Annotated in this window: 50 protein-coding genes, 1 tRNA gene, 1 pseudogene and 1 CRISPR repeat array (2 of these 53 running past the window's edge); of the genes and pseudogenes, 20 read left to right on the top strand and 32 right to left on the bottom strand. The window is 40.3% G+C overall.

Annotated elements, in window-relative coordinates:
• The 4 genes from PL9631_RS15460 to PL9631_RS15445 form a co-directional block, all read left to right on the top strand.
• A protein-coding gene (locus PL9631_RS15460) for an NYN domain-containing protein (RefSeq protein ID WP_083621655.1) crosses the window boundary here: on the top strand, nucleotides 1-1,196 show its 3' portion. It extends 199 nt beyond the left edge of the window; the window shows 1,196 of its 1,395 coding nt (coding positions 200-1,395); its start codon lies beyond the left edge, outside the window; the stop codon is at nucleotides 1,194-1,196.
• A 180-nt stretch (nucleotides 1,197-1,376) separates the two neighbouring features.
• A complete protein-coding gene (locus PL9631_RS15455; protein WP_083621653.1) occupies nucleotides 1,377-2,084 on the top strand; it encodes an SDR family oxidoreductase in 708 nt (235 codons plus the stop codon).
• 35 nt (nucleotides 2,085-2,119) lie between these two features.
• The gene (gene hppD / locus PL9631_RS15450; protein WP_083621651.1) at nucleotides 2,120-3,208 is read left to right on the top strand and encodes a 4-hydroxyphenylpyruvate dioxygenase; all 1,089 of its coding nucleotides are present in this window, start codon (nucleotides 2,120-2,122) and stop codon (nucleotides 3,206-3,208) included.
• A gap of 247 nt (nucleotides 3,209-3,455) precedes the next feature.
• Nucleotides 3,456-4,052 carry a CHAP domain-containing protein gene (locus PL9631_RS15445; protein WP_083621648.1) on the top strand — a complete coding sequence of 199 codons (597 nt, stop codon included), beginning with the start codon at nucleotides 3,456-3,458 and terminating at the stop codon, nucleotides 4,050-4,052.
• A 107-nt stretch (nucleotides 4,053-4,159) separates the two neighbouring features.
• Here PL9631_RS15445 and queA read toward each other — a convergent pair whose 3' ends face one another.
• Nucleotides 4,160-5,350: a tRNA preQ1(34) S-adenosylmethionine ribosyltransferase-isomerase QueA gene (queA, locus tag PL9631_RS15440; RefSeq protein ID WP_083621646.1), complete on the bottom strand. Its 1,191-nt coding sequence runs from the start codon at nucleotides 5,348-5,350 to the stop codon at nucleotides 4,160-4,162.
• Nucleotides 5,351-5,752: 402 nt separating this feature from the next.
• Here queA and PL9631_RS15435 point away from each other — a divergent pair, with 402 nt between their 5' ends.
• Complete coding sequence (locus PL9631_RS15435; protein WP_083621644.1) at nucleotides 5,753-6,142, top strand: hypothetical protein; 390 nt, start codon at nucleotides 5,753-5,755, stop codon at nucleotides 6,140-6,142.
• Nucleotides 6,143-6,151: 9 nt separating this feature from the next.
• Here PL9631_RS15435 and PL9631_RS15430 read toward each other — a convergent pair whose 3' ends face one another.
• Entirely contained in the window at nucleotides 6,152-6,619 is a 468-nt protein-coding gene (locus PL9631_RS15430; RefSeq protein ID WP_083621642.1) for a YraN family protein, read from the bottom strand.
• A gap of 76 nt (nucleotides 6,620-6,695) precedes the next feature.
• Here PL9631_RS15430 and PL9631_RS15425 point away from each other — a divergent pair, with 76 nt between their 5' ends.
• Nucleotides 6,696-7,208, top strand: coding sequence for a pentapeptide repeat-containing protein (locus PL9631_RS15425; protein ID WP_083621640.1), 513 nt, complete (start codon nucleotides 6,696-6,698; stop codon nucleotides 7,206-7,208).
• Between the two features lie 442 nt (nucleotides 7,209-7,650).
• Complete coding sequence (locus PL9631_RS15420) at nucleotides 7,651-8,703, top strand: Fe(3+) ABC transporter substrate-binding protein (RefSeq protein ID WP_083621639.1); 1,053 nt, start codon at nucleotides 7,651-7,653, stop codon at nucleotides 8,701-8,703.
• Between the two features lie 110 nt (nucleotides 8,704-8,813).
• Here the strand turns inward: PL9631_RS15420 and uppS are convergent, their stop codons facing one another.
• From uppS to PL9631_RS15395, 5 genes are all read right to left on the bottom strand, one after another.
• Nucleotides 8,814-9,563 carry a polyprenyl diphosphate synthase gene (gene uppS / locus PL9631_RS15415; protein WP_083621637.1) on the bottom strand — a complete coding sequence of 250 codons (750 nt, stop codon included), beginning with the start codon at nucleotides 9,561-9,563 and terminating at the stop codon, nucleotides 8,814-8,816.
• Complete coding sequence (gene cdaA / locus PL9631_RS15410; protein WP_231516748.1) at nucleotides 9,560-10,459, bottom strand: diadenylate cyclase CdaA; 900 nt, start codon at nucleotides 10,457-10,459, stop codon at nucleotides 9,560-9,562. The genes uppS and cdaA overlap by 4 nt, the downstream gene beginning before the upstream one ends.
• Before the next feature lie 131 nt (nucleotides 10,460-10,590).
• Nucleotides 10,591-11,979, bottom strand: a complete 1,389-nt coding sequence (gene lysA, locus PL9631_RS15405) for a diaminopimelate decarboxylase (protein WP_083621634.1) — start codon at nucleotides 11,977-11,979, stop codon at nucleotides 10,591-10,593.
• Between the two features lie 163 nt (nucleotides 11,980-12,142).
• On the bottom strand, nucleotides 12,143-12,568 hold the full coding sequence (locus PL9631_RS15400) for a DUF29 family protein (protein ID WP_083621633.1): 426 nt from the start codon (nucleotides 12,566-12,568) through the stop codon (nucleotides 12,143-12,145).
• A 194-nt stretch (nucleotides 12,569-12,762) separates the two neighbouring features.
• A complete protein-coding gene (locus tag PL9631_RS15395) occupies nucleotides 12,763-14,181 on the bottom strand; it encodes an aldehyde dehydrogenase (RefSeq protein WP_269321703.1) in 1,419 nt (472 codons plus the stop codon).
• 50 nt (nucleotides 14,182-14,231) lie between these two features.
• Here PL9631_RS15395 and PL9631_RS15390 point away from each other — a divergent pair, with 50 nt between their 5' ends.
• Entirely contained in the window at nucleotides 14,232-16,262 is a 2,031-nt protein-coding gene (locus tag PL9631_RS15390) for an NAD(P)/FAD-dependent oxidoreductase (RefSeq protein ID WP_083622120.1), read from the top strand.
• Nucleotides 16,263-16,580: 318 nt separating this feature from the next.
• On the top strand, nucleotides 16,581-17,468 hold the full coding sequence (locus tag PL9631_RS15385) for a C2 domain-containing protein (protein ID WP_083621630.1): 888 nt from the start codon (nucleotides 16,581-16,583) through the stop codon (nucleotides 17,466-17,468).
• A 322-nt stretch (nucleotides 17,469-17,790) separates the two neighbouring features.
• On the opposite strand, the gene ftsH is transcribed toward PL9631_RS15385, so the two are convergent.
• The 5 genes from ftsH to PL9631_RS15360 form a co-directional block, all read right to left on the bottom strand.
• The gene (gene ftsH, locus PL9631_RS15380) at nucleotides 17,791-19,680 is read right to left on the bottom strand and encodes an ATP-dependent zinc metalloprotease FtsH (protein ID WP_083622118.1); all 1,890 of its coding nucleotides are present in this window, start codon (nucleotides 19,678-19,680) and stop codon (nucleotides 17,791-17,793) included.
• Nucleotides 19,681-19,820: 140 nt separating this feature from the next.
• Complete coding sequence (locus tag PL9631_RS15375; RefSeq protein ID WP_197046382.1) at nucleotides 19,821-20,987, bottom strand: GGDEF domain-containing protein; 1,167 nt, start codon at nucleotides 20,985-20,987, stop codon at nucleotides 19,821-19,823.
• Nucleotides 20,988-21,036: 49 nt separating this feature from the next.
• Entirely contained in the window at nucleotides 21,037-21,738 is a 702-nt protein-coding gene (locus PL9631_RS15370) for a cyclase family protein (protein ID WP_083621628.1), read from the bottom strand.
• A 62-nt stretch (nucleotides 21,739-21,800) separates the two neighbouring features.
• Nucleotides 21,801-23,018: a glycosyltransferase gene (locus tag PL9631_RS15365; protein ID WP_083621627.1), complete on the bottom strand. Its 1,218-nt coding sequence runs from the start codon at nucleotides 23,016-23,018 to the stop codon at nucleotides 21,801-21,803.
• Between the two features lie 57 nt (nucleotides 23,019-23,075).
• Nucleotides 23,076-23,975 (bottom strand): alpha/beta fold hydrolase, encoded by a 900-nt coding sequence (locus PL9631_RS15360; protein WP_083621625.1) that lies wholly within the window; start codon nucleotides 23,973-23,975, stop codon nucleotides 23,076-23,078.
• A gap of 37 nt (nucleotides 23,976-24,012) precedes the next feature.
• Between PL9631_RS15360 and PL9631_RS15355 the strand changes: the two genes are divergently transcribed.
• The 3 genes from PL9631_RS15355 to PL9631_RS15345 all read left to right on the top strand — a co-directional run bounded on the left by PL9631_RS15355 (nucleotide 24,013) and on the right by PL9631_RS15345 (nucleotide 29,774).
• Nucleotides 24,013-24,477 carry an MEKHLA domain-containing protein gene (locus PL9631_RS15355; protein ID WP_083621624.1) on the top strand — a complete coding sequence of 155 codons (465 nt, stop codon included), beginning with the start codon at nucleotides 24,013-24,015 and terminating at the stop codon, nucleotides 24,475-24,477.
• Between the two features lie 756 nt (nucleotides 24,478-25,233).
• A complete protein-coding gene (locus PL9631_RS15350) occupies nucleotides 25,234-29,508 on the top strand; it encodes an EAL domain-containing protein (protein ID WP_083621622.1) in 4,275 nt (1,424 codons plus the stop codon).
• Nucleotides 29,508-29,774: a glutaredoxin family protein gene (locus PL9631_RS15345; protein WP_197046400.1), complete on the top strand. Its 267-nt coding sequence runs from the start codon at nucleotides 29,508-29,510 to the stop codon at nucleotides 29,772-29,774. Before PL9631_RS15350 ends, PL9631_RS15345 begins: the two co-directional genes overlap by 1 nt.
• Nucleotides 29,775-29,851: 77 nt before the next feature.
• Here PL9631_RS15345 and hisB read toward each other — a convergent pair whose 3' ends face one another.
• The gene (gene hisB / locus PL9631_RS15340; protein ID WP_083622115.1) at nucleotides 29,852-30,493 is read right to left on the bottom strand and encodes an imidazoleglycerol-phosphate dehydratase HisB; all 642 of its coding nucleotides are present in this window, start codon (nucleotides 30,491-30,493) and stop codon (nucleotides 29,852-29,854) included.
• 97 nt (nucleotides 30,494-30,590) lie between these two features.
• The gene (fabI, locus tag PL9631_RS15335; protein WP_083621618.1) at nucleotides 30,591-31,367 is read right to left on the bottom strand and encodes an enoyl-ACP reductase FabI; all 777 of its coding nucleotides are present in this window, start codon (nucleotides 31,365-31,367) and stop codon (nucleotides 30,591-30,593) included.
• 187 nt (nucleotides 31,368-31,554) lie between these two features.
• Between fabI and ntcA the strand changes: the two genes are divergently transcribed.
• The 3 genes and pseudogenes from ntcA to PL9631_RS26765 all read left to right on the top strand — a co-directional run.
• Nucleotides 31,555-32,220 (top strand): global nitrogen regulator NtcA, encoded by a 666-nt coding sequence (gene ntcA, locus PL9631_RS15330; RefSeq protein ID WP_083621616.1) that lies wholly within the window; start codon nucleotides 31,555-31,557, stop codon nucleotides 32,218-32,220.
• 181 nt (nucleotides 32,221-32,401) lie between these two features.
• Nucleotides 32,402-34,009 carry a DUF3084 domain-containing protein gene (locus PL9631_RS15325; RefSeq protein ID WP_083621614.1) on the top strand — a complete coding sequence of 536 codons (1,608 nt, stop codon included), beginning with the start codon at nucleotides 32,402-32,404 and terminating at the stop codon, nucleotides 34,007-34,009.
• A gap of 84 nt (nucleotides 34,010-34,093) precedes the next feature.
• A pseudogene (locus PL9631_RS26765) lies at nucleotides 34,094-34,480 on the top strand (pre-16S rRNA-processing nuclease YqgF); the annotation flags it as partial.
• A gap of 18 nt (nucleotides 34,481-34,498) precedes the next feature.
• Nucleotides 34,499-35,589: direct repeats of the CRISPR family, unit length 37 nt; unit sequence GTTTCAGTCCCGCAAGCGGGATTATTTTAATTGAAAC.
• 359 nt (nucleotides 35,590-35,948) lie between these two features.
• Here the strand turns inward: PL9631_RS26765 and glyS are convergent.
• The 4 genes from glyS to PL9631_RS15300 all read right to left on the bottom strand — a co-directional run bounded on the left by glyS (nucleotide 35,949) and on the right by PL9631_RS15300 (nucleotide 41,212).
• On the bottom strand, nucleotides 35,949-38,102 hold the full coding sequence (glyS, locus tag PL9631_RS15315; protein ID WP_083621612.1) for a glycine--tRNA ligase subunit beta: 2,154 nt from the start codon (nucleotides 38,100-38,102) through the stop codon (nucleotides 35,949-35,951).
• A 152-nt stretch (nucleotides 38,103-38,254) separates the two neighbouring features.
• The gene (locus PL9631_RS15310) at nucleotides 38,255-38,914 is read right to left on the bottom strand and encodes a Uma2 family endonuclease (protein WP_083621610.1); all 660 of its coding nucleotides are present in this window, start codon (nucleotides 38,912-38,914) and stop codon (nucleotides 38,255-38,257) included.
• Between the two features lie 132 nt (nucleotides 38,915-39,046).
• Entirely contained in the window at nucleotides 39,047-39,748 is a 702-nt protein-coding gene (locus tag PL9631_RS15305) for a Uma2 family endonuclease (RefSeq protein WP_083621609.1), read from the bottom strand.
• Between the two features lie 114 nt (nucleotides 39,749-39,862).
• Nucleotides 39,863-41,212, bottom strand: a complete 1,350-nt coding sequence (locus PL9631_RS15300; protein ID WP_083621607.1) for a glycerol acyltransferase — start codon at nucleotides 41,210-41,212, stop codon at nucleotides 39,863-39,865.
• Between the two features lie 352 nt (nucleotides 41,213-41,564).
• On the opposite strand from PL9631_RS15300, the gene PL9631_RS15295 reads away from it, so the two are divergent.
• On the top strand, nucleotides 41,565-42,197 hold the full coding sequence (locus PL9631_RS15295) for a DUF4241 domain-containing protein (RefSeq protein WP_083621606.1): 633 nt from the start codon (nucleotides 41,565-41,567) through the stop codon (nucleotides 42,195-42,197).
• On the opposite strand, the gene PL9631_RS15290 is transcribed toward PL9631_RS15295, so the two are convergent.
• The 7 genes from PL9631_RS15290 to pilM form a co-directional block, all read right to left on the bottom strand.
• Complete coding sequence (locus PL9631_RS15290; protein WP_083621605.1) at nucleotides 42,178-42,735, bottom strand: peroxiredoxin family protein; 558 nt, start codon at nucleotides 42,733-42,735, stop codon at nucleotides 42,178-42,180. The genes PL9631_RS15295 and PL9631_RS15290 overlap by 20 nt on opposite strands.
• Nucleotides 42,736-42,847: 112 nt before the next feature.
• A complete protein-coding gene (locus tag PL9631_RS15285; protein ID WP_083621603.1) occupies nucleotides 42,848-43,441 on the bottom strand; it encodes a peroxiredoxin in 594 nt (197 codons plus the stop codon).
• 391 nt (nucleotides 43,442-43,832) lie between these two features.
• Nucleotides 43,833-43,905 (bottom strand) — tRNA-Met (locus PL9631_RS15280).
• A 160-nt stretch (nucleotides 43,906-44,065) separates the two neighbouring features.
• Nucleotides 44,066-46,390: an AMIN domain-containing protein gene (locus PL9631_RS15275; protein WP_083621602.1), complete on the bottom strand. Its 2,325-nt coding sequence runs from the start codon at nucleotides 46,388-46,390 to the stop codon at nucleotides 44,066-44,068.
• 114 nt (nucleotides 46,391-46,504) lie between these two features.
• Nucleotides 46,505-47,293, bottom strand: a complete 789-nt coding sequence (locus PL9631_RS15270) for a pilus assembly protein PilO (protein WP_083621600.1) — start codon at nucleotides 47,291-47,293, stop codon at nucleotides 46,505-46,507.
• Complete coding sequence (locus PL9631_RS15265; protein WP_231516747.1) at nucleotides 47,290-48,102, bottom strand: PilN domain-containing protein; 813 nt, start codon at nucleotides 48,100-48,102, stop codon at nucleotides 47,290-47,292. Before PL9631_RS15265 ends, PL9631_RS15270 begins: the two co-directional genes overlap by 4 nt.
• 68 nt (nucleotides 48,103-48,170) lie before the next feature.
• Entirely contained in the window at nucleotides 48,171-49,262 is a 1,092-nt protein-coding gene (pilM, locus tag PL9631_RS15260) for a type IV pilus biogenesis protein PilM (RefSeq protein ID WP_083621597.1), read from the bottom strand.
• 185 nt (nucleotides 49,263-49,447) lie between these two features.
• On the opposite strand from pilM, the gene PL9631_RS15255 reads away from it, so the two are divergent.
• Together PL9631_RS15255 and PL9631_RS15250 are read left to right on the top strand one after the other, a co-directional pair.
• Entirely contained in the window at nucleotides 49,448-50,755 is a 1,308-nt protein-coding gene (locus PL9631_RS15255) for an ABC transporter substrate-binding protein (RefSeq protein ID WP_083622114.1), read from the top strand.
• Between the two features lie 133 nt (nucleotides 50,756-50,888).
• Entirely contained in the window at nucleotides 50,889-51,773 is an 885-nt protein-coding gene (locus PL9631_RS15250; protein WP_083621596.1) for a PhzF family phenazine biosynthesis protein, read from the top strand.
• A gap of 179 nt (nucleotides 51,774-51,952) precedes the next feature.
• On the opposite strand, the gene PL9631_RS15245 is transcribed toward PL9631_RS15250, so the two are convergent.
• The 3 genes from PL9631_RS15245 to PL9631_RS15235 are packed head-to-tail and all read right to left on the bottom strand — an operon-like array spanning nucleotide 51,953 to nucleotide 53,121.
• A complete protein-coding gene (locus PL9631_RS15245) occupies nucleotides 51,953-52,201 on the bottom strand; it encodes a hypothetical protein (RefSeq protein WP_156090584.1) in 249 nt (82 codons plus the stop codon).
• A 49-nt stretch (nucleotides 52,202-52,250) separates the two neighbouring features.
• Nucleotides 52,251-52,886 (bottom strand): hypothetical protein, encoded by a 636-nt coding sequence (locus PL9631_RS15240; protein WP_083621592.1) that lies wholly within the window; start codon nucleotides 52,884-52,886, stop codon nucleotides 52,251-52,253.
• The gene (locus PL9631_RS15235; RefSeq protein WP_083621591.1) at nucleotides 52,873-53,121 is read right to left on the bottom strand and encodes a TIGR02450 family Trp-rich protein; all 249 of its coding nucleotides are present in this window, start codon (nucleotides 53,119-53,121) and stop codon (nucleotides 52,873-52,875) included. The genes PL9631_RS15240 and PL9631_RS15235 overlap by 14 nt, the downstream gene beginning before the upstream one ends.
• Nucleotides 53,122-53,288: 167 nt before the next feature.
• Between PL9631_RS15235 and petE the strand changes: the two genes are divergently transcribed.
• On the top strand, nucleotides 53,289-53,693 hold the full coding sequence (gene petE, locus PL9631_RS15230) for a plastocyanin (RefSeq protein ID WP_255377615.1): 405 nt from the start codon (nucleotides 53,289-53,291) through the stop codon (nucleotides 53,691-53,693).
• A 362-nt stretch (nucleotides 53,694-54,055) separates the two neighbouring features.
• Here the strand turns inward: petE and psbV are convergent, their stop codons facing one another.
• Both psbV and PL9631_RS15220 read right to left on the bottom strand, forming a co-directional pair.
• Nucleotides 54,056-54,547 carry a photosystem II cytochrome c-550 gene (gene psbV / locus PL9631_RS15225; RefSeq protein WP_079678691.1) on the bottom strand — a complete coding sequence of 164 codons (492 nt, stop codon included), beginning with the start codon at nucleotides 54,545-54,547 and terminating at the stop codon, nucleotides 54,056-54,058.
• A 208-nt stretch (nucleotides 54,548-54,755) separates the two neighbouring features.
• Nucleotides 54,756-54,944, bottom strand: coding sequence for a translation initiation factor IF-2 (locus PL9631_RS15220; RefSeq protein WP_083621589.1), 189 nt, complete (start codon nucleotides 54,942-54,944; stop codon nucleotides 54,756-54,758).
• 129 nt (nucleotides 54,945-55,073) lie between these two features.
• Here PL9631_RS15220 and PL9631_RS15215 point away from each other — a divergent pair, with 129 nt between their 5' ends.
• A complete protein-coding gene (locus PL9631_RS15215) occupies nucleotides 55,074-56,333 on the top strand; it encodes an RNA-guided endonuclease InsQ/TnpB family protein (RefSeq protein WP_083621588.1) in 1,260 nt (419 codons plus the stop codon).
• 117 nt (nucleotides 56,334-56,450) lie between these two features.
• On the opposite strand, the gene accD is transcribed toward PL9631_RS15215, so the two are convergent.
• Together accD and PL9631_RS15205 are read right to left on the bottom strand one after the other, a co-directional pair.
• Nucleotides 56,451-57,413, bottom strand: coding sequence for an acetyl-CoA carboxylase, carboxyltransferase subunit beta (accD, locus tag PL9631_RS15210; protein ID WP_083621586.1), 963 nt, complete (start codon nucleotides 57,411-57,413; stop codon nucleotides 56,451-56,453).
• Between the two features lie 135 nt (nucleotides 57,414-57,548).
• Nucleotides 57,549-57,671, bottom strand: the 3' portion of a protein-coding gene (locus PL9631_RS15205) for a hypothetical protein (protein ID WP_083621584.1). 99 nt of this gene lie beyond the right edge of the window; only the last 123 of its 222 coding nucleotides appear in the window; its start codon lies beyond the right edge, outside the window; it ends in the stop codon at nucleotides 57,549-57,551.

The following is a 57,671-nucleotide window of genomic DNA, read 5'->3' as shown; positions in this document are numbered from 1 at the left end:
ATCGAGAGGAACTATTAATAAAACTTAAAGCCTATCTAAGTCGATTGTTTAGTGTTGAATTCTTACATTCTGCTGAATATAAAGTCTTAATTGCTAAACTCGAACAACTGACAGACCCCAATGTTGCCGCCCTATTTGCTCAGTATCCTTTAGTTGATCATTCTTCTTCTCAGTTGTTATTAAATGGCAGAAATCCTAGGGAAAGCGGAATTAGTATTTTATTATTAGATGTTGAAAATCTGACTTTAGATATAGAAATAGAAAAATTTTTAGAGACTATTTGCTTATATCCCGTACAAATTAAAGTCGCCTTTGCTAACTGGCGGAGCATGGGAAAGAAGGATTTAGAATATCATCAAAGAAGTTATCAATTAATTCATGTTCCCCCGGGGAAAGATAGTGCAGATTTAAAAATGTCAACGGTGGGTTCATCAATTTTTGTGCATTATCCCACCGCCAAAGAGGTTTTAGTTTGTTCTTCTGACCGGGGATTAACCCATTTGTGTAACGCCCTACAAACCCATGGATTAACCGTTTATCAAGTCACTAAAAATAAAACCAGTATTACAGTGCTGAATACCCGCACCAGTCAAGTGGATACCTATTCCTTAAAAACCGCCCCTCAAATTCCCACCTTAGATCAATTTATTCTACAATTACAAGAGATTATTAAACTAGAACAGAAACGCTCTCACAGTCAATGGATTAAACTGAATCGAGTTGACCTTTTATATAAAGATGCCTACGATTTAACCATTAGTCAAGTGGTTTCTGCCCATTTTTCAGATTATCAAGCCAGAGATATATTTGTTAAAAATCCCCATATTTTTGTCGTCCATAAATCTTCAGAAAAATCTCCTAGCTATGTGACTCTATTTGAGATTCAATCTTCTGTGCCCGAACCTGTGGCTTTATTAAATACGGAATTATCTCAAAAAATTCTGATTGAATCTTTAGAAGATTTAGAAACGGCTTTAATTAAAATCATCCAAGAATTGACTTTAAATTCATCAGAAGATAATGTTTCATTGTCTATTTTAGGAACGCAATTTTATCAAAAATATGGGATTTCTATTACTAAAATTATCAAAAAATTAAGATTGGGAGGCAATTTTCAAAAGCTATTAAATTTAAGCACGGCTTTTAATTTAGAAAAAACGGATAAAGATTGGAGAGTTAAGTTAAATTCTCCGTAGAGACGTGCCCGGGCGCAGCCATACCGAAGGCTATGGGCGCGTCTATGCTAAGACTCAAACTGCGGTAAATTTTTTACAAAGGCTTAACCCAGAGAGAGAGACGCGCCGTGGCACGTCTCTACAGGGGGAACGATAATTTGTTATACTAAGAAAAATGATTGTTAAGAAATATAAAGGAAAATGAACAATAAAGTCGCTATCGTTGTGGGGGCCACCGGAGGAATTGGATCGGCTGTAGCCAGAAAATTGGCCCAAATCGGAACAAAACTGGTCTTAGTCGCGAGGAATAGCAGTCAATTGGAAGCCTTAGCAACGGAGTTAGCGCCAACGGAATTGTTAATTGTCCCAACGGATATTACTGACCCCCAACAGGTCGAGAGTTTAATTCAAAAAACAGTTGATTATTTCGGTCAAATTGATATTTTAGTAAATGCGGCGGGGGCGGGAATTTTAAAACAGTGGAATAAAATTGAACCGACTGATTTAGATGCCATGTTGGATCTAAATTTAAAAGGATCGGTCTATACCTGTCAAGCTGCTGCTAATATTATGAAGCAACAAAAATCAGGACATATTTGTAATGTTGTCGGGATTTTAGGGAAACATTCTATGGCAATGTCTAGCGCCTATTGTGCCTCTAAATTTGGTTTAGTGGGTTTTAGTAAATGTTTTGCCGATGAAGTTAGACGCTACGGAATTAAAGTCACCCTATTTTATTTTGGGGGTGTCGATACCTCTTTTTGGGATAATGTCAGTTTAAAAGTTGACCGCTCAAAAATGTTGAGTGCGGAAACTGCTGCTAATTCTATTATGTTTGCCTTAGCCGCCGAACCCCAAGCGGTTCCAATGGAAATTAATATTCAACCGGAAAGCCATTTATTCTTTTAAACTTAATTATATTGTTGCTTATTGAACGGAGAATTATGGAGTTTGATCATATCCATTTCTATGTTCAAGATGCTAAACGAACACGGGAATGGTTTATCGAAAATTTAGGATTTCAAGGAATTAGCAGTCGGAGCTTTGGTCATACCCAAACGGAAATTGTTTATCAGGGTTCAGTCTATTTCCTCTTATCTTCGCCTTTAACTATTGAGAGCCATGTTACTGAATTTTTGCAATTGCATCCGTCGGGAGTTGCAGATATTGCCTTTCAAGTTAAAGATTTAGAATTAAGACTTGAACACCTTATTAAACAAGGAGTTCGGGTAATTTCGCCCTTAAAATCTCAGGAATATTCGGGAGGAAAATTAAAATGGTTAACCCTAGAAGGATGGCAAGGTTTACGTCATACTTTAGTTGAACAAATAGGAACAATACCCAGCAAGCCAATTCCTGGTTTTACCGATATTATTCCTATATCTTCCGCCGATATACTGACAATTGATCATGTTGTCTTAAATGTAGAATCTGGAGACTTAAAAACGGCAATTTCTTGGTATCAAAATAATTTAGGATTTCAACCTAAACAAAGTTTTGATATTCAAACGGAACGCTCTGGATTACAAAGTCAAGTTATGGTTCATTCTCAAGGTAAAGTTCAGTTTCCGATCAATGAACCCGCATCAACTAATTCTCAGATCCAAGAATTTTTAGACATGAATCGAGGTTCAGGGATTCAACATATTGCCCTAAAAACCTCTAATTTAGTCCAAAAAATTAATTGTTTAAAACAAAGAGGATTAGCTTTTTTAAAGGTTCCTGATGAATATTATCTACAATTACAAAAACGTTGGATTGATCAACCCTTGTTAGTGAATTGGGAAGAATTAAAAGCTCATCAAATCCTAGCAGACTGGGAATATTTAAACCCAGAAGCGATGCTATTACAAATTTTTACTCAACCTATTTTTGAGCAACCGACATTTTTCTTTGAATTTATTGAACGAAAATTTTGTACAATTGAAGGTGAAATTCGACAGGCTAAAGGCTTTGGAGAAGGTAATTTTAGAGCTTTATTTGAAGCCATAGAACGGGAACAAATTAAACGCACTAATCAAAAATATTCCTGATTTTAGAATTAATTCGGATTACCGATAAATCTCCTTGAAAATAAAAATAGCCTGGGAATTGGGGCGTTATCTTTCTGGAAATAACCTTAAGGATGATTTAAGGGATAAAAACCTTAATTCCTATGTTAGAAAGAAAAAGAGTAAAATAGTTTTAGTACAGGAGGAAAATCTCATCCCAAAATTAACAGATAACGCACTGATCAGCCTACTCTATCCCAAATCAGTTTAAAATTTTGGAGAATTCTATATGACAACTGTAGGTAATTTAATTAATATTGCTGCGGGTGAAGTTGGATATGCGGAACATCCCCCGGGTAGTAATGGTAACAAGTATGGCCAATGGTACGGCATGAATTATGTTCCTTGGTGTGCAATTTTTATCTCCTATTGTTTTGATAAAATTGGCTTACCTCTGCCCATTAGAAGCGCGAAAGGGTTCGCCTATTGTCCCGATGGGGTATCCTGGTTTAGACAACGGGGCCAATGGTTTCAGGAGCCCAAAGTCGGGGATGTGGTGTTTTTCTGTTGGCGGGGGGATGGAATTGCCGATCATGTCGGGATCGTAGAATCGGTTAAATCCGATGGCAGTATTATGAGTATTGAGGGGAATACCGGAGTGGGTAATGATGCCAATGGCGGTCAAGTCATGCGTCGAACCCGAACTCGCGGGATCATTTTAGGCTATGGACGCCCCCCCTATACTAATTCTGTCCCGACTCAGGCCCAGGCCTCCCGTCCCGCAACCCCCGCCCCCGCACCGCCCCAACGTGAAGTGGTTAAAGTCCCACCCAATTATCATAAAAATTTAGTTGATCAATTAATTGGGAAAAAAAATAAGTCCTGATTTTATCCCAGGGAACAAACCAATAGGGTGAAATATTTTCCTCCCCATTACCCATTACCCATTACCCATTACCCATTACCCATTACTCATTACCCATTACCCATTACCTATTCCCTGTTCCCTGTTCCCTGTTCCCTGTTCCCTGTTCCCTGTTCCCTACTTGAAAACACACTTTCAGGTGCAATAAACATCGCATCCCCAAAGGAATAAAAGCGATATTGTTGTCCAAACTGATTAGCAGGTTCTTCTAAGACTTGTTGATATAAACTTAATAACCTTTCCCGTCCAATTAATGCTGAAACCAACATTAACAAACTGGATTTAGGTAAGTGAAAATTAGTAATTAATCCATCAATCATCCGCCATTGATACCCAGGATAGATAAAAATATCAGTCTTCCCGCAATAGCCTGTAACCGTTGATTCTTGGGGGGTTTCTGTGGGGTTGGAAAGGGCGATCGCAGCCCCTTCTAATGCCCGTGCAGAAGTTGTTCCAACTGCAATCACTCTCCCCCCAGATGCCTTAGTTGTTTCGATTTTTTCCAAGGTTGCCGCCGGAACTTCAATCCATTCTCCGTGCATTTGATGGTCGATAATATTATCTACTTCCACAGGTCGAAACGTTCCCACTCCCACGTGCAAAGTCAAAAAAACTTGATCAATTCCTTTTAATTGTAAACGCTGAAATAATTCTTCAGTGAAATGTAACCCCGCAGTCGGTGCGGCGACCGCCCCGGAACGTTCTGCATAAATCGTTTGATATTGTTCGGGTAAGGCTTCGGTTTCCGTGACATAGGGAGGAAAGGGAATATTCCCAAAGGCTTCTAAAAACGGAATCAGAGACTTCTCGGGTGGGATTTCAAATTTTAATAATCTTCCCCCTGTTTCTTCATCGGTTTCTAAGACCGTCGCCCGCAATTTTTCACAATTAAAATTATTTTTTGATAAAGGATTCAGTTCAAACTCAATCACAGAACCCGGTTTAAATTTTTTACCCGGTTTGACCAAAGCCAACCAGCAATTATGCTGTTTTTCTTCGAGTAGTAATACTTCCACCGCCGCCCCACTACTTTTTTGTCCATACAGACGAGCCGGAAGCACACGAGTATTATTAAGTACCAGTAAATCCCCAGGTCTAAGAAATTCGGGTAAATCTTTAAACAGACAATGACGATGGGAGTCGGGAGAATCTACAATCAGCAAACGGGAGTGATCCCTTGGTACAACTGGATTTTGAGCAATCCGTTCTTCTGGCAGTTCATAGTTATAGCTTTCCAACCAATAATCTAACTGATCCATTTTTCTGATTTATCCCTTACCCAAATTTTTTTTTATACATTATCTCACGGGAGACCCCATAAAAACTAATATTGGCCGATCCCCTAGGTGATCTTCTGGGGTTTTACTTTGATCCCCAACAATTTCTGGGTTTTAAGCTGGGTAGAATCCCCCATAGGAAATCGGGTGCTTTTCCCCTATCTTATTATCCCTAATCTTGTCAATATAATATGTATAGGGTTGTGTTACCTATCAGATCTGCTGTTTATTAGGGTCTCATCATTTTTGGCTCCGTTTCAACTTCAGACCTGAATCAAGGGTTACAGGATAAGCAAAAATACCGCTCCTATTGCTCTTTGTTGCAGAGTTCCAGATTGGAGTTGAGCAACAAACAAAGCGGAACAATCATGCAGGAGATCACCGATGGAATACCTTTACTACCTCGCCAACACCAGTCTTACCCTGAGAGTCATAGACTTCTTATGCTCAAATGATTCTCTCCCGGTTCAATTTATTACGGTGATTCACCAAATTGATGGCTGGATTATTAAAGTCAAAATGTGTCACTATCTCACCCCCCAGGAACATGGTGACTTTAGGGCTTTTATGCAGGAATTGGGTATTCCCTACGAACCCGATATGCGAATTTTAATGGCCCTTTGGGGTTTGGAAACCGGACAATCTCCCCTGAGTGTGATGCGTCGCTACCAAGTGGCTGTTGTTTCCCATGGTATTCCTAACCGTGAAGATGTGGAATCTTTCCGAACCCAATTTGTTAGAGGATTAGGGTACTGTCCCGAAGCCTTAGCTTAATTTCCTTGATTATTCGCTAAATGCCGATTCAATATAATCTTGTAGAGTCAGTTGGTAGCCGTTTATCCATACAGACTGACCGATATTTATGCGTGAGGAAAAGCTGGAAACTTCCTTTGAGATCGAGGTTCGAGTTGGGTCGTGAACACAACTGACTAAAGCAACATCAAACCGACAAGGGCATTCTAGGAATTGGGGGCGATCGCTTAAAAATAATTCAGCCGATTGAATGATTTTGGCTTGCTTCTTTGGAGTAATCGCTAACAGTCCCCCCTGATCCCAATTCCGTTGACCACGAGTTTTCACTTCAACAAAACTTAAAGTCAAAATTCCCGATTCTCCCCTTTCAACGGCAATTAAATCAATTTCTCCATATCGACAATGCCATTGATGATGCAAAATCTGCCAGCCTTGTGATTCTAACCAATGGCCAACCAGTTTTTCCCCTAAAGAACCAATTACTCTTGATTCAGACATCGGATCTAGGATTACAAATAGAATAATTAATAAGTACGAATTTTATCTTCAAATATTGATTGATCCTGGAAAAAATATGAATCTGAGCAATTTGAGAATAGTTTCACCCCTGAAAACCCTAGGATTTTTACTGATCATCGGTTTTTGGATTCTTGTAACCCTATTAAAAACCCCATCAGTCCTAGCTGAAAATTATGAAAAACAGACTTTGTTAAATGCCGATTTTTCGGGCCAAGTCCTAACAGACTCAGAATTTGGCTTTGCCAATTTACGCGGAAGCAACTTTAGCCATACGGATTTGCGGGGAGTGAGTTTATTTGGGGCTAAACTCCAAGACGTGAATCTTGAAGGTGCAGATCTGAGAAATTCCACCTTGGACATGGCTCGTTTTAGGCGCACCAACCTAACAAACGCGATTCTCGAAGGAGCCTATGCCTATAATGCCACATTTGAAGGGGCAATAATTGACGGGGCTGATTTTACAGATGTGATGTTACGCAAAGATTCCATTAACACTCTCTGTAAAGTGGCAACGGGAACCAACCCAGTCACCGGACGCCACACCCGTGACACCCTAGATTGCGATTAAATTAGGCCCAAGCACCGGACTTAAACCCTCGATATTCACAGGTTAGACAGAACTTACGCACAAGACCAAAGAAACCGGGTTTCTGAACGAGAAATCCAGATTTCATCCGCAAAATCAGGGCCAGAAACCCGGTTTGGTGCGTAAGTCCTATTAGATCAACTTGTGAATATTTTTTATTTCTATATTTGATTATTCTTTTCAATAATTTTTGATTCTTGAGAAAGAAATATTAAGAACTTAAATCATTTGTTTCCTAACTTAGATTCGGCTTAACCCAGACATTTAAGGCTTAAAGCCCCTGCAAAGAAGGTTAAATCCCCCAAAAGTGATGCCCTGTAAAAAAGTGCATATATTACCATAAGTGTTCTGAAAAAACAATTATTGATAATTAATTGCATTAAGTGTATCCTATCTTCTTGATAAACTATTGCATTAAACTCTGATGAACAAAATCACTAGACGTGCATTTCTGACCCTGGGAACAGCCTTAGCTGTAGTTGCTGCGGGTGGACTTACCCCGATGAAGCGATCGCAAGCTAACCCCCAAGTCCTGAATATCTACTCAGCCCGCCATTACGATAGCGATAACCAGATCTATCAGAGCTTCACCCAAAAAACGGGGATTAAGGTTAATTTGGTGGAAGGAAAGGCCGAAGAAATGGTAGAACGGATTAAGAGCGAAGGCGCCAATAGTCCGGCGGATATTCTAATTACAGTTGATGCCGGAAATCTTTGGAGAGCGCAACAACAGGGAATTTTTCAACCGATTTCTTCAGGAATTTTAAATCAAGCAATTCCGGCCAATTTAAAAGAACCAAATGGTCATTGGTTTGGGTTTTCTAAACGGGCGAGGGTGATTGTTTATAATAAAGCTAAGGTTAATCCGGCTCAACTTTCTACCTATGAAGATTTAGCTAATCCGAAATGGAAAGGAAAAATTGTGATTCGTTCTTCCAATAATATCTATAATCAATCTTTAGTCGCTTCAATGATTGGAGATAGTGGAACAACTCCTACGGAAAACTGGGTAAAAGGATTTGTAGCTAATTTTGCTAGACCCCCAGAAGGAAATGACGTTTCTCAAATTAAAGCTGTGGCGGCGGGTGTGGGGCATTTAACCCTAGCAAATACTTATTATTTAGGGCGTTTAGTTGCCTCTAAAAAACCTGAAGATCAAGCGATCGCCAGTAAAGTGGGTTTATTTTTCCCGAACCAAAGAGCAAAGGGAACCCACACAAATATTAGTGGGGCTGGGGTGATTAAAACTTCCCCTAATAAGGCGGGAGCGATTAAATTTTTAGAACATTTAGCAAGTCCTGAAGCTCAAAAGATTTTTGCTCAAAGTGCTTTTGAATATCCAGCCGTGGCGGGTGTTCCCGTCTCTCCAGTTCTCTCGGGTTTTGGCACATTTAAAAGTAATCCCATTAATGTTGCAGCCTATGGAAAATTCAATCCCCAGGCGATTCAAATTATGGATCGCGCCGGTTGGAAATAAACCCAACTATCCTTAAATTGATGTTTGTTGTTGCGCTTTAGTGTTCTTTTTTGGGGCTAAAGCCACAACAAAAGCCAAATATTTTAACAGAGAACAGGCAACTTCTAAATTCAAACCTTACCAAACCTGCGTTCACGTTTTTGATAGGAAGACAAAGCCAGATGCAATTCCTGATAATTAAAATCAGGCCAAAGGGTATCAGTTACATAAATTTCTGCATAGGCTAGTTGCCATAATAAAAAATTACTAATTCGCATTTCTCCACTGGTACGAATCAATAAATCAGGGTGACATATTCCCGTTGTATATAGATGTTGTTCAAATAGAGTTTCATCAATATCTTCCGGTTGAATTAACCCTTGTTTAACTTGAGTAGCAATCTCTCGACAGGCTTTTAAAATTTCTTGTCGTCCGCCATAATTAGTGGCAATTGTAAAGAGAATCCCCTTATTTTGCTTTGTTTCCTCCATGGAATAGTCTATTTTTTCCTGTAGCGACTTGGGAAGCGCTGCCAAATTTCCCACAAACTGAATTCGGACTTCCTCCTCCATCATTTCTCGGAGTTCTCGCATTAAAACCCGCTCAAACAAGGCCATGAGAAAATCGACTTCCTCCAAAGGACGCCCCCAATTTTCTGTAGAAAAAGCATAGGCTGTTAGTGCTTGTACACCCCAATCTCGACAACAGCGTAAAGCTTCCTTGAGAGCATCAACTCCCCGACGATGGCCCATGGTTCGAGGTAAACCCCGACGCTTCGCCCAGCGACCATTGCCATCCATAATCACAGCAATGTGTTTAGGTAGGCGGTTTTGGTCTAAATCTGCGGGTAATTCATATATATCCCTTGTCTTAGCACTCATTTTTTCTCCCGAGAAGCTTTGGATCGAGGACGGAATAGGCGAGATACTAAAGCCCATCCTTGGGAACCCAGGCGGTTTCCCCAATGGGTAATCGAAATTGAAGGAACAGTTCTGTCATCATCGGATGTCCAAGAACGAGCTTCCAATAACTCTTTCAGTTTACTGCTAGTTAAGGGTCGGTTGAGGATTCCTTTTTCCGCTAGAGAAATCGAACCCGTTTCTTCCGATACCACAATACACATACATTTTGCCACTCGTTCGGTAATTCCCATCGCCGCCCGATGACGAGTTCCTAATTGTCGGGACGCCATCCGTTCCGATAGGGGTAAAATTACCCCCGCCGCCGCAATTCGAGACGCCCGAATTAATACCGCCCCATCATGGAGGAGGGTTTTAGGTTGAAAAATAGTTTGTAACAGTTCTCTGGAAACTTCGGCATTGAGTTTAACTCCTGGAACAGAAAAATCCCGTTCATCAATGGGACTTCCGGTTTCAACAATAATTAATGCCCCGGTACGATTTTGCGAGAGTTCTTTAACCGCTTCTACCAGTTGATCAATCACCCCATCGGGTTCAGGAATAACACGGCGACCCTGACCAAACAATTGTAAAACCTCTCCGCGACCCAACTGTTCCAAAAATTCGCGGAATTCCGATTGTAATATGACTGCCATCGCTACGGCAGAACCTGTAACTAAACTATTGAGGGCAATAGACAATAATTTCAAATTTGCCCAGTTACTAATGGCCGTTGCCAACATTAGAATAATAAACCCGCGCACCATCCAAAGGGTACGGCGTTCTCCAATGATGACCAAAACCACATAAGTGACGGCAAAAACTAATCCAATATCAAGACTTTGAATTAACCAGGGAGGAATTCCTTGCTTAGTCATGACTAGGCGCCGCATTTATCGAATTTTGATCAAATTTCATGGGGGAGTTTTTTCAGATCTTTGTTCATTAACCCAAATCTTGATCAACCCGCCCCACAACTGTTAGCTGTTAACTTATTAACCTTTAAGCATCAACTATTAACTGTTAAGCGTTCTGGAAGTCGATCTTTACGGATTAAATCTTGGTAAGATTCTCGTTCGATAATGACGTTAGCATCGCCATTATTCACTAAAACTGCCGCCGGTTTGGACAGTCGATTATAGTTGGATGCCATACTATAATTGTAGGCTCCCGTTGCCATAACCACGAGAATATCCCCAGATTCAACTTTAGGAAGTTGAGCATCCTTGATTAAAATATCCCCAGATTCACAATGTTTGCCTGCAATCGTTACCTGTTCGGTGATCGGTGCAGACATTTTATTAGCTAAAACCACTCGGTACAAGGACTGATAAGTAATTGGACGGGGATTATCGGACATCCCACCATCTACAGCAATATAAGTCCGAATTCCCGGAACTTGTTTTTGAGATCCAACGGTATAGGCGGTAACGCAACTAGAGCCAATTAGAGAGCGTCCCGGTTCACATAATAATCGGGGCAGGGGATATTGTTTCTGTTCACAGGCTTTGATCACGGATTCAGTCACAATTTTTACCCAATCTTCGATACTTGGGGGATCGTCTGACTCCGTATAGCAAATACCCAAACCCCCGCCAATATTGACTTCTGAAATATTTAAACCCTGTTGATTGGCTTTAATTAAAGTATCAATAATGACAGAACCCAAATCGTTATGGGGTTGCAATTCAAAAATTTGCGAGCCAATATGGGCATGAATGCCAACACAGGATAAACCCGGTTGCTGACCGATAAATTGAAAGACTTCATCCAGTTGACCGGGATCAAACCCAAATTTACTATCTAAGTGTCCAGTACGGATGTATTCGTGGGTATGACATTCAATTCCTGGGGTAAACCGGATCATCATCCGAATGGGATGATCAACGATAGACTGTTGACTGAATTGGGCGAGGGTGTGTAAATCCAACCAATTATCCGCAACCACCGTACACCCGCTTTCAATGGCTAATTGAATTTCTTCGGAAGATTTATTATTACCATGAAGGTAGGTTTTTTCCGGTGGAACTCCCGCTTGCAGAGCCGTATAGAGTTCTCCCCCGGATACCACGTCAATCCCTAATCCTTCAGATGCAATAATCGCACAAACCGCTAAACAATTCCAGGCTTTGGAAGCATACAGGACGAGGGACTCACCGGGATAATGGCGTTTGAAGGCGTCCCGGTATTGTTGACAAGCCGTTCGCAGAGTGGTTTCATCAACAATATAGAGGGGTGTGCCAAATTGTTGAACTAAGGCGGTAACGTCGCAACCGCCAATTTCTAAGTGATCTTGCGGATTGACTTTTGCGGTCAAAGGAAATAATTGTTGATTAGGCGATCGCGTTTCTAAGGCATCGGTTGATGCAGATAGGTATTGCAGTCCAGAATTTTGCACAGGAAATACTATATTAACACTTCTATAGATCAGATTTTACCGTAAAGTTGTCTCTCCTCGCCATGGGGAATAGCAAGGAATAGCAGTTTTCTGTTTGCCCGGGGATGTTAGGATGACCAATCATCCCAGGAAGCCGGGAAAGGAACAACAATATCATTATGATTTATTCATCTTTAATTAACTCCATTGCTTGCTTTAGTATTTCTTCTTTGTCGGCTAATTTTTCTAATTCTTTAGCTTGATAAATTCCTTCCGAAACCTCTAAGGATGCTTTATTAATCGCTTGTTTATAAGCAACTTCTAAAACTTCCTCAAGTTCTTCTGGAGATAGATAATAACTTTGGGAGCGAGGACGTTTATTTTCATCCCTGATTTCAAAAATAGCATTCTGAATTGAAACATCCCAAGACCGGGTGGTTCGTTTTTCAACTTGACGTTTAATTAAGTGAATTAATAAAACGATAGAATAGCTACGAATGGTTTTAACAATATCTTTGCGACCCATTTCTTCCAATTCTTCAACGATAGCAAGGGAACCCGGAATATCCCCTTTTAACAATAATTCCTTTAGGGTTAGGATTTCTTCCATAATATCTGGAATTGATTAGGGTTAATTCTATTATAACACAAATTTTATTTTATAAAAATAGATTGAAGTGGAAAAGGAACCACAAAGACACGAAGACACAAAGGAAGGGAGAAGGATGATTAACCAACCCAGAAACTTGCGATCGCTCTTAAAGAAAAGATTCAAACTACCCTTAACCCCATCTGGGGAAAAGATTATTGCATTAGAATTTTTTTAATTAACCATTCTTTGCCTTTATAGGGTGCATAACGTAGGGGTAAATCTAATAAAAATGTTTGTTTTAAGACACTGCGATAATGGGAAAATCGATCAAACGTGGTTTTTCCATGATAACTTCCTATTCCGCTTTCTCCTATGCCGCCAAAGGGTAAAGATTTTCCCCCAATTTGTAATACTGTGTCATTAAAACAGAGGGTTCCTGATGAGGTTTCTTGTAATATTCGGTTTTGTTTATCCTTATCCCTGGAAAATAGATATAATGCTAAAGGTTTGGGACGACTCTTGATTTTGGCGATCGCTTCTCCTAAATCCTGATATTCTAAAATAGGTAAAATCGGCCCAAAAATTTCTTCCTGCATAATTAAATCATCCCAGGAAATATTATTAATTAAAGTGGGTGCAATATATCGGGTTTCGGGATTGGTTTTGCCTCCAGTGATAATATTACCCGCTTTTACAAATTGCTGTAATCTGTTAAAATGAAATTGATTAATAATCCGCGAATAGTCGGGACTGGTTTCGGGGTTATCGCCCAAAAAAGTTGTAATCCATTTTTGCAACGCGATAATTAATTCTGATTTTATTAGACAATTCACTAACAAATAATCGGGGGCAATACAAGTTTGACCAGCGTTAATTAATTTACCCCAAATAATTCGTTTTGCGGTATAATCTAATTGGATATCATCATCTACAATACAAGGGCTTTTTCCCCCTAACTCTAAAGTGATTGGGGTTAAATGTTTGGCGGCGGCTTCCATGACAATTTTACCGACTTTTTGCCCCCCGGTAAAGAAAATATGATCAAACTTTTCGGCTAATAATTCTTGACTGGTTTCTATTCCTCCTTCAACTACTGCAATATATTCAGAATTAAAAGTTTTACTGATAATATCACTAATAATTTTAGAGGTATTTACAGCAATTTCTGAAGGTTTTAAAATCGCACAATTTCCGGCAGCGATCGCCCCAATTAAAGGGGAAATTAACAGTTGAAACGGATAATTCCAAGGGCCAATAATTAGGATAATTCCTAAAGGTTGAGGATAAATAAAGGTGGAAGCGGGAAGTTGACCTAAAGAGGCGGGAATTTTTTGGGGTTTAACCCAAGATTTGAGATGTTTAAGGGCATAATTGAGTTCAGCAACGGGGGAAAACTCAAAACATGATTCCAGGTCAGGACGGCATAAATCGGCTTTTATGGCGTTAATAATGGCTGTTTCATGGAATGCGATCGCCTGTTTCAAGCGCTGAAGTTGGGCGAGGCGAAACTGGATATCCTGGGTTTGTCCCGTGGCAAAAAAGTCTCGCTGTTGCTTGATTAAATCTTGAATTGCTGTTTTTTCACTCATTTTTGCTTTTCCAAAATTCCCTGATACCCTTTTATGGTACAACTTGATCTAGTCAAGTTATCGCAATTGAGGTCAAGCTGAGAATGGCAAATATTAAAGAAATTTTATATCTTGAAGTTCCCACTCCCGGCACTCAACAGGTTTGTACTTGGTTGCAACAAAACTTTCAAGCACCAAATGGCGAAAAATTTATCACTCCCGATGGTTTTCGATTACAATTTTCTCAACCCAATCAAAATCTAACAGAATCTAGTGAACTTTCGATTTTTGTTTGGCCAGTTCAACGCACCACTTATTTAAAAGTTTTTCGCGTTGGTCAACCGCCAAAAAGTCAAGAAAAACTATTTTTAAAGCATTTAGAAACGGAAATTAGAACCGCATTTCCCCATCAATATCCCGAACCTCCAGAGATTGATTTATCTCAACAATCAATTTTTGAAGGATTAGAAAAAGATTATCCCCTAACGGTTAAATACTTCAAAAAAATGCCCAATGGAGAATTTGATCTCAAACGGGTTTATTGGTGGGAAAAACGCTGGCGAGAAGGAGTAAGAAATCCCCAAACTCCGAAACAGGTTATTTTTAAAACCGATAATTCCCAGACCTCTGATTCCCCCAATTATGATTTAATTTATATCGGGGGTGCTTTAGGGGTGATTCATGCGGCGGTGATGGCAAGATTAGGTTATAAAGTATTATTAATTGAACGGTTGCCCTTTGGTCGGATGAACCGAGAATGGAATATTTCTCGGAGTGAACTAAAAAGTTTAATTGATTTAAAATTATTTACCCCGACGGAAATCGAAAGTTTTATCGCCCGAGAATATAAAGATGGATTTCATAAGTTTTTTGATGCTTATAATCCTAAAATTGCTCAAGCTGAAATTCTCCATACTCCCAGGGTTTTAAATGTTGCCTTAGATGCTGAAATTCTATTGAAATTATCCGGGGAAAAACTCAAACAAGCGGGGGGAGATATTTGGGATGAAACGGAGTTTTTACAAGCAAATATTAACCCCAATCAAGTTACTATTAATTCCCTCCATATTCCCAGCCAAACCGAACGAACTGCCACGGGAAGGCTATTAGTAGATGCCATGGGAACAGCGTCCCCCATTGCTTGGCAACTGAACGGCGGACGGGCTTTTGATAGCGTATGTCCGACGGTGGGGGCGGTAATTGAGGGGGGGTTTGAACCGGGGGTTTGGGATGCCACCTATGGAGATGTTTTAAATAGTCATGGGGATATTTCCCGGGGTAGACAGTTAATTTGGGAACTATTTCCCGGGGCGGGCAATGAGTTAACATTCTATCTATTTCACTATCATCAAGTTAATCCTAAAAACCCCGGTTCCTTGTTAGAAATGTATGAGGATTTTTTCACTATTTTACCCGAATATCGTCGCTGCGATATGGATAAATTAGTTTGGAAAAAACCCACTTTTGGCTATATTCCGGGGCATTTTAGTAATGGCAGTCGCGATCGCAAAATTAGTGTTGATCGATTAATTTTAATTGGGGATGCCGCCTCTTTACAATCTCCCTTGGTGTTTACCGGATTTGGGTCTTTAGTGCGGAATCTATCTCGATTAACTGATTTATTAAATACCGCTTTAAAACATAATTTACTGACCGCAGATTGGTTAGATCAAATTCGCGCGTATCAAACCAATATTTCTGTAACCTGGTTATTTTCTAAAGGGATGATGGTGCCCACGGGCAAATATTTACCCCCGCAAAAAATTAACTCAATTTTAAATACTTTTTTTGGGGTTTTAGCAACAGAATCTCAAGAAATTGCCGAAACTTTCATTAAAGATAGAACAACTTGGTGGATTTTTACTCGGTTAGCCCTGAAAGCTGCCCGGATAAATCCTTTATTATTAGTTTGGATTTTAGACTTTGTAAATATGGGAGAAGTTCTTAGGTGGCTAAAGAATTTTATTCAATTTATGGTATTATCTATGATTAGTTTCCTTTGCGGTTGGCTTCCTAATTTAAGTCGCAAAATTCAACCCTGGTTAGAACCCCGTTATCCTAAACTTTGGATGTGGTTATTAACAACCAGTTATGCTTTAACTGATGGTATGGGAAAACCTCAAACTCCACATTTTAACACCTAAAAACTCAATACAGGAGCGACAACAAAAAATCAAAGCGCAAGAGCAGTCATGGAAAATCCAAAGGTTATTTATCTCGGTTTTTTGCGTCTTAACCCTTTTAAGTAGGTAGGCTCTATAAAATCTTCCTATGTAAACGATTGTAAATCGTTGTAACGCTTTCTAATGGATGATCTAAGCCTCCTTTACATATTGTTACATGGAAAAGTTTAATCCCGCCTACCTACTTAGGTTTGGGGTTGATTTTATGGTGGAGACATAGTATTTTGAATACTTAGGGCAAATACCTTGCTAAATATCTAAAACCAAGGAAAGAATAGAATGACTAAGATTGTATTAACCAAACTAAAATGTATACAAACATCTAGTGGTGGTGGCTCAGATGATGTATATGCAAAGTTTTTTGTAGATGGGCAGCAGGTCGGAAGATGGCCAATGCGTGGTGATGTTGATATGAACAGGGGGGATGAACAATACATCAACCAAACATTTAGTTTTCAAAAAGATTTGAAGATCGAGTTGTGGGAATACGATTCGACTTCATCGGATGACTACATGGGCGCTTATATATTTTCTGCCACGGGTTCAGGTTCAGGAAGGATAACGCTATCCGATCCCAAAGAAGGGAATATCTATGAATTGCGTTATGAGTACATACCAGCTAGGGTAAAAGTCGCCAGAATTCACTCTGCCAAGTGTGTAGCGATGTCAGAGAGTGTCAATTCCGATCTCGTTAACCAGGCTGTCGGTTTGTCAGGTGCCGTTGCAGAAGCAGCCGGTCAAGTTCTGGGTAACACTCCCAACCCTAAAGCTCAATTGGTTGGAGAAGCTCTGGAGGCAGGTGCAACAGTTTTGAAACAAATTCCCGGCTTGGTAGATGCAATTGCTAAGGCAGGAAATTACCCAGATCAACTGTACATGACTTTTAGTAATCAACCGGGAATTGACAAGCGGTTTTGGCCACAACCCGGTAAATACTATGAAATTTTAGCGGGTCAAATTGTACGGTTTGATGAATTGCGTTTTCCTCTGACTCAGCCTCTAGATATCACCATTTGGGAATACGATTATGGTTCTGGAGACGATCACCTCGGAAGTTTTGCAATTGAGAAAGATACAGAGCCAGGTACTTATGTAAAAACTGTCACAAGTGCTAGTGAAGCGTCTATCTATTTAGTTGCATACATTGTGGCAGAAGAAGACTGGTAACTACATAGGACTTACGCAAGTGTCACACTAAAAATCTGTTGTAGGGTGGGTCAGACTTGGCATCACCCTGCCAGAAAAGGAAAATTGTACGCTTAGAAAATTCCAAGGGTCTGAAATGACAATTTTTTGTGAAAACCACCAGTATAACCCTAGTTTTTTTACTAATCTGACTGTAGAAAGCATTTCTTGAAAAGCTTACTCCATCACACTTTCAGCCTTAGCGTACAATTTACCCGTTTCGGCACGGTGCTGATATTGAACTAACTGCTCAAGCTACCGATCGCTTTTTTAATCAAAAATCTAGCTTGGGGTGCTTAAAAACTTAACTAACCTTAACAGCAGAAGGATTATGTTCTGCCACTAATTGCCGAAATTGTTCTCCCTCCAAGGTTTCAATTTCTAACAGTAATTCCACCAACTGATCCATTAACATTCGATTTTCCCGAACCATTTTTCGGGCTTGTTCATAACAGTCAAAAGCCAGATCTCGAATTAGATGATCAATTTGGGTAGCTACTTCCTCCGAATATTCCGATTGAGAAGGAAATCCTCGACCTAAAAACACCTCCGCCGAGGGACTTTCTAAAGCCACTAAACCCAATTCCGACATTCCATAACGAGTCACCATTTCCCGGGCTAAATTCGTCACCGTTTGAATATCATTACTCGCCCCAACCGTAATTTCCGAATCCCCAAAAACCTCCATTTCCGCCGCCCGTCCGCCCAAACAAATCGTAATTTGATCAATTAACCAGGATTTTGTATATAATCCACTATCGACCATTTCCTCATTAAACATTTGTTGAGCAAAACCGCCAATCCCTCCCGAACGAGGAATAATGGTCACTTTATTTAAAGGATCGGAATTCTTCAACAATGTCATTAACAAAGCGTGTCCGATTTCATGATAGGCAATCAGACGCTTTTTCTTACTATCTAATAACGGCGTTAATGCTAACCCAATCGTAATCCGATCAATCGCATCATCAATTTCTAAAGGAGTAATCGCTTCCTTGCGACGTCGGGCGGTTAAAATCGCGGCTTCATTTAGTAAATTCGCTAAATCGGCCCCTGATAATCCCGGGGTGCGACGGGCGATCGCCTCTAAAGAAACATCCTCTGATAACTTCTTATTTCGAGCATGAACTTCCAAAATCCCCAAGCGGCCATTAAAACTAGGTAAATCTACCATCACCTGCCGATCAAACCGACCCGGACGCAATAACGCCGCATCCAAAACATCGGGGCGGTTAGTCGCCGCAATCACAATAATGCCCGTATTTCCTTCAAACCCGTCCATTTCCGTTAATAATTGGTTTAGGGTTTGTTCGCGCTCATCATTTCCCCCACCAATACCCGCGCCCCGTTGACGTCCGACCGCATCAATTTCATCAATAAACACCAAACAAGGAGCATTTTCCTTCGCCTTTCTAAATAAATCCCGCACCCGGGAAGCGCCGACGCCGACGAACATCTCCACAAATTCCGACCCAGAAATACTGAAAAACGGCACTCCCGCCTCTCCAGCCACCGCCCGGGCTAATAGGGTTTTTCCCGTCCCTGGGGGCCCAATTAACAAGACTCCTCGCGGAATTTTAGCCCCAATCGCGGTAAAACGTTCGGGTTGCTTCAAGAAAGTGACAACTTCCTGCAATTCTTCCTTGGCTTCCTCAATTCCCGCCACATCCTCAAATAAGATGCCAGTTTTTGCTTCCATTTGGAATCTGGCCTTGGATTTGCCAAAATTCATCGCTTGACCCGATGCTTGGGTAGACCGTCGCAGAATCATTAATAAAACCGCCAATAGGCCAAAAATAATCAGCATATTGACGATCAGCCCCATGGCCACACTATTATCCGCCGAAGGGCTGACTCCATACTCGACATTATTCGCCCGAATTTCTCGCATCAATTCCGGGTTTTGGGCAAACAGCGACACAAAATATACTGACCCAGACTTTTTATCTTTCTCCCCTTTCAAGGTGACTTTCGCCATTTGTCGCGAGGGGTCTTCTTCAATTTTTTGGACTTCCCCGGCTTCAATTTTCTGCAACAGTTGACTGTAGGTTAGGGTTTTTGGGGTGTTATCGGCAAAGGAGGGAGTTCCCAAAAGCACCCCCTGGGCTATGATCCAAGTCCCCAAAAGCCTTCCCAGTCGTTTGCCGATCTTCGTTTTCTGGGGGACTATCTGTTTAGGATTTGACCCTCCCATCCAGGTTTTGATCCAAGACCTATTCATTCTACCTTTTCCTGTTGCTACGCTCATTTTCATATAGTTTAACGCCCCAATGGGGAAATTATGGCTCAAGTTGTCAGAATTCAGGGGTTAGGCGACTAGCTAACAATAAATTATTATGGATTTTTAGCAATAACAACCTGATTTCTGCCATTTTCTTTTGCTTGATAAAGCGCTTGATCAATAGCGACTAACAGCGAATCTAATTTTCCAGTATATTCTTGATTAAATGTTCCTACACCCAAACTAACTGTATAGTAAATTAATCTATTATTGGCGGGATTTTTTTCCACGGTAGTTCGCAGTTTATTCGCCATCAGGAATGATTCCTGAATATCTGTATTGGGTAACAAAATTAGAAATTCTTCCCCACCCCAACGACTGAGAATATCTTGTGACCGAAGGTTTTGTTTTAGTATGGTGGTCAGGTGTTGCAAAACCAAATCACCCCGATCATGGCCATAGGTATCATTAATTAATTTGAAGCGATCAACATCAAGCATAATCAGGGAAAAGAGGGTTTTACTCCGATGAAATTTGGCTATTTCCCGATCTAAACACTGTTGCATTGCCCTACGATTTAATGTGTTTGTCAAAAAATCGAGAGTTGCTAATTGATGAATGTTATGGTACAAACGTTGACAAATCATCATAATAAAACCAGCATTTCGCAGGTAGTCAAACAAAAATATAGACCCAAATGTGGTTAGATTAACCAGATTAGAATCCAGTAAAGTTTTTGTATTAGTTAGGGGAAGCACAATAGCTCTAAAGAGCAAAAAAATTATATTAAAAACAAATGAAATACAAATAAAAATAGATGACGCATAGAGATATCTTTCTCGGAATTTGATTAAATAATAAATAGCCCCAAAATAAGCAGTAAGAGATGTAAAAATTGTATCCATATTTCTGACAATAAAATCATTTTTTATATAGACAAAATAAACTTGAATCACGAGGAAAGCAGAGGCTAAAGCAATAAAAAAAAAGGAGTTAGGTTTTTTATTTAAAAATTTTATAATTCCAATGGTGTAAAGAATTTGAGCGTATGTAATCAATAAATTTCCCAAAAATCGAAGATTCAATGCAATTAATTGATTAGATATAAAGGGACGAATCGGAAAAATCAAAAATCCGATTGCTGATAACAGAGTCCCAATGGCATAAATCCCAACCCCGGGATATTTATTAGCTAGAAAAAAGAAGAAAATCAAGGTAATTGATTGTAGAATTGATGAGGCACTTACCATCACAGACATTGTGGAGATATCAAGAGCCATAAAACGATTCCAAAATTAATAGTTTAAAAAGCTATCTATATAAAAGAGCTTAAATTAAGGCTAACACAGAAACAGGTGAACCCGAACCGCCTGTTAATTTTAAAATACCGATAATTAAGGTAATTCCAGTGGTGGGAAGTTGATCCAGATTTGTCAAATTCTCTAATACAAAACCGTTGTTTTTCAAAATCATTTTATTAGTATTAAAACTATGATCAAAACCTGGGTCAACGCCATGGGTATCAATTCCAACTCCCTTAATATTGCGCTGTTCGATTAAAAATTGAGTAGCTTCACTCCCAAACCCCGGAAAGTGCAGTTTTCCCTCGGGATCAAGATTTAAAAAAGCAACCGGATCATGCCATTTTTCCTGCCAACCTGTATAAAGTAAAATCATACTATTTTCAGGAATAATATTATACTGTTTTTCCCATAATTCAATATCACTTACAGTTAAAATGGAGTCAGGATTTTGACTGGCTTTTTCTCTAAAATCAATCACAACTGCGGGAAGAATACAAGACTCGGGCGAATAATCATCAATTCCCATACCATCTTGATAAAAACTTTTAGGGGAATTCAAATGAGTTCCACTATGTTCTCCCATGCAAAACCGCCTTAAATAATATCCCGATGTCGAAAAATCAGCCAGAGTTTCTAACTCCACAGCCGGATCACCTGGCCATAAAGGAATATTAGGATGAATTTTATGGGTTAAATCAATAATTTTGCGGTAATTAATTGTTTTCATAATTGCAGTTATTCTACCTTATTACTTCGTGTCTTAGTGCCTTTGTGTTTCTCTCTTTAATCTTAAATTTTAATTTTAATCCATTGATTCAGAATTTTATAAATATTAACTAATCCTTGTAAATGCGATCGCGGAGAACGTCCATATAAAAAATCATGGAGACTGATTTGATAATTATATTGCATCGCTAAATCTAACCATACATTATTATAGACTTCGCCTTGAATATAATCAGGAATTGTGTTATTATAAAAAATAAAACTATCTAAACAGGTATTAAAAAAGTTTTTGCGTCCTCGATATTTTAAATAATTAAAACGCGGTTGAAAAACCGTTAAATCTTCCAAGGCAGTATGGATAGTATCGGCTAAGGATTCGGGATCAAATTTAGATAATAACCCTGATCCTGGAGGGAATAATTCAGCTTTACCTCTGACATATTGATTGAATTCCCTAAAACAAATCACCGGAGTATTGCAACTCATCGCTTCTGAGAGACTGCGATTTTTTCCCTCTAAAAGAGAACCCAAAAGACAAATTTTAGACCGAGAATAATACAGGGGCATTTCTTGATAATAGTCAACTTGAGAAACTATTTCAATATCATCTAAATTGTGAACTAAAATATTTTGAATTTTTTGCCATTCTAATTGAGCTTCACTACTGAGCAAATAAGTAGAGTTTACCTCAAAATAATCCTCTAAAATTAACTTCATTTTCAAAAGTTTATTATATTTTTTTTGATAAACTTTCAATGCTTTGGCAATTATCGGTAGATTATAAACAGGAGATAATTTAGCCACACATATAATATCAATATCTTTAATATTTATAGGTTGAGGTGCAATCAAATATTCATTAATAAAATCTGACTCAGAAAAAGGAATTAAAACTTTATTTGCCCGTTGGGGATAGGTTTTTTTAAACCAATCTGCACGGGATGGATGATCATATAAACAAAAATAGGCATCGGCCGTATTAGACCAAGGATAGGCGCACCAAAGGGAATCAGCTATCGAAAAGAAAACCTCAGAAAGTTGAGGTAAAAGTTTATTTAATAAATCTACAGATTCACTAAAATACAATCCTTTAATAAATTTACCTTGATATAATAAAGGCGGGAGTAAAACATGGAAATTTACGTTTTCAAACCGATTAGCTTCCTGTTCAAAAATTTCATTAGTCCAGCTATCTAAATCAGAATAAATTTCTTCTGAGGATTTATAAATTTCAGGACTATTAAAATATTGGCTTTGGCGTTCGTAGTTTCCTATTCCCATAATATTGTAGGCTTTTTTATTAATTAATTAGGTGGGCATAGCCCACCCTACGAGAGTTTATTTTATACTCAATTGGTTTAACCAATTCAAAATAATAGAGTTGACTTGTTCAGGACGTTCATCATGGGGACAATGACCCGTATCGGGAATTGAAATAAATTCTACAGATGGATTGCTATTCGCTAAATCTTGATAAATTTTTGCCCCGGTAATCGGTGTCCAAGGGTCAGTTTCTCCCCAAATAATTAATAATGGTTGTTGAATTTGGGGCAATAATTCTGAGGGTTGAGGGCCGGGAGGGGCGGTTAAAATTGAAGCAAAGACCTGTTGAGCACCCATATCATTAGAAGGATTATATAATAGGTCTACTAACTCATCGGTAATGGCTTGTTTGTTGCCATAAACTTGATGTAAGGTATTGCGAATCCGGTGTTTTTGTCGAATTTGATTGAACATAAACGGCCCGATAATAGGATTACTCACAACTTTTGCAAATAATCCCATAATCAACCGGAGGGGTAAATTCAATTCTTGAGGCCGATGATTTAACCCTCCTGCACAATTAATTAATACCGCCCCAGAGGATATTTCGGGATGGTTAGCAACCATGATTAAACCTAATAATGCTCCGATGGAATTGCCGATAAAAATAGCAGGTTGTTTAATCTTTTCTGCTGAAAAATCTGTTAGTAATTCTTCCCACAATTCTAAACTATAATCGAGATTGGGTTTCGCAGAGGCTCCAAATCCCAAGAGGTCTAAAGCAAAAACCCGGTATCCCCCGGCGGCCAAAATCGGGATATTATGACGCCAATGTCCAATGGACGCACCAAACCCATGAATCAGGACTAAGGGCTGTCCGCTTCCGGTGGCGGTATACTGGATTTGATGACCTTTCCATGTCCAGGTTAGGGGTTCAAAGGAGGTTGTTATTTGGGGAGACGTTGTTGTTGTCATTTTATTAAGATTTGTAAACACTATCTTTCTATCATAAATGATTTCACCCTGGAAACAAGACGGAATTATGATTCATACTCAAAGACTTTTGAGGAGTTATCAACATTGGATGGGGGAAACTCTGTTGAATTTGAATGATACCCCGGAGGAAGTGGCGGAGAGTTTATTTTACGCGCCATTTGTGTTAGTTTCCCATGGTATTGAATCCGATCCAATTTTTAATTATGGGAATCAAAAAGCCTTGAAAATGTGGGAGTTAACTTGGGATGAATTCATCCAAATGCCCTCTCGAAAAACGGCAGAACTCCCTGTACAGGAGGAACGCGATCGCTTGTTAGCTGAAACGGCGTCCAAAGGATTTATTAAAAATTATCAAGGGGTCAGAATTTCCAGTCGGGGAAAACGGTTTTTAATTCAAGATGTTTTAATTTGGAATGTTTTAGATGAACAAGATCAATATTGTGGACAGGCGGCGGTTTATTCTAAATATATGTACATTTAATTATTGATGCAATCAGTCAACCTTTAAGGGTGTTTGACGGGAACTATCATTGGGTCGAAGAAAAGGGCTCTGGGGTTGGAGGGATCTAAACCGAGATTGAGCCCCAAAATTGGCGATCGCCGATTATTATAGACAATTCATTAATAGAATTGATGTCAATAAGGATAACCAGCAAAAATAAAAACACGAATACAATCGTATCATGATTGAGGGTAATTTGTCTAGGGATAAACCCGAAGATTATTAAATAATTAAATTTAGTAGACCAGAGAAGAATAAATAAATTTTTGTTATAAATTATCTAAAAAACAGTGCTGGTTTTCAGGAGACGCTGGGAATGTGCGATCGCCAAAATTAATCTTGTGAACCTGCCTAAAGACCCTAAAACACTTGATCCCCTTTAATACCAAAGCGATCCTGACTGAATTTAAGTTCCCACTGCTGAGTGACAGTCTGGGAAAACTCCATTAGACTATTGATAGTAAGGCTAATATTCCTTGTCAAAAAATAAATATCAGGGTCTGGGGGATATTGATGGAGTCACGGATTTTTGCCCGAAACAGAGATTCAGGGAAAATCCAGAGGGGAGGTTTGTTAACCTTTTTTTAATTTTCATTAAAAAATGTCAAAACTTAATAGAAATAATCGTAAAATGAATTAGGGAGGGGCAAACGAAAAACTCTTGGTATCTTAAACACTCTGCAAGAAGCACGATAACTACGAGTGATCGAATCGATAATGCACAGAACCTAGTTGATGCTCAACAAAAACCGGACACAGATCAATCAAGACCAACTTTATCCGATTGTATCTATTGATCAGGCGTGGGTCATGGACACAAATACAGAAGTTGGACTGTCTGAGAGTCCCATACTGATGCAAGTCATTGCAGACCTGCTGCAAGTCCCCTTGATCATCAGTTATCGGGATGATGACAGAGTTTTTTATTGTAATTCTCGCTTCCAACACACCTTTGGATTGCTACCCTCGGAACGGTCACACTTTTCTGAGTCCGATATTTTTGCGAATCTCACGGATCGAGCGATTTTACTGGAAAGGCTACAAGAACACAAGTCTATACAACACCCTCTACAAGTCAAACGAGCCGACGGAACCCTGTGGTGGACATTAGTATCCATGCGTTTACTGATCTTGAATGGGGAACAGTTGGTTTTGTCTACCTACTCTAATCTCCGTCAGGTGCCCCTGACCCAACCCCTGCCCTGGGATTATCTTCCCAGTTTTGACCATTGGCAACAGGGGGTAATTTTGATCGGTACAGAAAACCAGATTATCGATTGGAATACGGTTGCTGAACAAATGTTGGGATATGACAAGTCCCAAGTTCTGGGTAAAACTTTGGTGGCCTTGAATTTGTCGCCGTTTCATCAATTCGCCATCGATTTATACCCCCTGATGCCTGAGTTGGAATATTCCGGCTGTACCCGTGAAATTGAATTTTCTCGTCGAGATGGGAGTTTGGGTCATTGTCGTGCCACCCTGTTACCCCTGCGGAATCAATGGGGCCAATTATTCGCCACCTTAATCAGTACCCAGGAAATCCCGGAAGTTTCCGATGCCTTGGTGCCAGTAGACCCGCTTTTAGCCAGTTTGCAGTCCCGGGTGAGCCAACAAGCTACGGTTGCTCACCTGGGTCAACAGGCTCTGATTCATTCTGACCTGTTGGCTTTAATGGATGAAGCGGTCTGTGTGGTGGCACAAACCTTGAATGTAGAATACTGCCAACTGTTGGAACTTATGCCCGGAGGTCATGCTTTTGGGTTGACGGCGGGATTCGGTTGGAAAAAAGGACTGGTGGGCAATGCTCGGGTGAGTGCCTATATTAATTCCCAAGCCGGGTATACCTTAATTAAAAATGAACCCATTATTGTGGATGATTTACGGGTGGAAACTCGATTCTCGGGTAGTCCCCTCCTGCATAATCATCGGGTGATTAGTGGTATGAGTGTGGTTATTGCCCGTTGGGATCAGAATTCGGAATTGAGTCCAACCCAGGCAGAGTCACCGATTTCCAAAGCCTGGGGGGTTTTAAGTGTCCATTGCGATCACCACCGCCAGTTTACCTCCGAGGATGTGCATTTTTTAGAAGCGATCGCGAATGTCTTAGGGGCGGCCATTGAACATCATCGCGCCCAAGAACGCTTGCAATTAATGGAACGAGCGATTAATAGTAGTAGTAATGGGATTGTAATTACCGATGCCACCCAACAGGATAATCCGATTATTTTTGTTAATTCTGGATTTGAAAAAATTACCGGATATAGCCGAGAACATATTTTAGGAAAAAACTGCCGCTTTTTACAAGGAAATAATTCCAAAGATCCCGCCGTTAATGAACTTCGTCGCGCTATTTTAGAAGGAACAGAATGTCATGTCGAACTCCAGAATTATCGTAAAGATGGAGAGTTTTTCTGGAATGAACTTTCTATTGCCCCTGTCTATAGTTCCAAAGGATATTTGACTCATTTTATTGGGATTCAAGCGGATATTACTAAACGTAAACAATCTGAACAAGCCTTGATTTTACAATCCCAAGCCTTAGCTAAATTTAGTTCTAATCTCAAACATTTGCATCGGATTACAACCTATAATCATCAAAATTTAGATGAACTTTTTCGAGATTATCTGCAAGTGGGATGTGAAATTTTTAAATTGTCTACTGGTTTGATCAGCCGACTAGAAAATAATCATATTATTATTGATACGGTTCATTCGGATTTAGATCTAATTCAAGCAGGTATGACATTACCTTTTGAACAAAGCTACTGTTGTCAAGTTATTCAAACCCAGACGACTCAAGTTCATACCCACATTGGCGAAGATCCTCTATTAAACCAACTCCAAAGCTATCAAACGTTTCATCTGGAAACCTGTTTAGGAACTCCGATTTGGGTCAATGGGGAAATTTATGGGACATTAGCTTTTGCTACTTTAGAGGCTAAAACCGTAGATTATAAATCCTATGAACTGGAAATTTTAGAATTAATGGCTCAAAGTATTGGTCGATTTATTGCGGCTAATCAAACTGAAAAACAACGGATTAAAGCCGAATTAGCTCTAAGAGAAAGTGAGGAACGCTATCGCCGTTTAGTGGAATTATCCCCCGAAACTATTGCCATTCATGATGGGGAACAATTAGTTTATATTAATATGGCTGGGGCAAAATTATTAGGAGCAAATCGTCCGCAAGATTTAATCGGTCGCTCTATCTTTGATTTTCTTCCCCCAGCTTATTTTAATTCCATTCAGATTCAAATTCAAGATCATAGTAATGAACAGCAACCTCTGGAGTTAATAGAACAAAAATTAACTCGATTAAATGGAGAAGTTATTGACGTAGAAATTGTAGGAATTCCAGCTACCTATCAAGGTCAATCTGCGATTCAAATTATTATTCGGGATATCACCGAACGCAAACGATTTGAAGCCCAACTCATGTATGAAGCCCTACATGATGCCCTGACCCAATTACCGAATCGGAGCTTTTTTAATGAACGGTTAGCCCAATCTTTAAAACGATCTCGACAAGAACCTAATTATCAATTTGCCGTTTTATTTTTAGACTTAGATCGATTTAAAGTGGTTAATGATAGTTTAGGGCATTTGATGGGAGATAAACTTTTAATTGAAATTTCCCATCGTCTTTTATATTGTGTCAATCCCCTAGATACCGTTGCCCGTTTAGGAGGAGATGAATTTACAATTTTGATTCATCGAGTTGAAAGTATACTGGATGCCACCCGCATGGCAGAGAAAATTCACGATGAATTAACCCAGCCTTTTTATATTCAAGGACACGAAATTTTTACGACCGTTAGTATTGGGATTGTTCCCAGTCGAGGTCATTATCCAATGTCGGAAAATAATAGTGAATCCCATCAGTGTTTATTGTATAATAATCCCGACGATTTTTTACGCGATGCGGATATTGCCATGTATCGAGCCAAAGCAAAAGGCAAAGCTCGATATGAAGTTTTTGATTTAAGTATACATAGTCAAACCCTGTCTATATTGCAGCTTGAAACGGATTTACGACAAGCTATTTATGGACGAATACAAGTGGTTAACCCACAGCAATCAGAGTCCGTAACTCCCTTAGAAAATTTCAATTTGAATGGATTAAAAACTACAGAATACCTATTAGAAAGCTCCCGTGATCAACCCATAAATCTCAGGGGTTTTAAAGTCTATTATCAACCAATTGTTTCTTTAGCGAGTGGTAGAATTACTGGCTTTGAAGCCCTAGTGCGTTGGTTGCATCCCACCCGGGGTTTAGTATCGCCCATAGAGTTTATTCCGGTAGCAGAAGAAACGGGGTTAATTATTCCCCTAGGAGCTTGGGTTTTACGAGAAGCTTGTCATCAATTGCAGGTTTGGAAACAACAATTAACCCAAAAATTTAGTTTAATTCAAGCTGCTTCTCCCGAACAGGTTCAGCCTCAAAAACAACGGTCTTATTATGATGTTTTTCCTTTAACTATGAGTGTAAACCTATCGAGTAAACAACTTTGTCAAACTAATCTACTAGAACAAATTGATCAGATCTTAACCGAGACAGATTGTAATCCTAGTGATTTAAAACTAGAAATTACCGAAAGTGTGATTATGGAAAACTTATCCACTTCGTTTATGATTCTAGCTCAACTGAAATCTCGGAAAATTCATCTATCGATTGATGATTTTGGCACGGGGTATTCATCCTTGAGTTATTTACATCAATTCCCCTTAAATAGTTTAAAAATTGATCGTTCATTTATTAGTCCTTTAGATCAGAAAAGTGGTATCTTTAAAGGGAAAAAAAGCCAACCTTTACAAATTGTCAAAGCTATTATTTCCTTAGCTCAGAATTTGGATTTGGATGTTGTGGCTGAAGGGATAGAAACCCGTGAACAAAGGAGAATTTTACAGGAGTTGGGCTGTCCCTTCGGACAGGGTTATTTATTTGCTAAACCCTTAGAACCCGAACAAGCCACCCAACTATTACTATCGGAGGCTAAAGAAATTTCATGATTACACTGATTTTATACAGTAAACCGGGCTGTCATTTATGCGAAGGACTGCAAGAAAAATTGGAAAAAATTCAAACCTCATCCCAAAAATCAGGAGAATTTCAATTAGAAATTAGAGACATTACCACCCGGGAAGATTGGTTTCAAGCCTATCAATATTCTATTCCTGTTCTGTTTAAATCCGGTGAACCAGACCAACCTATTCCCCGTCCTTCACCCCGAATGTCGGTTATGCAGTTGGAACAAATGTTACAGCAGTATTTGTAGATAAAACAATTCATTGTTGCGCTGGTATTACTCTGGGTAGATGCGCTAAAGCGCAACAACGAGGTGATCAGAAAAAATCACAAAACCCCTTTGGAACTGGGGATAGTATTTGCTCGACGGGAATCAATTTCTACCGCCATTCTTAAAGCTCTAGCAAAGGCTTTAAACCCGGCTTCAATAATATGATGGGAATTGATTCCATCTAATTGACGTAAATGCAATGTTAGTTGACTATTATTAACAATAGCCACAAAGAATTCTCGGACTAATTGAGTATCGTATGTTCCCACTCGTTGGGTCGGAATTTCTAAACTATAGGTGAGGTGAGGACGACCGGAAAAATCTAACGCCACCTGCACTAAGGCTTCATCTAAAGGGGCAATAAAATGACCAAACCGGACAATTCCTTTGCGATCGCCTAAAGCCTTAGCTAAAGCCAAACCTAATGTAATTCCCACATCTTCATTAGTATGATGATCATCAATTTCAATATCTCCCGTGGCTTGAATTTCTAAATCAATTAAGCCATGGGACGAAATTTGATGCAACATATGATCTAAAAAGGGAACTCCTGTACAAACCTTACAGACTCCAGTTCCATCTAAATTAACCGTGACATTAACCTCCGTTTCCCCGGTTTTTCGGTATACCGTGGCAATTCTCGGGAGTAGATCATTAGAATTTGCAGTATTAATAGAAGGGCGATCGGTAATTTGCATAATAATTAATTGATTACAAAACATCGTAATTGATTAATTACGAATTAAGAGTTAAGAATTAATCGTAATTCGTAATTCGTAATTCGTAATTTGCAGATTACATTCCCATGATGCAATAACCCGAATCGACATACAGAATTTGACCCGTAATGCCACTGGATAAATCGCTACAGAGAAATGCCGCCGCATTACCCACTTCCGTTTGAGTCACCGTCCGTTTTAGGGGGGCGATTTCCTCAACGTGATGGATCATGTCTAAAATCCCACCCACGGCCGAAGATGCTAGGGTACGAATCGGGCCAGCCGAAATCCCGTTTACCCGAACCCCCAAGGGCCCCAACTCCGCCGCCAGGTAACGAACATTCATTTCTAGGGCTGCCTTAGCAATTCCCATCACATTATAATTAGGAATCACTCGCACACCGCCCAGATAGGTCAGGGTGACAATACTACCGCCCTGGGTCATCAAAGGTTTAGCCGCCGCACTCAGTTGAACTAGAGAATAGGCACTAATATCCAGGGCGCGAGTAAATCCGGCCCGAGATACATTGCTAAAGTCCCCAGAAAGTTCCTCCTTTCCCGCGAAAGCCAGACAATGGATCAGAATATCAATTCGTCCCCATTGGTCACGGATGGCGGTAAATAACTCCTCAATTTGAGCATCATTCTGGACATCACAGGGCAGAAATAAACTAGGGTTGAGGGGTTCAACTAATTCTTGCACCTTTTTTTCAAAACGACCTTTCTCATCAGGAAGGTAGGTGATTCCAAGATTAGCTCCAGCTTGGTGAAGCTGTTGGGCAATGCCCCACGCAATGGAGCGATTATTGGCAATGCCGGTAACAAGTGCGTTTTTTCCGTTCAAATTTAGCATAATAGATTATTCTATAAGCAATTGGTATCCTAATCAAAGCCATGGATTTACTCATTTCTACCGGGGATAAAACATTGATCGGACAATCATCGGTCGATTAAACAGATAAATGATGCAATTAGCGTAATTAGCGTAAACTGAAATACGGAAGATATATTAGGGCATTGTTAGTGCAAGGGATCGGGTCGTGACGTATGATAGACCGTTAGCAGAAGTGTTCCGCAGCATCGGCGGAGGGGCGTTCCCTCCCGTCGTGGAAAGCTTTGAACGGGGTAAGACGATCTTCTTTCCCGGCGATCCGGCGGAGCGCGTCTATGTTCTGATCAAAGGTGCGGTGAAATTATCCAGAGTCTATGAAGCTGGAGAGGAAATTACTGTCGCTTTACTGCGAGAAAATAGTGTATTTGGTGTTTTATCGTTAATTACAGGTCATAGGTCAGATCGGTTTTACCATGCCGTCGCCTTTACCTCTGTAGAATTACTCTCAGTTCCGATTGAACAGGTGGAGAAAGCCCTGAAAAGCGATCCCGAATTGCCGATGGTGATGTTGCGGGGATTGTCGTCTCGGATTTTGCAAACGGAGATGATGATTGAAACCTTAGCTCACCGAGATATGGGATCGAGATTAGTTAGTTTTCTGCTGATTCTTTGTCGAGATTTTGGTGTACCGGGTAAAGATGGAATTCGGATTGATTTGAAACTTTCCCATCAAGCGATCGCCGAAGCAATTGGTTCCACGCGAGTTACAGTTACCCGTTTATTAGGAGATTTACGGCAAAAAAACATGATCTCAATTTATAAGAAAAAGATCACAGTCCATAATCCCGTTACCCTAAGTCAACAATTTACTTAATCTGTAGGTAGGTTTCCTCGATTGACCTCAAGAAGATCTAGCAAACCTACCCATAGATATAATTAGAGAAAATTGAACCAACTGCAAATTACAGGGGATTAAATCCCTATTAACCACAGTCTTAAATTTTTGGATTCTCAGGTCTTAAAATGCTGAGTTTCCAGTCTCCCAACTTTTTCTTATGACCGCAGGAATTATCCTGGTTATATCCATCTTAGTTTTAGGAGGTGTGATTGCGACAGTTAGCGATCGCCTTGGAACTAAAGTGGGAAAAGCCAGGTTGAGTTTATTTAATCTCCGCCCCCGCAACACTGCTATGGTTGTGACTATTTTAACAGGCAGTGTGCTTTCGGCATTGACCTTGGGGATTTTATTTGCTTCGAGTAAACCCCTGCGTCGAGGTGTGTTTCAGATTGATCAAATTCAAACTCGATTGAATGATGCTCGGAAAGATTTAACTCGGGCGGAAGATGAAAAAAAACGGGCAGAAAAGGATTTAGCCCGGGCTAAAATGGAAATTAACACCGCCATGGCGCAGTTAAATACGATTAATCAATCCTTACAAATTGCTCAATCTGAAGCCATTAGAACATCAAAAGAATTAGAAAAAACTCAAAATCAATTAGGAGATCTTCAGAAAAAATTACGCGAGATTCAAGTAGCCCGCACCGCAACGGAAGCTGAACTCAAAAATAGAGAAGATCGACTCCAAGTGGTGTTTCAACAAAAACAAAGTTTACAATCAGAAATTCAAAAACTGAGAACGGAACGTCGAAACCTGATTCAGCAACAGGAACAAGTTAAGGCACAAATTCGCAATCGCGATCGCGAAATTGTGAAACGGGATCAGGAAATTGGCAAACGCGATCAAGAAATGAAACAGCAGGATCAGGAACTTGAACAACAGGAAAACCGGATTACTGAACAGGATCAAATTATTGCTAAACGCGAATCTCGACTGGAAGAATTAGAAATAGAACAGAAAAAGTTAGAACAGCAAAAACAAGTTTTAAGTCAACAGGTTGAACTGATTGGGCGGGATTTTCAATTGTTACGAGAAGGCAGTGTAGTTTTAGAACGAGGGCAGGTTTTATCGAGTGGCTTAGTCAGAATTAGTAACCCTACAACCTCTATTCAAGCGGTTAATACGCTTTTAAAAGAAGCTAATAATTATGCCATTGAGTCTGTACAATTAGGAAATATCAAGGTCGATCAAGCCCGGGTGATTCAAATTACAAAAGCAGAAGTTGAAGATTTAATTAATCAAATTGATGATGGTCGAGATTATGTGGTACAAGTGATTTCGGCGGCTAATTATTTAGTCGGGGAAACTAAAGTCTCGGTTTTTACTAAAGCTGAACCGAATCAATTATTATTTACAACGGGGGAAATTATTGCGGGCACAACCTTGAATCCTTCAACTTTATCTCATGATCAATTAAGAAAACAAATGCAACAACTTTTGGATGCGTCTAGTTTTCGAGCCCGTTTTGTTGGGGTTGTGGGGGGAACAGTACAAATTGGCAATGATAGAATGGATACTTTAATTCGTTTTTTCCAACAAGTTCAAGATCATAGTCAACCCCTAGAAATTCAAGCGATCGCCGCCGAAGATGCCTATACTATTGGGCCGTTAAGATTGGATTTATTAGCACTTCGCAATGGGGAAGTAATATTTAGTACCCGACAACAGGAACAGTTTAATAATTCTAATCCATCAGAAAATCCATCAACTGAAATGCAGAATAATATAAAAAATTCTACTTCCCAATCTGATTATATCCAATAAAATGATAAAAAACCTTCCTGTTCCCTATTCCGGTATTCCCTTACTCTCAATCAGATTCTATTCAATAAAATGACAAAAAATAAAATGATTTTGGGGTTTGATCCCGGTCGAGAAAAATGTGGAATTGCGGTGATGGGTAATGATTCCCAGTTATATTATCATCAGGTGATTTTGGCGGCGGATGTTCCTACAATCATTGAATCTCTTTGTCAACAATTTACAATTGAAATAGTGGTGATGGGAGATCAAACCACTTCCAAAATGTGGAAACAAAAACTCACGGAAATTTTACCGAAATCCTTATCTATTCTTCAAGTGAATGAACGATATTCTACTTTAGAAGCGCGCGATCGCTATTGGCAACTTTATCCCCCCAAGGGTTTAACTCGTTTGATTCCCAAGGGAATGCGAACCCCACCCCGTCCGATTGATGATATTGTTGCGATTGTGTTAATTGAACGATATTTGAATCAGTCATCAGTCATTAGTTAAACAGTCCCGCAAGCGGGATTATTTTAATTGAAACTTATGATCATGTTGTTAATGATTATTCCTTTGATAATCCGTTTCAGTCCCGCAAGCGGGATTATTTTAATTGAAACCTCTATTCGCATTTGCTGATAAAATCTCCCTCCCTATAGTTCCGTTTCAGTCCCGCAAGCGGGATTATTTTAATTGAAACAGAACAGCGTAAAAATACGGATTTATCAATCTAAGCTGAGTTTCAGTCCCGCAAGCGGGATTATTTTAATTGAAACCTCTAAAAAAGTAGGCTGTTCTGATGGATAGATTTGTTTCAGTCCCGCAAGCGGGATTATTTTAATTGAAACGGTGAATGTAATCTAGGATTCCTTTGGGTTTCATAAGTTTCAGTCCCGCAAGCGGGATTATTTTAATTGAAACTATTGTTGATTGAGCAAGCAAAATCAACTTTTAAGTTTCAGTCCCGCAAGCGGGATTATTTTAATTGAAACTTTCGGAATGCTAACAGCAACCCTCTACTTTATGAAAAGTCGTTTCAGTCCCGCAAGCGGGATTATTTTAATTGAAACCTTGGAAGTTCGGACTGGGATAATATACCTTCATATAGTTTCAGTCCCGCAAGCGGGATTATTTTAATTGAAACCTGATGCCAGCCATCGGCACTCAGGGAACGATTGCTCTGTTTCAGTCCCGCAAGCGGGATTATTTTAATTGAAACCCCAAGCTCATTGGTAGAAGTGTCGTAGCTGATGTGTTTCAGTCCCGCAAGCGGGATTATTTTAATTGAAACAAACGAGTCGATTCAATTTTTGATTCCCCGGCTAGGAGTTTCAGTCCCGCAAGCGGGATTATTTTAATTGAAACGATAGTAGGGTTGTTATCCCCAAATTCCCTTGATTGCGGGTTTCAGTCCCGCAAGCGGGATTATTTTAATTGAAACATTTATTACTGATGTTTTTCTAAGTCTCTTACTTTTTGTTTCAGTCCCGCAAGCGGGATTATTTTAATTGAAACCGGTTTACCCCCCCCTTGGCAGGGTGCAACACTAGGAAAAAAATCCGTTTCAGTCCCGCAAGCGGGATTATTTTAATTGAAACTCTGCCGTTTGAAAGCCTTATGGGGCGGTGATTCTGAAGCCCATTTTCGTGAACCTCAAAAATTACCTCATTTGGGCCCTCATTATTGAAATAGATTATCAATAACTAACCAGACCCAAAAGTATAAACTATTGATTTGTCAAGGTTCTAGCGTTTTTCGTGAACCCCCCCAGGATTTCGCCCCCGCTTAGGTTCACGAAAATCATAATAAACCGAAACAATTTTCTTGTCAAGGGGAATCTTAATAGCAGTTGCCGCATCTATTAAGACATTCTTGAAAGCTAAAAGCTGCCCATAACCTATTACCTATTGCCCATTGCCCATTCCCTATTGCCTCTTGTATGATATTGCGATCGCCCTTAACTTTTAACAATTGCCCCAAAATCCGCTAAAACCCGGGCATGATTTCTTAATAATCCCAATAAATTCAAACGATTGCGTTGAATATTGGAATCATCATCCATTACTAAAACACTTTCAGGGCCATCAAAAAAGCTGCTCACCGTGGGAGTAATTTCCCCCAAGGCTTCCACTAATTGACGATAATTTCTTGTGGCTTGAGAGGCTTTTGTTTTCGGAACTAACTGTACTAAAGCCTGATAGAATTCCCGTTCTGAAGACTTTTGAAATAACTCAGGATCAACTGTCATTTCCGGTTGCAATTCCAGGGTATTTAACTCCCCTTGTTTTGCCAAACGGGTTGAACGATTAACCGTTTCATAAATTTGGTTTAAACTGCCATCTTTACGAATAGTTTGGAGGAACAAAGCCCGATCTCGAACATCTAATAAATCCTGTAACGCCCGTTCCTGATATTCCAGATCATTTTCTCCTAAAACTGCATTCACCAAATCATAATCAATCGCTTTTTCATCCTGTAATAAAGTTCTAATTCGTTGCAGGAAAAAATCATATAATTCATGATTTAATCCTAAAATCGCATTAGGAAAACTATTCACAAAATCCACCGCAATTTGTTTCAGAAGTTGATATAAATTTAGGGGTAAATCCGCCGCCCAAATAATATTAACTACCGCATTCGCCGCCCGTCGCAAAGCAAAGGGATCGGAGGAACCCGTGGGTAACATTCCCAAGCCAAAAATACTAACTAAAGTATCAAGTTTATCCGCCAAACCCACCACTTGACCGACTAGGGTTTGGGGTAAATTATCCGTAGCACTGCGGGGTAAATAATGTTCAAAAATCGCCGTTCCTACCGCTTCAGGTTCTCCCCCTTTCCGGGCATATTTTTCCCCCATTACTCCTTGTAATTCGGGAAATTCATAGACCATTTGGGTAACTAAATCAGCTTTACATAATAACGCAGCCCGTTGAATTAAACTGCGGTCAGATTCACTAATATTAAGTTGATCACTAATCCAATTAGCAATTTTAGTAATCCGATTTACCTTATCCCGAACTGAACCTAAATCCTCTTGAAAAGTTACCGCTTCTAAGGAAGGTAAATAGCTTTCTAAGGGATTTTTCAAATCGGATTTATAGAAAAATTGTCCATCGGCTAACCTTGCCCGAATTACTCTTTCATTTCCCGCCGCAATTAAATCGGATTTAGCGGGATCTCCATTAGAAATCGTGATAAAATAGGGCTTTAAAGGCGATGAATTTTGGGTTTCCGTTGTTAATATCGGAAAATACCGTTGATGCGTCACCATGACGGTTTTAATCACCTCTGCGGGTAAATCTAAAAATTCCTGATCAAAGGTTCCGACAACGGCCGTCGGCCATTCCACTAAATTAACCACTTCTGCCAATAAATCTTCAGGAATTTCGGCCTTTCCCCCCACACTATTCGCCGCGATTTTAACTTCTTTTTGAATAGTCCCAATTCGTTCCTGGGGGTCAACTTGAACAAAGGCTTTTTTCAGAGATTCAGCATAGGTTTTAGCATGGGAAATAGAGATGGGTTCAGGATGTAAAACCCGATGTCCGTGGGAAATGCGATCGCTTTTAACTACTTCCGAACCACTAACTAAGGTAACAGGTAAAACCTGATCATCTAATAATGAAATTAACCAGCGAATTGGCCGGGGAAATTTCAACTCCCCATCCCCCCAACGCATAAACCTTTTACCTTCTAATTTAGTAATCCATTCTGATGTTAATTCGGCTAAAATTTCCGCCGTTAATCGACCGGGAATTTTCTTTAAAACAAATACAAAATCTCCTTTAGGAGTGGGACGAATTTCTAAATCTTCTAAGGTCACGCCCTGTTTTTTAATAAATCCTTCCGCCGCCGGAGTGGGTTTTCCATCTTTAAAAGCCGTAGACGCTGGAGGGCCTTTTATTTCTTCTTCGCGGTCAGGTTGGTGGCTAGGAAGTCCCTCAATTAAGACCGCTAACCGTCGTGGTGTTCCCCAAACTTGAACCGACTCAACGCTTAAAAACTGTTCTTTGAGACTAGCAGGAATTTTCTGTTTCCACTGTTGAATGGCGGTTTCAACAAAGGTTGCTGGTAATTCTTCTGTGCCCACTTCAAGTAAAAAACTAACCATAGGAAATTTTATAAAGAATGTTACTAAGACAATTAAGGTGACAAACAATTACCATAGCAGGTTAGGGGGTCATCTCTCAAGGGTTAATGTTTCTCACCCCCCTGTAGAGACGTGCCACGGCGCGTCTGTCTACAAGATTTTTGGAAATATCTTTATTCTATCGGTTCGATGCCTAAAGATCGCAATTGTTCGGCTAAACGTTCAGCCCGATTTTGTGCTTCTAATGCTGCTTCTTCAGGTGTAGAAAGAAGCTCACCTTCTGAAGTAAAATACCGTAGTTTTTCTTGGTAAATTCCTAGGAATAACCCTAATACTTCACTTTCTAATAATCCGGCGGTATTGGGAATAATTTCTTGATATTCCTGTCCGACTAATTTAAAACCCGTTAGTTCTAAATCATCGGGAGAAAACCAGAAATATTCCTGGGTTCTAAATTGATCTTGATATAAATTCTTTTTAGTGGTTTTATCAGTTTCTGCCGTTGAGTTGGAAAGAAGTTCAATAATTAAATCGGGATATTTCCCTTCTTCTTCCCAAACTACCCAGGATTTTCTCGGACGTTTAGAAGTATTTCTCACCAAGAAAAAATCCGGCCCGCGAAAGTCTCGATTTCTTAGTTGTTGACGACTAAAATAGATGGTTAAATTTGCCCCAATAAAATAATCTGTTCTATCTTTCCAGAACCAATCTAAACAAGACACTAATAACGCTAACTGGAGATAATGTAACGTACTTTCCATTTCTATATACTCACTTTCAACTTGAGTACCATCGGGCATTAATGCCTCGAATTGTTCTGCGGTAATTGACATTTTTTTCCTCGTTTACTTTTAATATTAGCCGATGAATAAAAGTTGTAAACTGGGTTAATTCAGCTATGTTCTTAAACCCTAGAGTAGAGACGTGCCACGGCGCGTCTTTCTACAATATGTTTGGAAATATCTTTATTCTATCGGTTCTATTCCCAAAGACCTTAATTGTTCGGCTAAACGTTCAGCCAAATTCTGTGCTTCATTAGCCCGATTTTGCGCTTGACTAGCCTGATTTTGTGCTTCTAATGCTGCTTCTTCAGGTGTAGAAAGAAGCTCACCTTCTGAAGTAAAATACCGTAGTTTTTCTTGGTAAATTCCTAGGAATAACCCTAATACTTCACTTTCTAATAATCCGGCGGTATTGGGAATAATTTCTTGATATTCCTGTCCGACTAATTTAAAACCCGTTAGTTCTAAATCATCGGGAGAAAACCAGAAATATTCCTGGGTTCTAAATTGATCTTGATATAAATTCTTTTTAGTGGTTTTATCAGTTTCTGCCGTTGAGTTGGAAAGAAGTTCAATAATTAAATCGGGATATTTCCCTTCTTCTTCCCAAACTACCCAGGATTTTCTCGGACGTTTAGAAGTATTTTTTACCAAGAAAAAATCCGGCCCGCGAAAGTCTCGATTTCTCAGTTGTTGACGACTAAAATAGATGGTTAAATTTGCCCCAATAAAATAATCTGTTCTATCTTTCCATAACCAATCTAAACAAGACACTAATAACGCTAACTGGAGATAATGTAACGTACTTTCCATTTCTATATACTCACTTTCAACTTGAGTACCATCGGGCATTAATGCCTCGAATTGTTCTGCTGTAATTGACATTTTTGTTCCTCCTCATTTGAGGTTGGGTTAATTTATTATATAGTAAGTATCAAGGAATTGTATAAAAGCAGTAGTAGGGGCGAGGCGCGCCTTGCCCCTAAGATGAATAGGATTTTAATGCTCAATCATCTGTTCTAAAGCAGTCTGTAAATCCTGGGTTAAATTAGCAACTGCTTGACGACGATTTGTTTGATAATCCGACCATTTTTTAGTCACAGAAATCGGTTCACCAATGGTTAATTTAGCGCGTTTTTTTCCTAAATGGGGCCGTTTTTGAGGGTTTTCTCCCTTTAACCGAGTTACCATTGTCCAGACAATTAATGTGGTTTCGGCAAAACGATCAAAAGTCGGATTTTCTTTAATATAACTGCCTGTTACCCCCACAAAACTTTCCACTAATCTCATATTCCACATTCGCAAACTAGCTTCGGTTGCTACCCGATCTGCTAATCCTAATTCTACCGCCGACCAGGTATCATTTGCCTTGAGATCATAGCGATAAATACAATCCCATCCCGCCTGTTCTAAACGACGACAACGACTACTTAAATCCCCCATGGGTTTGAGATTAAAATATTCTTCAGCAACGGTTAAGGCAATATCTAATAATCGTTTAATTCGATCTGGAAAATCAAGGGTTTCATCGGCGGGAATACTCCGATAATAGAATTGGCGATAAAAATTTTCCATAATATCTAATAAATGATTTCCCAACCGAATTAAACGGCTATAGAGAGATGCAAAGGTTAAATCCGGGCTAGATGGAGGTAAGTTACAATCTCTTTCTAATTGGGCAATTAATTTTTCTAAATCTTCCCAATTATCTTTAATATAAAAATACTGTATACCAATCGGAACTAAATAAACTTCTTCGGGTCGTTCGGCTTTTTTTAAATCTTCAACACACCAAAATCCTAATTGAGAAATTCCGGGTTCTAAAGGACTAATATTTTGATTATGTCCATTGGTTGCCCCTTCCGGTGCGGCGGCTAAAGGAAACTGACCATTAATAAATAAATCCCTTGCGGATCGTAATCCTAAACGATCGACTTTCCCCCTTAAAATCGGTGTTCCTCCTAATTTTGGAAATAACCAAGAAACTATATTTCCTGCCCATAAAGGAATCCCTCGATCATACATAAAATGGGCATGAATTGGATTAGATAAGACTATTTCCTGTTGTTTGGCACTTTCAGGAACAAATCGCCATAATAATTGACTGATACAATAGGGATCATCTGTATTTGGATGACGAAAAGCTAATAAAAATCTAACTTTTCCGCTTTTAAATTGTTGATAAAGATCAACTAATCGTTCAATTTGTTCGGCTTGAATGTCAACTAATTGGGTTTTCCATTTCATCCAAAAGGGCATCCCCCATTGACAGACTTTTAGCACTAAAGGATTAAAATGAGGCGGAATAAAATCCAGGGTGGGTTGTATATTTTTAATCAGATTAGCCATAAATTAGGGTTGAGTCAATGTAATAAGTATTAAAGCGGATTCAACTCAACCGATTATTATAGCAATCCGTCAGGATTTTGTTGTAATATTTGATTCTGGGGATTTCTGGTCAAACCCCTGTTTTAGTTTGGCTTTGGAGGGACATCACTCCTAGAGTTTTTGACAATTACCGACCAGTCCTTGTGCAAATCCCCTACTTTTAAGTGGGTGAATTTGCCTGTTGCGGTGTTCCCCATTCCCTATTGCCTTTTAACCATAATTCGTTACAATGACAACCGAACTTTAGATCTAAAAACGGTTTGCTTTAAAAGGACAAATCATTAAGTTTTCTCTTAGAAGGCAGGTAGAAAGGATGAATCCCACTGACTTGAATCAAGCATTTCAACATGGTTATTGTTTTCAAACTACCCTTGATCAGCATATCGATCAAGTTACCTATTCTGTCCATGCCCTCGGTGAACTCGTTTTAACCTCTGGAAAAATTGCCGTTTGTGATCCTTTAGTTGTCCCTAACCCGCATCTTTGTTTGACTCAAACCCTAGCTGCGGGTCGTTATCCGGTGAAACTCAGTATCGCCACATTCCATGACCAAAAAGAACAAAGGGTCGCCTATGGGATGTTAATAATTCGAGATCAACCCGCAGTGAGATGGGAATTAGCGATATCTTCTCAACCTGATCAAGAATCGAGTTATCCCGTCACTTCTGGGACAGGATGTTTTATCGATGGGGAGGGGGTCAAATATCTATCTTCCCTTTCTGATCATGATTTTGACCATTATTATCATTGTTTGGATCAACTATTAGATCAAACCTATCTTGATACTTGGGATTGGACAAATTTCTGTTTAGATGAATCAACCGGATTGAATATTATTGCCTTTCATTCCGGTTGGGGTGAGGGTTGTTATCCTTCCTATTGGGGTTATGATTCCCAGGGAAATCCAGTCTGTTTAGTCACGGATTTTAGGCTTTGGGACTCGTGAGGGGATCGACGACTTCTAAGAGGGTTTTAATACTAGCATTGTAATCAAAAAAAGAAAACAAATGTTTATATTGCAAGATGCCCTTTTTGTCTAAAACAAATTGACCGGGTAAGGGCGCGCCCAGGGCTTGTCCTACTTGATATATTTGGAAAATGCCACAGCTTGGATTACTCAGCAATGGCATTTTTAACCCGAGATCTTTGACTACAATTTTACTTTGGCGTTCATCGGTACTGGTAATCAGTAAAACTTCTATTCCCTTTTGAACAAAGGCTTCATAATTTTCATTCAGCGCTCTAACATGGGGATAACACCAGGGACAATATTGTTTTTCGGTGAAAATGCGGGTAAAGGCTAAAATCACTGGGCGATCGCCTCGAAATTGAGACAACCGCACTAATTGACCATTGGTAATATCGGGTAATTGAAAATCAGGGGTTTTCGACCCTAACTCTAAATTGCTAGTGGCGGGTATGGGAAAAAAGTTATTCCAAAATCGACGATTAATTAAACCCGTAAAATCGTTAGAAGTCAGCATAATAGTTTGTGGTTTGTATTCATCTTAGTGTAAAACAATCTTACGGAATAGACGAAACCCGCCCTCACAAAATTGTAAAGACGGGTTCCTAAATCTTGTCTAAAACCTAATCTTAGACCGCCGCAAAGAATTCTTTGGACTTGACGGGATCGGGGATCATGGTTTTGTCGCCCGGTTGCCAACCCGCAGGGCAAACTTCATCGGGGTGGGCTTGAACATATTGCAGGGCTTGCAGTGTCCGCAGAGTCTCATCCACGTTACGACCAAAGGCGAGGTTATTGATCGTGGAGTGTTGAATCACCCCTTCTTTGTCAATGATGAACAAACCGCGCAGGGCAATTCCGGCTTCGGGATCAAGGACGTTATAGGCGGTGCTGATTTCTTTTTTCAGGTCAGCGACTAGAGGATAGTTGAGGTCGCCCACACCGCCGGATTTGCGATCGGATTGAATCCAAGCTAGGTGAGAGAAGGCGCTATCGACGGAAACCCCAAGAATTTGAGTATTCAGTTTGCTGAATTCTTCGGCGCGATCGCTAAAAGCCGTAATTTCAGTCGGGCAAACAAAGGTAAAGTCTAAGGGGTAGAAGAACAGAACTACATACTTACCCCGATAGTCGGATAGTGAGATGTCTTTGAATTCTTGGTCAACAACGGCCGTTGCTTTAAAATCCGGGGCGACTTGGCCAACACGCAGGCTCTCAGCCATGAATAATACTCCTTAAACTGACGATAGTATAGTTTCGTTGCAGAAAATCAGGACAATTTTGATCCCGATTGTTTTGCTATCTTACGATTTATTACAACTATATCATAGTCGAAATGAGTACAGTTAGACAAGATTAAAAAAAAATCGGTATAGTGCGTAGCGCGAGGGAACAGGGAACAGGGAACAGGGAACAGTACGAAAATACTTCGTTGTGACCCACATATTATCTAAAAAACCCTGTTTCTCGGGCGACCTGCGTAAGTCCTATCAAGGTTAGGACAATACTAAACCTTGTAACCTACTATTCCCTATTCTGGTGTTCCGGTGTTCCCTATTCCTAAGCGATCTGACCCCAAACCCCAAAATTAAGAGTTAACAGATTGGTTTTGAATGGCTCAAGCGGGATTTGAACCTGCGACCTTGGGCTTATGAGTCCCCTGCTCTAACCACTGAGCTACTGAGCCTTAGTTTATTCACAATTAAATAATATAGCACAGGTTTTTCCCAAAAATCAACCCCCTTTGTAAATTTTTTTTACGGGGGAGGGCCAGGGTCGTTGGATTTTTCGGTCAACCCTAAAACCCAATCCCCCTAGCCCTCTTTACCCAGGGTCGTGTTAGTGATTTATCTTCTTTGCATCATCCGTAAAGCATCGGGACTAGCGTTATATTCATAACCGTAGGGAGCGCGATCGCTGTCATCCAAAATTTGAGGCGTGACCAAGACAATCACTTCCGCCCGCGAATTCTCCTTATTGGTTCTGCGGAATAGGGAACCCAAAATCGGTAAATCCCCTAACAGTGGAATTTTGCTGACTGTAGCCCGTTCCTGTTCCTGAATAATCCCCGATAAAATCAAGGTTTGACCATCGCGTAAACGGATTAAACCCGATTCGACCGTTCGGCTGAGAATCTGACGGGCAAAATCATCGCCGCCAGCATTGACTTGATCTCCGGGGGCACTGACAGTGGGGTTAATTCGCATGGAAACAAAGCCATTATCATCAATCCGTTCCACGTTAACATCCAGGGTTAAACCCACATTTTGAAAGGTAAAGTCTTTGTTTTCCCTTGTGCCGGAAACCGTGTCTGTAAAGGTTGTTGTAACTGATTTAACAATTTCTTCAACTAAGGCAACTTTTGCTGTTTCACCCTCCTGAACCACTAAGGTCGGATCGGTGAGAATCTTAGCATTACCACTAATAATTTGAGCGGTCAAAGTGGATAAGAACTTGCGGGGATATTGGAAAAAGGGAAAAAGGCTATTAGTGGTTGAACCTAAAGCCGTTAGGGCTCCAGTGGTTAAATCTCGGGTAAAGGGTTCGTACTCGGAAATTCCCACTTGACCCGGACGCTCGGTGACTGGTGCTATCGGGTCTAAACCAATGCCTCCTCCGGGTGCTGTTAAAGGAGTTGTAGACAATCTAGTCGGATCATAAAAAGGGGCCTCACCAGAAAGGGGATTCGGAACAATCGGTCGCCCATTAATCCCATTGGTTGCGGTTGTCCGGCTCGGGGGATTATACCCACCAAAATTAACCGAAGCCGCACCGCCATCATTGACAAAGAAGGTATCGTTAACCCCAAAGGAGAAACTACTACTAGCGGCTTCTTCTCCACTTAAATTGACGTCAACAACTTTAACGTTAACGGCGACTTGACGCTGACGTAAATCCATCTGGGTTAACATCGCCACGGCGGTTTCTACTAGGTGCGCCTGGCCAACGAGAGTAATAGAATTGAGTCGGTCATCGGTAGAGATGGATAATCCTTTGAGCACTAGGGGACTGCCAGACTCTTTAGCAGCTAGTTCTGTAATTGTTGGTGTTCTAGTCTCAACAGGTCTTGAATTAACCCCTGTTCCCACATCCGTAATAGTAACTTGCTCGACCAGAATTTGAGTTGCAGCCCCTTGACTACTCAAAAAACCTGCCGCAGTTTTGGCGGGAACCTGATTCAGTCTGAGACTGCGAACTACAACATCACTGGCGGTGGTGGGCAGTTTAACCCCGACAAAAATCGTATTCCCGACACGATTAGCCTGTAATCCACTTAAACGCAAAACATAGTTAAAAACATCCTCAACAGACTCATTTTCAATATCTAAGGATATTTTTCGCCCTAGGATTTGGTTTTCTTCCTTCTCATCATTGGGTGCTCTAAACTCACCATTCGCAGAATCTTTGACTAAATTACTGACGGCTAAATTCAGTCCAGCCGTTCTTGCTAATAGGGCTAAAACATCGCTCACCGGGGCATCTCGTAGGACTAAACGAGGAATCCGTTGAGTGGTATTGAGGCGAATGTTGGGGATTCCGGCATTAACATTAGAAACGGCAATATCTCCCAGGGGTGGGGCAACGGCTCGGGGAAGGAAAGGAGGAACCGCATCGGAAGGGCGAATCCCACTCTGGGGAACATTGCGGCCATCAATAGTAATTTGAGGATCGGGAACTAATACGGGTTGAGGGCTTCTGGCTGGGGGGGCTGGAGGTACGGGCGGTGCTGCTGGGGGGACTTGATTCGGTACTTGGGCCACAGCACCCGCAGATGCACCCATACTAATCACAATGCCTTCGTTAGACCCTTGCATAATCCGGGCTTCGGGGGAACCATTCACCCCACTGACAATCACCCGCACACTGGTAGAATCCAGTTGAGTCACCACTACAGAGGCAATACCGGGGATAGGATTATTTTGTTGAAAGTTTTGTTTTTGGGCCGGAAGTTGGGTATTGATAATATCGGCAACAAAATCATTGCCGCGTCTGACCACAAAAACCTCCGGTCGTTCTCCGCTACGGGTGACTAAGACTAAAGCCACTTCCCCGTTCATTTCCACCAGTCGGATATCCTGGACTTGGGTTTGTGCAAATGCCGGGGTTGGTGCCACAATGGCGATCGCAGCACCAGTTAAAATTCCTGCACCAATTCTTTGAAAATGTTTCACGTTTGCTCCTCAACACAACATCTAAATTTTGGCTGTTAGTTAATAACCAACACCTCAACGCCCCAACACTTCAATATCCTGCTACCTTACAACAACTTGGGCCAGAAGTTGCAACTATTTAGGAGGTTCAGCCGCCGCTGCTTCCGCCGCCGCTGCTGCTTTCACTTCTGCTTGACTCAAGGGGAGCAAGACCTGTAACTCAAAACTACTTTTTAGCTGTCGTTGCGGTTGATTCGCAGAGGGAACAAATTTCCCTTGTCGATATTGTCCCTCAATCACCGAGGTTGCATCCCCCAATTGAGATTTTAAGCCTCTGACCACTAACAGGGGTTGTAGTCTTTCCAAGGCAACTAAAAACTGGCGAGTTTGTTCAAAACTGCCTGTAAATTCGACCTCATACCTGCGTCTTCTGAGTTTGCCATTTACCTCTGACCCCAAGGTACTATCATTAACAATCTCGTCCTCTGGTTTTTCGACGGGAATTGGTTTAAACTGGTTCAGTTGGGCGAGTTTGCCCTCGTCGATGATCCCAGCATTAATTTTATTAATCTGTTCATTAATATCAAATAACAGGGTTTCTAAACTGGCATCATCAGCAAATAAAGCGGTGACGGTGGAACGACGAATTTTAGCAGCTTCTAATTCTTTTTGAGCCTTATCCTTTTCGCGTAAACGCTGATCTTGTTTCTCAATTTCATCTTGTTTAGTTTTAATATCCTCCCGCAGAGTTTGGCCTATGGTTAAGGTGGGAAGCACTAATTTATAAATTAAGAAACCGGCCAGGAGGAGGCCAGCAACTCCGGCGCCAATCCCCATAATTTTTGGCGTTAAGGGAACACCAAATATAACCGGGCCACTGCCTTCACCCTCAACATCTTCAATAAATTGATTAGCTACGGTCATTTTTTAATGACTCCTTTTTCCTGAAGGGTTTTAATTCTATTCACCAATCCTAAAGCTCCTTTACTTTGGAGCTCGGGTAACAACTCGGAAGCACTGGCTCGACTGAGATTTGTTTCAATCGTATATTTGACCACCGATTGTAACTGGGGTTTAATATTCCCGGCATCCGTACTGGCTGGTTTAGAGACGAGTTGAGTCTGATTATCTTCTAATTTAGCCGAAATCAATTTGGTTTTTTCCCCATTAAAGAACGGGGATTGATTCAGTAATAATACAAAGTCATTAATTTGAGTAAAAGAGTTAGCCACTCCTGAAATTTCTAATTTAGCGGTTTCGGGTTCCGGTGGAGGAGGCGGGGTCGCGGCTTGACCCTCGGGGGGCGGAGTCGCAGCAGCAGGAGCGGCTGCTACCGGGGTGATTTCGGGTTCGGTTTGTTTGACATCAATAATTCTCACCCCAGCCACCTGCATCAATTGCCCTAATTCTAGGCTGAGAGCCGACCAGGGTTTAATCTGATTAAACACGGTGGCTAAGGCGTCCGCTTCCTGATTGGCTTGCTTGGTTTGGGCATTAATTTGATCTAAGGCTTGTACCTCCGATGTTTTTGTGCCCAAGGTAGCAACTAGAATATCTAGTTCTTTTTGTAAATCGGCATTTTGTCGATCAAAAACAAACCAAGCTCCGCCAATGATGGCATTCAGGGCTAAAGCTGCCCCGACCCCGATTAAAAGAGGAGTCTGGTCAATACTCTGGGTCGGACTCACCTGTCGTCGGACTTCCCGTTCTAATAGATCGGGTCGATCATTCAAAAAGTTGATCTCTAAGTTATACATAATCAGTTGAAGTATTGACGGTTTCTGGCTGAGTGATCCCGGATTTAGGCCATTCGCATTCCTAAACCTAATGCCACTCCTAAACTAGCACGTTGTTCTGGGGGAATTTCCCGTTCAAAGGCAAGGGCGAGGGATTCAATCGGGTCAACTTGGGTGGCAGGCATGGCCAACCGTTGCATGAAAAACTCATCCAGTTGTCCAATGGCAGCCCCTGGGCCAGTTAATAGTAACTGCGCCATTTCTAAGCCATCACTTTGATTAATATAAAAGTCAACGGAACGACGCAGTTCATCGGCTAATTCTGCGAAAACCTTAATGATGGCATTAGTTCCCGGATTGGGATCGTTTAATGCTCCCATTGTATCAGTCACAGGAAGGGTCATAGCCTGTAATTCACTGACATCCCTCGTTGGAGGTAAATTCATCGCACTATTTAAGGCACTTTGGACTTGGAATAGACCAATGGCAATGGTTCGGTTGAACTGGGGAATACCATCGACCACGATCGCTAATTCTGTACTATCAAATTGAATATCGGCAATAATCGCGGCTTCGGTGGAGGAAAACTGCTCAAGTTGATGTTTTAGGGTACGAATCAGAGAAAAACTACTCACCTCTAATACCGTAACTTTTAAACCTGCTTGAGCAAAGGTTTCTACATAGGTATCCGTGACTTCTTTGCGGGCTGCGACTAATAAAACTTGTACTTTTTCTATACCATCCTCATCCACAAACCGCCCTAATTTTTGATAATCCACATCTCCTTCTTCCCGGGGAAACGGCAGGTACAATCCCGACTCGGCGTTCATGTATTCTTTTAGTTCATCGTCGTTGAGTTCAGCCGGAACCGGAATAATCCGGGTTACGGCTTCTCGTCCGGGGATGGCTGTACCAACGGTCTTAGCTTTGATATTGTTATCGGTGACAGTCGCCTGAATTAACTCCGCCATGGCTGGGGTATCGACAATTTGGCCATCTTGGACAATGCCCTCGGGAACCGGAGTGGTCGCTAAGGTGACTAACTTTAATTGGTTGCCTTTTTTCCGCAGTTCCACGAGATTAATTCGTTCGGTGGATAACTCAATGCCAATTCCTGGCTTGCGTTTGGAAAACAGTCCTTTTAATAGACTAACCATATTTTTAGTTTGAGTGATCGATCCGGGTAAACAGGTACAATTATTTTTCCCATGTTACCCTGTTTTTTTGATCAATACCTGGGATTTTTTGACTGTATAAGTCACCACAAAGACACGAAGACACAAAGGAAGATCTGGGATATAGTTTAACAAATTTTATCCGGTTTAGTTAATTTATGAATAAAATGCAACAATTAAAATCTTGGAAACGGTTTGGTTTGTTATTGGTTTTAGGGTTATGTTTAAGTTGGGGAGTCAGTTGTTCTAGCCCTTCGCCAACTTCCCAAAATGGCAAGCAGGAAGTGGAGTTTTGGACGATGCAACTTCAACCACAATTCACCGATTATTTTAATCAATTAATTGCTAATTTTGAAGCGGAAAATCCAGATATTAAGGTGAAGTGGGTTGATATTCCTTGGTCGGCGATGGAAAGTAAGGTGCTGGCGGCGGTGGCGGCAAAAACAGCCGCTGATGTGATTAACTTAAATCCTGATTTTGCGTCTTTATTAGCGGGAAGGAATGCTTGGTTAAATCTGAATGAAATGGTTCCTGAAACGGTTCAAGCTCAATATTTACCCAATATTTGGCAGGCTAATAAAATTGATATTTGTCCTAACAATAAATGTGAAACTGTTACCTTTGGGATTCCTTGGTATTTAACCACTCAAATTACCATTTATAACCAACAATTACTCCAACAAGCGGGAATAAATCAACCGCCTAAAACCTATACAGAATTAGCACAAGTCGCAGAAAAAGTTAAGGGAAAAACGGGAAAATATGCGTTTTTTATCTCTTTTGTGCCGGAAGATTCTGCCCAAGTTTTACAATCTTTAGTGCAGATGGGAGTGGTATTACTGGATAAAAATGGCAAGGCTGCTTTTAATACTCCCGAGGGTAAAACTGCTTTTGAATATTGGGTTAATTTATATCAAAAAGATTTACTTCCCAAGGAGGTTTTAACTCAAGGACATCGCCGGGCAATTGAATTATATCAGGCGGGAGAAATAGCTTTATTAGCCTCGGGGCCACAGTTTTTAAAAGCTATTAGTCAAAATGCCCCTACGGTAGCCCAGGTTTCTATTCCCGCCCCACAAATTACCGGAGATCAGAGGAAAACTACGGTGGCGGTAATGAATTTAGTTATGCCCAGATCTACGGATGTTCCTGAACAATCTTTAAAGTTTGCTTTGTTTGTTAGTAATAGTACCAATCAACTGGCATTTGCGAAAGCTGCTAATGTTTTACCTTCAATTCAAGAAGCTCTTAAAGATAGTCATTTTACCACGCTTCCTGCTAATTCAACCGTGGCAGATCAAGCCCGTTTAATTAGTGCAGAAGAACTCAAAAATGCTCAGGTTTTAATTCCACCCCAAAAAGATATTAAACAGTTGCAAAAAATTATTTATGATAATTTACAAGCGGCAATGTTAAATCAAAAAACAGTTGATCAGGCGATCGCAGATGCGGAAAAAAGTTGGAATGAAAGATAATAGCTCATTATAGCACAGTTGTTGCGCCGTTGTTGCGCTTCAGCGCTCTTTCTTCTGAGCTAAAGCAATAACAAACAACTTGCTTAATTTTTGTTTATCGCTGAATTATTCAAACACAAGAATCACAAATTTCATGAAATTTTCAATTGTTGATGTTTTTGCCGAAACTAAATACACCGGAAATCAATTAGCGGTTATTTGGGGGGAAGGAGTAGAGCTATTATCCGATCAGGAAATGCTCAAAATTGCCCAAGAAATGAACTATTCAGAAACCACATTTATTTGTAATTCTCAACCAGAGAATGGTGGTTATTCCGTGCGAATTTTTACCCCTAAACGAGAATTACCTTTTGCGGGTCATCCTACCTTGGGAACTGCTTATATCATTGCAGAGGAGATAATTAAAGCCTCTGTTAATCAGGTGATTTTAAATTTAGCTGTAGGTCAAATTCCGGTGACTTGGAAAACTACAGAAGCCGGAAAACAAATACTATGGATGCAACAAAATTCACCTGAATTTAAGCATATTTGTGATCGGGAAATCTTAGCACCTGTCCTTAATTTGGAACCCTCTGATTTTGATATTAATTATCCCATTCAAGAGGTTTCTACGGGGATTCCATTTATTATTGTTCCGTTAAAAACTCAATCTGCGTTAAAACAAGCTAAGGTGAATATTGAACATTATTCTGGGTTTATTCAAACAACAATAGCAAAGGAAATTTTTATCTTTTGTCCTGAAACCCATAACCAAAATAATCATCTTTGTGCGAGAATGTTTGCCCCCGCTTTAGGAATTACAGAAGATCCCGCCACTGGAAGTGCTAATGGTTGTTTAGCAGGATATCTGTCAAATTATAATTATTTTGGTTATGATCAAGTTAATATTAGAGTAGAACAGGGATATGAAATTGACCGTCCCTCTTTACTATTATTAAAAGCCGAAAAAACAGGAGATTTAATTCAAGTAGAAGTCGGGGGAAATGTGATCAAAGTTGCAGAAGGAATTTTATTTTAATGTTAATTAAGTAAAAAAAACCGTAGGGGCGGGTTCAAGTCAATCTCTAATCAGCACAAAAAACTATCTAAACCCGCCCTTTCTTGATTGATTGAATATTAATTGTGGGGTCGGGCGGGTTTTGGGGACTTATGTGTTATTAACAATAATTTTTATGAAACCCGCCCCTACAGGTATTTTTAATCTAAATTAACTCTAACTTTGGTTTCATTCCAATTAGTTTCGACTTGCCAATTTGGAGCTTTATTTTCTTGCAAATCAGCGTTAATTTGTTCAGCCACTTGATTGAGTTTATCTTGAGATAAACCCTCTTGATTAGAATTCTTTGCTTGCAGTTCATCCAGACTAATACTAACAATTTCTAAAGCATCTCCAGACTGAGACGATTCATCGGGAGTTGCGGGATTTTTAGCGTCGGATTTAGACATTTTTACTCTTTTATAAAAAAAGGATATGGCTCCATTATAACCTGAATCTTTAAAAAGGCAAATCATCTTCAAGATCTTGATTATTTTCTGACAGTTGAGTCTGGGGACTTAGCGATTTTTCAGCTTGTTTAATTCTTTCAAATAAAGAATAACGAGATTGCTGGCGTTTTTGAATCAATTGATTAATATGATATTTAGCTTTTAGTTCTTCTCTTTTATCCTGTGGTAAAGGTTCATAATCGGGTAAAAAATCCGCCGCCGTAACAATAGGAACCCTAGGCCCTAATTTTTCGATAGGAATTTGGGGAAGACGGGCTAAAAAATAGTCTTTTCTGTTTCTAATTTGTTCCGATTTATTATTAATTTCGGTGATAATTCCGATAATTTGACTCAAATGATGGTTAGATAAAGCCCTCTGAATATCCAGACTTTCCCAGGAGATTTCTAAACTTTCTATTTGTTTTAAAATCTCGGGAGGAATATGATCTAAATTCGGTGGATTTTCCGTTGTTTTTAAGGTAATTAAAGCCTGATTTAATTGAGTTTCAATCTGGTTAATTACCTCATGGTGATGGTCTTGAGAAATCGGGTTTTCTAACAGGTCTTGCAGGCTTTCGGTCGCTTGTTGCAAAAGCTCAAGGGTCGCCTGAAGTTGGGCCGAAGGGGTGGATTTAAACTGATTCAAGGTCTTCTAATTCCTGGGTAGACTGCCATCCGGGTTGCCATAAAGCGCGGTCTTGAAGTTGTTGGGCATTTAACCAAAATCTCACCTTGGGGTCACAGGATGCCACCATTTCGGCAAATACCCATTTGCCTTGATTTTTGCGGTTTGCGACTTGGAAATGCCTCCAACCCCAGGTTTTTTGATGAGATGTCCATTTAGACCCTAATAGATAGGGGAATTTTTGCTTTTTTGCCATTGTTGAGATTGGGGCACGGGACAATAATAGTAATTGTTAAAGATTGTGACAGATTTTTTGCCCACTTGCCAAGGTTGTTTTTCAATACGACAGGTTGTCATAGTTTATGGTAGGATGTTCCTCAACGCTTAAAAAGTTACATTTTTTAGAGGCAAGTTATGAATCAGATGGTTTCAGTGTCCAAGCGGGTCGCCCTAGTTTTGTCTGTGGCCTTTTTAATGATTAGCACCTTTGTTTTTGGTGTGGGTCAAGCCTCCGCAGAAACCTTTACTGTTAAAATGGGTGCTGATTCGGGGATGTTAAAATTTGATCCGAGCAAAGTAGAAGTCAAACCGGGTGATGTTGTTAAATTTGTCAATAACAAACTCCCTCCCCATAATGCAGTTTTTGATAAATCCAAATCTCCCGATGCAGATGTGGCGGTGAAACTTTCCCATAAAGCATTACTTCAAAAACCCGGTGAGTCCTTTGAAGTTGCCTTCACCGATGATATGCCTGCTGGTGTCTATTCCTACTACTGTGAACCCCACCGTGGCGCGGGTATGACCGGTGAAATTGTTCTGAAAAAATAATTAGAGTCCAGTCACTTTACTTATTGAATTAATAATTAATTTTGGGTGGTTTTTTGTTAGTAATCAAACTAACAAGAGACTGCCCAAATATTTTATATATAGCAGTGAATGGGGAATTACGAATTACGAATTACGAATGGGTAATGGGTAATGGGTAATGGGGAGGAAAACAGTTCAAGTTTTTTTCCTACACGCGATGCAGGGGATTTCTATAGTTATAGTCTTTTAAAACTTTAGACTTTAGATTTTAAATTTAAGATAATTTTGTCTGAGTTTCCCTACTAAATGGGGGGAAAGCTAAAACCTTAAAATTATCCCTAACCTAAAACCTAAAGTCTAAAATTGTCAACTATTAACCGATGTTAGCGCAGGTATTTACCACCACCCCATTGTTCAGGACGAACTTTGGGTTCTAATAATAGATATCCAGCCAGATTATATAAATCATCTTCTGTCAGATTTCGCATGACGACGAAAATATCTGAACTCTTGGTGCTGGGGTGGGTTTCGGAAATTTCTTCTAGCCCATCATAGGTCGTGGGATTTTTGATAAAGTCGATCAGGGCGACAATATTATCGCGGGAGGGGGATGCTCCTGCTAAGGTGGCAGGACTGAGGTTAATATCAGGATTGGTTTTGGTCATCCCTAAAGCGTGACAGGAAGCGCAAGCCTTATTGAATAGGTTTTTACCCTTTTTCAGTTGTTTTTCACTCAGAACAACGGTTTGGCCTTGGTCATTCAGGGGTAAAGTCCGAAGTTCTTGGGTCAAGTCTACCGCATTGGCATTCGTGACAAACAGTTGAAAGGTGAAAAATACAGTGGCTATTGCCAGCCAAAAGTATCTTTTTAGCATAGTTCTCCTTATGACTAAGTTAGTAATTAAAGGCTAAATCCAGTCTTGGCTTGATCCGCGAACAGAAGTTAGTTTAGTTTGGGTTCAGATATTCAATGTCCCTGATCCCGGTGATTAGCTGATCGTCATTTGTCAATCGTCTATTGTTATTTACCACTTTTCACCGTTTCCGAAATATAATTTCACAGAGGGTTAACCGGTGATTGAACTATTGGGACTCTGGAGACTGACCTTGAGCCGTGATTTTGGACATCAAAGCCTTAGCATCCTCCAGGGCTAAACGGGTTTGAGAATGTTGATAAGCAATTCCCAATTGGTCACACAGTTGGAGTACGGCCTCAACGGGGAGATTGTAGTCCTCTGCTATTTCCGTGATCGACAGGTCGGCAAAACCCATAGGTCTGTTTAAACAATAGGTCTTGATCAAAAATTATCAGAAAAATGGGTTTAAAACCCCGTCTTTCTACGACGGCTTTTTATTCTATTTTAGAGTATACTAAAGAAGTGATCGTGAGCAACAAAAACAATGAAAGTCAGGTATCGGTACAGAATCTACCCAACTGACCAACAAAAGGGCCTGATATCCCAATTGTTCGGTTGCTGTCGGGTGGTTTTTAACGATGCCTTAGCATATTGCCAACAAGAGTATCAAAACGGAAACAAAAAACCTTCTAGTAATGAACTTTCTAAAAGACTTACAGAACTCAAGAAAACCGAGGAAAAAGAATGGTTAACAGAAGTTTCATCTGTTCCCTTACAGCAGTCTTTGAGAGATTTAGAGCAGGCTTATTCAAATTTTTTTAAATCCTGTAAAGGGCAAAGAAAAGGTAAAAAAGTTAAACCTCCTAAATTCAAGAAACGTAAATCTAAGCAATCAGCTAGATTTATGGATAACGGTTTTAAACTCTATCCTAATTCTGATTACATTCACCTAGCTAAAATAGGTGATATCAAAGTGATTTGGAGTAGAGAATTACCCGCAGCCCCTTCTAGTTCTACCCTGATTAAAGATAGTGCTGATCGATACTTTGTTAGCTTTGTAGTTGAATTTAATCCTCAACAATTACCCAAGAATGGACGCAGTGTTGGAATTGACTTAGGAATCACTGATTTTGCCACACTAAGTAACGGTGAAAAAGTTAAATCACCTAAACCTTTAAAAAAACAGTTAAAGCGTTTAAGGAGATTACAGCGTAATTTGTCAAGGAAACAGAAGGCCTGTACTGAGCGGAGTCGAAGTAGCAGTAAAAGGAGGGAAGTTGCTAGAAAGAAACTAGCTAAACTTCATGCTAAAATTTCTGATACCAGGAATGATTTTTTACATAAACTGTCAACTAAGATTATTCGTGAAAATCAAACAATAGTCTTAGAAGATTTGAATGTGTCAGGGATGATTAAGAACCGAAAACTATCCCGTGCTATTAGCGATTTAGGTTGGCGTAGTTTTAGAACTATGTTAGAAGCTAAATCAGTCATGTACGGGCGGGATTTTCGAGTGATTGATAGATGGATTCCTACTTCTCAAACTTGTTCTTGGTGTGGTTTTAAAGGTGGCAAAAAAGAGCTAAATGTTAGAGAGTGGATTTGTTTGAATTGCGGCACTTTTCATGATCGAGATATTAACGCTGCAATTAATATTTTAGTCGCCGGAGGGCTTTCGGAGACTCTAAACGGACGTGGAGAGAAGGTAAGACTTTCTGCAAAGAAAGCACATCTCGGCGAAGCGTCAACCCGTCCAGAATTTCAGCAGTTGTCTCCTGAGTTTGTCGAAGGGTTGATTTGTTGAAATAGATGGAATCCCCGCCTGTTTTACGGCGGGGTGGATGTCAAAGGAACCTTTGGTATTTTGTGAAAACCAACAATTTGATCGCGATCGCCACGGAACACCGATCAACAGTTGCCGCTAGACAGACTTAGAGGGTGAGACGCCCTGAGACAAATCTACGGGTGTATGACCCGAAGTTAGGGGGATAACTTCAGCCGTATGGGATAAAGGCTCAGAGGTTTGGGGAAGACGATGCAGACGAATCAATTGGGCCAGGGTTTTTTTCAGTTGGGTACGGGGAACAATGGCATCCACAAACCCATAATTCAATAGGTATTCTGAGGTTTGGAAATCATCAGGTAACTTCTCTCTCAGGGTTTGTTCAATTACCCGTCTTCCGGCAAAACCAATAGTCGCTTTCGGCTCGGCTAAAATCATATCCCCTAACATGGCAAAACTAGCCGTTACCCCTCCGGTGGTGGGATGGGTGAGGACGGGAATATACAGCAGTCGGGATTTGCGGTGGCGGTGCAAGGCGGCGGAGATTTTCGCCATCTGCATCAGACTTAACATTCCCTCCTGCATCCTCGCGCCTCCAGAGGCACAGATAATCACCACAGGATAGCCTTCATTACTGCCATGTTCAATCAGACGGGTGAGTTTTTCCCCGACCACTGAACCCATGCTGCCGCCCATAAACCGAAAGTCCATGACTCCCAGGGCCACGGGCTCACCATCAAGTAAGCCAATTCCGGTTTGTACCGCATCGGATAATCCGGTTTTTTCCCGGGTTTCTCGCAGTCGGTCACTGTAGGATTTGCGATCGCGGAATTTTAGCGGATCAACCGCATACATTTCGGCATCTAAGGCCATCCAGGTATTCGGATCAATCAATTGCCCAATCCGCTCATCGCTATTGACCATGAAATGATGACCGCATTCCAAACAAACCTTATTATTGGCTTGTAGGTCTTTGGTGTATGTTAAAGCATTGCACTTTTCACACTTCACCCATAGCCCATCAGCAATTTCCCGTTCCTGGGGTTCAGGAGTGTTCGGTAATAATTTGCGCCGATTTGCAAACCAATCAAATAGGGACATTAAAAATTGTTTTGACTTTTGCTGTTTCTAATTTTAAGACTGCGAGGCCTTGGGAAATTGGGGGATTTCCGTTCGCCCCAGGGTTAAATTTAAAATCTATATCATGATAGAACGATCTATAGCAAGTCTTAACGTTTAATCTACAGATTCTAATTCTTCATCAATGGGACTTAATAGGAGCAATGCCTCCCATCGATTAGCTAGGGGAACTTGTAGCCCTACCGGGCTGCCCATCCCCAGGGAAGAACAGACCCCTAA

Origin of the sequence: Planktothrix paucivesiculata PCC 9631 (assembly GCF_900009265.2) — a bacterium.
In the GTDB taxonomy this organism is placed as follows: domain Bacteria; phylum Cyanobacteriota; class Cyanobacteriia; order Cyanobacteriales; family Microcoleaceae; genus Planktothrix; species Planktothrix paucivesiculata.
This window is presented reverse-complemented; position numbering and strand designations above follow the sequence as displayed.

What these genes read in the sequence shown, in the direction of transcription:
- PL9631_RS15355 (WP_083621624.1), top strand. Translation starts at nt 24,013, where the DNA reads ATGATTTCACCCTGGAAACAAGACGGAATTATGATTCATACTCAAAGA.
- PL9631_RS15430 (WP_083621642.1), bottom strand. Translation starts at nt 6,619, where the DNA reads ATGTCTGAATCAAGAGTAATTGGTTCTTTAGGGGAAAAACTGGTTGGC.
- hppD (WP_083621651.1), top strand. Translation starts at nt 2,120, where the DNA reads ATGGAGTTTGATCATATCCATTTCTATGTTCAAGATGCTAAACGAACA.
- PL9631_RS15305 (WP_083621609.1), bottom strand. Translation starts at nt 39,748, where the DNA reads ATGTCAATTACAGCAGAACAATTCGAGGCATTAATGCCCGATGGTACT.
- PL9631_RS15250 (WP_083621596.1), top strand. Translation starts at nt 50,889, where the DNA reads ATGAAATTTTCAATTGTTGATGTTTTTGCCGAAACTAAATACACCGGA.
- PL9631_RS15310 (WP_083621610.1), bottom strand. Translation starts at nt 38,914, where the DNA reads ATGTCAATTACCGCAGAACAATTCGAGGCATTAATGCCCGATGGTACT.
- PL9631_RS15325 (WP_083621614.1), top strand. Translation starts at nt 32,402, where the DNA reads ATGACCGCAGGAATTATCCTGGTTATATCCATCTTAGTTTTAGGAGGT.
- PL9631_RS15295 (WP_083621606.1), top strand. Translation starts at nt 41,565, where the DNA reads ATGAATCCCACTGACTTGAATCAAGCATTTCAACATGGTTATTGTTTT.
- PL9631_RS15375 (WP_197046382.1), bottom strand. Translation starts at nt 20,987, where the DNA reads ATGGCTCTTGATATCTCCACAATGTCTGTGATGGTAAGTGCCTCATCA.
- queA (WP_083621646.1), bottom strand. Translation starts at nt 5,350, where the DNA reads ATGGATCAGTTAGATTATTGGTTGGAAAGCTATAACTATGAACTGCCA.
- pilM (WP_083621597.1), bottom strand. Translation starts at nt 49,262, where the DNA reads ATGGTTAGTCTATTAAAAGGACTGTTTTCCAAACGCAAGCCAGGAATT.
- PL9631_RS15365 (WP_083621627.1), bottom strand. Translation starts at nt 23,018, where the DNA reads ATGGGAATAGGAAACTACGAACGCCAAAGCCAATATTTTAATAGTCCT.
- PL9631_RS15235 (WP_083621591.1), bottom strand. Translation starts at nt 53,121, where the DNA reads ATGGCAAAAAAGCAAAAATTCCCCTATCTATTAGGGTCTAAATGGACA.
- fabI (WP_083621618.1), bottom strand. Translation starts at nt 31,367, where the DNA reads ATGCTAAATTTGAACGGAAAAAACGCACTTGTTACCGGCATTGCCAAT.
- glyS (WP_083621612.1), bottom strand. Translation starts at nt 38,102, where the DNA reads ATGGTTAGTTTTTTACTTGAAGTGGGCACAGAAGAATTACCAGCAACC.
- PL9631_RS15255 (WP_083622114.1), top strand. Translation starts at nt 49,448, where the DNA reads ATGCAACAATTAAAATCTTGGAAACGGTTTGGTTTGTTATTGGTTTTA.
- PL9631_RS15215 (WP_083621588.1), top strand. Translation starts at nt 55,074, where the DNA reads ATGAAAGTCAGGTATCGGTACAGAATCTACCCAACTGACCAACAAAAG.
- PL9631_RS15370 (WP_083621628.1), bottom strand. Translation starts at nt 21,738, where the DNA reads ATGAAAACAATTAATTACCGCAAAATTATTGATTTAACCCATAAAATT.
- PL9631_RS15435 (WP_083621644.1), top strand. Translation starts at nt 5,753, where the DNA reads ATGGAATACCTTTACTACCTCGCCAACACCAGTCTTACCCTGAGAGTC.
- PL9631_RS15400 (WP_083621633.1), bottom strand. Translation starts at nt 12,568, where the DNA reads ATGGAAGAAATCCTAACCCTAAAGGAATTATTGTTAAAAGGGGATATT.
- petE (WP_255377615.1), top strand. Translation starts at nt 53,289, where the DNA reads ATGGTTTCAGTGTCCAAGCGGGTCGCCCTAGTTTTGTCTGTGGCCTTT.
- PL9631_RS15420 (WP_083621639.1), top strand. Translation starts at nt 7,651, where the DNA reads ATGAACAAAATCACTAGACGTGCATTTCTGACCCTGGGAACAGCCTTA.
- PL9631_RS15285 (WP_083621603.1), bottom strand. Translation starts at nt 43,441, where the DNA reads ATGGCTGAGAGCCTGCGTGTTGGCCAAGTCGCCCCGGATTTTAAAGCA.
- PL9631_RS15300 (WP_083621607.1), bottom strand. Translation starts at nt 41,212, where the DNA reads ATGGCTAATCTGATTAAAAATATACAACCCACCCTGGATTTTATTCCG.
- PL9631_RS15290 (WP_083621605.1), bottom strand. Translation starts at nt 42,735, where the DNA reads ATGCTGACTTCTAACGATTTTACGGGTTTAATTAATCGTCGATTTTGG.
- PL9631_RS15270 (WP_083621600.1), bottom strand. Translation starts at nt 47,293, where the DNA reads ATGACCGTAGCTAATCAATTTATTGAAGATGTTGAGGGTGAAGGCAGT.
- accD (WP_083621586.1), bottom strand. Translation starts at nt 57,413, where the DNA reads ATGTCCCTATTTGATTGGTTTGCAAATCGGCGCAAATTATTACCGAAC.
- PL9631_RS15245 (WP_156090584.1), bottom strand. Translation starts at nt 52,201, where the DNA reads ATGTCTAAATCCGACGCTAAAAATCCCGCAACTCCCGATGAATCGTCT.
- cdaA (WP_231516748.1), bottom strand. Translation starts at nt 10,459, where the DNA reads ATGACTAAGCAAGGAATTCCTCCCTGGTTAATTCAAAGTCTTGATATT.
- PL9631_RS15455 (WP_083621653.1), top strand. Translation starts at nt 1,377, where the DNA reads ATGAACAATAAAGTCGCTATCGTTGTGGGGGCCACCGGAGGAATTGGA.
- psbV (WP_079678691.1), bottom strand. Translation starts at nt 54,547, where the DNA reads ATGCTAAAAAGATACTTTTGGCTGGCAATAGCCACTGTATTTTTCACC.
- hisB (WP_083622115.1), bottom strand. Translation starts at nt 30,493, where the DNA reads ATGCAAATTACCGATCGCCCTTCTATTAATACTGCAAATTCTAATGAT.
- ftsH (WP_083622118.1), bottom strand. Translation starts at nt 19,680, where the DNA reads ATGGGAGGGTCAAATCCTAAACAGATAGTCCCCCAGAAAACGAAGATC.
- uppS (WP_083621637.1), bottom strand. Translation starts at nt 9,563, where the DNA reads ATGAGTGCTAAGACAAGGGATATATATGAATTACCCGCAGATTTAGAC.
- PL9631_RS15220 (WP_083621589.1), bottom strand. Translation starts at nt 54,944, where the DNA reads ATGGGTTTTGCCGACCTGTCGATCACGGAAATAGCAGAGGACTACAAT.
- PL9631_RS15385 (WP_083621630.1), top strand. Translation starts at nt 16,581, where the DNA reads ATGACTAAGATTGTATTAACCAAACTAAAATGTATACAAACATCTAGT.
- PL9631_RS15445 (WP_083621648.1), top strand. Translation starts at nt 3,456, where the DNA reads ATGACAACTGTAGGTAATTTAATTAATATTGCTGCGGGTGAAGTTGGA.
- PL9631_RS15360 (WP_083621625.1), bottom strand. Translation starts at nt 23,975, where the DNA reads ATGACAACAACAACGTCTCCCCAAATAACAACCTCCTTTGAACCCCTA.
- PL9631_RS15350 (WP_083621622.1), top strand. Translation starts at nt 25,234, where the DNA reads ATGCTCAACAAAAACCGGACACAGATCAATCAAGACCAACTTTATCCG.
- PL9631_RS15425 (WP_083621640.1), top strand. Translation starts at nt 6,696, where the DNA reads ATGAATCTGAGCAATTTGAGAATAGTTTCACCCCTGAAAACCCTAGGA.